Origin of the sequence: Saccharothrix algeriensis, assembly GCF_016907655.1 — a bacterium.
In the GTDB taxonomy this organism is placed as follows: Bacteria; Actinomycetota; Actinomycetes; order Mycobacteriales; family Pseudonocardiaceae; genus Actinosynnema; species Actinosynnema algeriense.
Window position 1 is genome coordinate 2,390,001 of the sequence record NZ_JAFBCL010000001.1, and the last position, 57,671, is coordinate 2,447,671.

47 protein-coding genes and 1 other RNA gene (1 of these 48 only partly in view) are annotated in these 57,671 nt (G+C 75.0%); 19 read left to right on the top strand and 29 right to left on the bottom strand.

Annotation, left to right across the window (positions count from 1 at the left end; genetic code table 11):
* Window positions 1–68: 68 nt before the first annotated feature.
* On the bottom strand, window positions 69–3,734 hold the full coding sequence (locus JOE68_RS32210; protein ID WP_204842176.1) for an FkbM family methyltransferase: 3,666 nt from the start codon (window positions 3,732–3,734) through the stop codon (window positions 69–71).
* Window positions 3,735–3,793: 59 nt separating this feature from the next.
* Window positions 3,794–5,137, bottom strand: a complete 1,344-nt coding sequence (locus JOE68_RS10685) for a glutamine synthetase family protein (protein WP_204842178.1) — start codon at window positions 5,135–5,137, stop codon at window positions 3,794–3,796.
* 197 nt (window positions 5,138–5,334) lie between these two features.
* Between JOE68_RS10685 and JOE68_RS10690 the strand changes: the two genes are divergently transcribed.
* The 3 genes from JOE68_RS10690 to JOE68_RS10700 are packed head-to-tail and all read left to right on the top strand — an operon-like array spanning window position 5,335 to window position 8,129.
* Window positions 5,335–5,976, top strand: coding sequence for an LppX_LprAFG lipoprotein (locus JOE68_RS10690; RefSeq protein WP_204842180.1), 642 nt, complete (start codon window positions 5,335–5,337; stop codon window positions 5,974–5,976).
* Window positions 5,973–7,472, top strand: coding sequence for an MFS transporter (locus tag JOE68_RS10695; protein ID WP_307819623.1), 1,500 nt, complete (start codon window positions 5,973–5,975; stop codon window positions 7,470–7,472). The genes JOE68_RS10690 and JOE68_RS10695 overlap by 4 nt, the downstream gene beginning before the upstream one ends.
* A 51-nt stretch (window positions 7,473–7,523) precedes the next feature.
* Window positions 7,524–8,129: an HdeD family acid-resistance protein gene (locus JOE68_RS10700; protein WP_204842182.1), complete on the top strand. Its 606-nt coding sequence runs from the start codon at window positions 7,524–7,526 to the stop codon at window positions 8,127–8,129.
* 43 nt (window positions 8,130–8,172) lie between these two features.
* Here the strand turns inward: JOE68_RS10700 and JOE68_RS10705 are convergent, their stop codons facing one another.
* A complete protein-coding gene (locus JOE68_RS10705) occupies window positions 8,173–9,888 on the bottom strand; it encodes an NAD+ synthase (RefSeq protein WP_204842184.1) in 1,716 nt (571 codons plus the stop codon).
* 72 nt (window positions 9,889–9,960) lie between these two features.
* Here JOE68_RS10705 and JOE68_RS10710 point away from each other — a divergent pair, with 72 nt between their 5' ends.
* The 3 genes from JOE68_RS10710 (at window position 9,961) to panB (ending at window position 12,707) form a co-directional block, all read left to right on the top strand.
* Entirely contained in the window at window positions 9,961–11,523 is a 1,563-nt protein-coding gene (locus JOE68_RS10710) for an alpha/beta hydrolase (protein ID WP_204842186.1), read from the top strand.
* Window positions 11,451–11,735, top strand: coding sequence for a DUF397 domain-containing protein (locus JOE68_RS31780; protein WP_307819624.1), 285 nt, complete (start codon window positions 11,451–11,453; stop codon window positions 11,733–11,735). The genes JOE68_RS10710 and JOE68_RS31780 overlap by 73 nt, the downstream gene beginning before the upstream one ends.
* A gap of 114 nt (window positions 11,736–11,849) precedes the next feature.
* On the top strand, window positions 11,850–12,707 hold the full coding sequence (gene panB, locus JOE68_RS10720) for a 3-methyl-2-oxobutanoate hydroxymethyltransferase (RefSeq protein ID WP_204842189.1): 858 nt from the start codon (window positions 11,850–11,852) through the stop codon (window positions 12,705–12,707).
* Between the two features lie 60 nt (window positions 12,708–12,767).
* Here the strand turns inward: panB and JOE68_RS10725 are convergent, their stop codons facing one another.
* From JOE68_RS10725 to JOE68_RS10770, 10 genes are all read right to left on the bottom strand, one after another.
* Window positions 12,768–13,520 carry a helical backbone metal receptor gene (locus JOE68_RS10725; RefSeq protein WP_204842191.1) on the bottom strand — a complete coding sequence of 251 codons (753 nt, stop codon included), beginning with the start codon at window positions 13,518–13,520 and terminating at the stop codon, window positions 12,768–12,770.
* Complete coding sequence (locus JOE68_RS10730; protein WP_204846038.1) at window positions 13,520–14,929, bottom strand: RNB domain-containing ribonuclease; 1,410 nt, start codon at window positions 14,927–14,929, stop codon at window positions 13,520–13,522. Before JOE68_RS10730 ends, JOE68_RS10725 begins: the two co-directional genes overlap by 1 nt.
* A gap of 44 nt (window positions 14,930–14,973) precedes the next feature.
* Window positions 14,974–15,162, bottom strand: a complete 189-nt coding sequence (locus JOE68_RS10735) for a hypothetical protein (RefSeq protein WP_204842192.1) — start codon at window positions 15,160–15,162, stop codon at window positions 14,974–14,976.
* Between the two features lie 125 nt (window positions 15,163–15,287).
* Window positions 15,288–15,863 (bottom strand): hypothetical protein, encoded by a 576-nt coding sequence (locus tag JOE68_RS10740; protein ID WP_204842194.1) that lies wholly within the window; start codon window positions 15,861–15,863, stop codon window positions 15,288–15,290.
* Between the two features lie 22 nt (window positions 15,864–15,885).
* Window positions 15,886–16,887: a C40 family peptidase gene (locus tag JOE68_RS10745; RefSeq protein ID WP_204842196.1), complete on the bottom strand. Its 1,002-nt coding sequence runs from the start codon at window positions 16,885–16,887 to the stop codon at window positions 15,886–15,888.
* Window position 16,888: 1 nt separating this feature from the next.
* On the bottom strand, window positions 16,889–17,491 hold the full coding sequence (locus JOE68_RS10750; RefSeq protein WP_204842198.1) for a hypothetical protein: 603 nt from the start codon (window positions 17,489–17,491) through the stop codon (window positions 16,889–16,891).
* On the bottom strand, window positions 17,491–19,422 hold the full coding sequence (locus JOE68_RS10755; RefSeq protein WP_204842199.1) for a hypothetical protein: 1,932 nt from the start codon (window positions 19,420–19,422) through the stop codon (window positions 17,491–17,493). Before JOE68_RS10755 ends, JOE68_RS10750 begins: the two co-directional genes overlap by 1 nt.
* The gene (locus JOE68_RS10760; protein WP_307820028.1) at window positions 19,419–22,232 is read right to left on the bottom strand and encodes an ATP-binding protein; all 2,814 of its coding nucleotides are present in this window, start codon (window positions 22,230–22,232) and stop codon (window positions 19,419–19,421) included. Before JOE68_RS10760 ends, JOE68_RS10755 begins: the two co-directional genes overlap by 4 nt.
* A gap of 28 nt (window positions 22,233–22,260) precedes the next feature.
* Complete coding sequence (locus JOE68_RS10765) at window positions 22,261–22,740, bottom strand: hypothetical protein (protein ID WP_204842201.1); 480 nt, start codon at window positions 22,738–22,740, stop codon at window positions 22,261–22,263.
* A gap of 3 nt (window positions 22,741–22,743) precedes the next feature.
* Window positions 22,744–23,022, bottom strand: coding sequence for a hypothetical protein (locus JOE68_RS10770; RefSeq protein WP_204842202.1), 279 nt, complete (start codon window positions 23,020–23,022; stop codon window positions 22,744–22,746).
* A 502-nt stretch (window positions 23,023–23,524) separates the two neighbouring features.
* Here JOE68_RS10770 and JOE68_RS32215 point away from each other — a divergent pair.
* The gene (locus tag JOE68_RS32215) at window positions 23,525–23,746 is read left to right on the top strand and encodes a ParB family protein (RefSeq protein ID WP_307819625.1); all 222 of its coding nucleotides are present in this window, start codon (window positions 23,525–23,527) and stop codon (window positions 23,744–23,746) included.
* 113 nt (window positions 23,747–23,859) lie between these two features.
* Here JOE68_RS32215 and JOE68_RS10780 read toward each other — a convergent pair whose 3' ends face one another.
* Window positions 23,860–25,467, bottom strand: a complete 1,608-nt coding sequence (locus JOE68_RS10780; protein WP_204842204.1) for a DUF6345 domain-containing protein — start codon at window positions 25,465–25,467, stop codon at window positions 23,860–23,862.
* Between the two features lie 240 nt (window positions 25,468–25,707).
* Window positions 25,708–26,103: RNase P RNA component class A (gene rnpB / locus JOE68_RS10785), an RNA gene on the bottom strand.
* Window positions 26,104–26,322: 219 nt separating this feature from the next.
* Between rnpB and ssuE the strand changes: the two genes are divergently transcribed.
* On the top strand, window positions 26,323–26,877 hold the full coding sequence (gene ssuE, locus JOE68_RS10790; protein ID WP_204842205.1) for an NADPH-dependent FMN reductase: 555 nt from the start codon (window positions 26,323–26,325) through the stop codon (window positions 26,875–26,877).
* 9 nt (window positions 26,878–26,886) lie between these two features.
* Here ssuE and JOE68_RS10795 read toward each other — a convergent pair whose 3' ends face one another.
* The 6 genes from JOE68_RS10795 to JOE68_RS10820 form a co-directional block, all read right to left on the bottom strand.
* Window positions 26,887–28,098: a bifunctional RNase H/acid phosphatase gene (locus JOE68_RS10795; protein ID WP_204842207.1), complete on the bottom strand. Its 1,212-nt coding sequence runs from the start codon at window positions 28,096–28,098 to the stop codon at window positions 26,887–26,889.
* 2 nt (window positions 28,099–28,100) lie between these two features.
* A complete protein-coding gene (locus JOE68_RS10800; RefSeq protein WP_204842208.1) occupies window positions 28,101–28,838 on the bottom strand; it encodes a zinc ribbon domain-containing protein in 738 nt (245 codons plus the stop codon).
* A gap of 1 nt (window position 28,839) precedes the next feature.
* A complete protein-coding gene (locus tag JOE68_RS10805; RefSeq protein ID WP_204842210.1) occupies window positions 28,840–29,982 on the bottom strand; it encodes a Nif3-like dinuclear metal center hexameric protein in 1,143 nt (380 codons plus the stop codon).
* On the bottom strand, window positions 29,979–31,019 hold the full coding sequence (cobC, locus tag JOE68_RS10810; RefSeq protein ID WP_204842211.1) for an Rv2231c family histidinol phosphate aminotransferase CobC: 1,041 nt from the start codon (window positions 31,017–31,019) through the stop codon (window positions 29,979–29,981). The genes JOE68_RS10805 and cobC overlap by 4 nt, the downstream gene beginning before the upstream one ends.
* Before the next feature lie 809 nt (window positions 31,020–31,828).
* Complete coding sequence (locus JOE68_RS10815) at window positions 31,829–32,812, bottom strand: polyprenyl synthetase family protein (protein ID WP_204842213.1); 984 nt, start codon at window positions 32,810–32,812, stop codon at window positions 31,829–31,831.
* A gap of 289 nt (window positions 32,813–33,101) precedes the next feature.
* Complete coding sequence (locus tag JOE68_RS10820) at window positions 33,102–33,584, bottom strand: hypothetical protein (RefSeq protein WP_204842215.1); 483 nt, start codon at window positions 33,582–33,584, stop codon at window positions 33,102–33,104.
* Between the two features lie 95 nt (window positions 33,585–33,679).
* Between JOE68_RS10820 and JOE68_RS31105 the strand changes: the two genes are divergently transcribed.
* From JOE68_RS31105 to JOE68_RS10835, 4 genes are read left to right on the top strand one after another with little or no spacing between them, the layout of a single operon-like run.
* Window positions 33,680–34,153, top strand: coding sequence for a low molecular weight protein-tyrosine-phosphatase (locus tag JOE68_RS31105; RefSeq protein WP_307819626.1), 474 nt, complete (start codon window positions 33,680–33,682; stop codon window positions 34,151–34,153).
* Entirely contained in the window at window positions 34,150–34,980 is an 831-nt protein-coding gene (locus tag JOE68_RS31110) for a fructosamine kinase family protein (RefSeq protein WP_307819627.1), read from the top strand. The genes JOE68_RS31105 and JOE68_RS31110 overlap by 4 nt, the downstream gene beginning before the upstream one ends.
* A 7-nt stretch (window positions 34,981–34,987) precedes the next feature.
* The gene (locus tag JOE68_RS10830) at window positions 34,988–35,551 is read left to right on the top strand and encodes a DUF1349 domain-containing protein (RefSeq protein ID WP_204842219.1); all 564 of its coding nucleotides are present in this window, start codon (window positions 34,988–34,990) and stop codon (window positions 35,549–35,551) included.
* A 16-nt stretch (window positions 35,552–35,567) separates the two neighbouring features.
* A complete protein-coding gene (locus tag JOE68_RS10835) occupies window positions 35,568–36,386 on the top strand; it encodes an SURF1 family cytochrome oxidase biogenesis protein (RefSeq protein ID WP_204842221.1) in 819 nt (272 codons plus the stop codon).
* Here the strand turns inward: JOE68_RS10835 and JOE68_RS10840 are convergent.
* Window positions 36,313–37,287: a cobalamin biosynthesis protein gene (locus JOE68_RS10840; protein ID WP_204842223.1), complete on the bottom strand. Its 975-nt coding sequence runs from the start codon at window positions 37,285–37,287 to the stop codon at window positions 36,313–36,315. The genes JOE68_RS10835 and JOE68_RS10840 overlap by 74 nt on opposite strands.
* Before the next feature lie 51 nt (window positions 37,288–37,338).
* On the opposite strand from JOE68_RS10840, the gene JOE68_RS10845 reads away from it, so the two are divergent.
* From JOE68_RS10845 to JOE68_RS10855, 3 genes are read left to right on the top strand one after another with little or no spacing between them, the layout of a single operon-like run.
* Window positions 37,339–38,817 (top strand): DUF2397 domain-containing protein, encoded by a 1,479-nt coding sequence (locus JOE68_RS10845; RefSeq protein WP_204842225.1) that lies wholly within the window; start codon window positions 37,339–37,341, stop codon window positions 38,815–38,817.
* Window positions 38,817–40,004 (top strand): TIGR02678 family protein, encoded by a 1,188-nt coding sequence (locus JOE68_RS10850; RefSeq protein WP_204842227.1) that lies wholly within the window; start codon window positions 38,817–38,819, stop codon window positions 40,002–40,004. Before JOE68_RS10845 ends, JOE68_RS10850 begins: the two co-directional genes overlap by 1 nt.
* A complete protein-coding gene (locus tag JOE68_RS10855) occupies window positions 40,001–44,014 on the top strand; it encodes a TIGR02680 family protein (protein ID WP_204842229.1) in 4,014 nt (1,337 codons plus the stop codon). Before JOE68_RS10850 ends, JOE68_RS10855 begins: the two co-directional genes overlap by 4 nt.
* Window positions 44,015–44,332: 318 nt before the next feature.
* Here the strand turns inward: JOE68_RS10855 and nudC are convergent, their stop codons facing one another.
* From nudC to JOE68_RS10875, 4 genes are all read right to left on the bottom strand, one after another.
* Window positions 44,333–45,295 (bottom strand): NAD(+) diphosphatase, encoded by a 963-nt coding sequence (gene nudC, locus JOE68_RS10860; protein ID WP_204842231.1) that lies wholly within the window; start codon window positions 45,293–45,295, stop codon window positions 44,333–44,335.
* Window positions 45,292–46,680: a M16 family metallopeptidase gene (locus JOE68_RS10865; protein WP_204842233.1), complete on the bottom strand. Its 1,389-nt coding sequence runs from the start codon at window positions 46,678–46,680 to the stop codon at window positions 45,292–45,294. The genes nudC and JOE68_RS10865 overlap by 4 nt, the downstream gene beginning before the upstream one ends.
* Window positions 46,677–48,119: a M16 family metallopeptidase gene (locus JOE68_RS10870; protein WP_239562206.1), complete on the bottom strand. Its 1,443-nt coding sequence runs from the start codon at window positions 48,117–48,119 to the stop codon at window positions 46,677–46,679. The genes JOE68_RS10865 and JOE68_RS10870 overlap by 4 nt, the downstream gene beginning before the upstream one ends.
* Before the next feature lie 196 nt (window positions 48,120–48,315).
* Window positions 48,316–49,956, bottom strand: coding sequence for a DUF2207 family protein (locus JOE68_RS10875; protein WP_307819628.1), 1,641 nt, complete (start codon window positions 49,954–49,956; stop codon window positions 48,316–48,318).
* Between the two features lie 261 nt (window positions 49,957–50,217).
* Between JOE68_RS10875 and JOE68_RS10880 the strand changes: the two genes are divergently transcribed.
* Window positions 50,218–51,261 (top strand): neutral zinc metallopeptidase, encoded by a 1,044-nt coding sequence (locus JOE68_RS10880; RefSeq protein ID WP_204842237.1) that lies wholly within the window; start codon window positions 50,218–50,220, stop codon window positions 51,259–51,261.
* 15 nt (window positions 51,262–51,276) lie between these two features.
* Window positions 51,277–52,173, top strand: coding sequence for a neutral zinc metallopeptidase (locus JOE68_RS10885; protein WP_204842240.1), 897 nt, complete (start codon window positions 51,277–51,279; stop codon window positions 52,171–52,173).
* Here the strand turns inward: JOE68_RS10885 and JOE68_RS10890 are convergent.
* The gene (locus tag JOE68_RS10890; protein ID WP_204842242.1) at window positions 52,143–52,583 is read right to left on the bottom strand and encodes a hypothetical protein; all 441 of its coding nucleotides are present in this window, start codon (window positions 52,581–52,583) and stop codon (window positions 52,143–52,145) included. The genes JOE68_RS10885 and JOE68_RS10890 overlap by 31 nt on opposite strands.
* Window positions 52,584–53,004: 421 nt before the next feature.
* On the opposite strand from JOE68_RS10890, the gene JOE68_RS10895 reads away from it, so the two are divergent.
* The gene (locus JOE68_RS10895; protein WP_204842244.1) at window positions 53,005–53,682 is read left to right on the top strand and encodes a response regulator transcription factor; all 678 of its coding nucleotides are present in this window, start codon (window positions 53,005–53,007) and stop codon (window positions 53,680–53,682) included.
* The gene (locus JOE68_RS10900; RefSeq protein ID WP_204842246.1) at window positions 53,679–54,965 is read left to right on the top strand and encodes a sensor histidine kinase; all 1,287 of its coding nucleotides are present in this window, start codon (window positions 53,679–53,681) and stop codon (window positions 54,963–54,965) included. Before JOE68_RS10895 ends, JOE68_RS10900 begins: the two co-directional genes overlap by 4 nt.
* Before the next feature lie 370 nt (window positions 54,966–55,335).
* On the opposite strand, the gene JOE68_RS10905 is transcribed toward JOE68_RS10900, so the two are convergent.
* A complete protein-coding gene (locus tag JOE68_RS10905; RefSeq protein WP_204842248.1) occupies window positions 55,336–56,403 on the bottom strand; it encodes a potassium channel family protein in 1,068 nt (355 codons plus the stop codon).
* Window positions 56,400–57,671 carry the 3' portion of a M20/M25/M40 family metallo-hydrolase gene (locus JOE68_RS10910; RefSeq protein WP_204842249.1) on the bottom strand. Its footprint extends 141 nt past the window's final position, so the window shows 1,272 of its 1,413 coding nt (coding positions 142–1,413); its start codon lies beyond the right edge, outside the window; the stop codon is at window positions 56,400–56,402. Before JOE68_RS10910 ends, JOE68_RS10905 begins: the two co-directional genes overlap by 4 nt.

A 57,671-nucleotide genomic window follows, 5' to 3' on the forward strand; every position in this document is an offset into this window, starting at 1 on the left:
GGTGTCAACCGCTCGTTCCGGGGTCTTGCTGGCGACTCGGCAAAAGTTACTCATGAGCCGCCGACAAGTCAAATCGCCTGGTCAGCGGGCTGCCGGAGGGGCACGGCCACCTGCGGGCCGGGCGCCGGGGCCTGGACCGGGCGCGGTCGCAGCCACAGCGAGATCGACCGCATCCCCTCCATCGCGGTCACGATCTGCTCCGGCGACGCCGGCTCGCGGGTCGGCACCGGCACCAGGTCGTAGCCCCAGATCCGGAACTCCTTGAGGACCGTGACCGGATCGTCGCCGAATCCCGCCGTGGCCGACGCCGAGAACTCCAGGAACACGTGCGGGCGGTCCCGGCGCAGCAGGCGCACCAGCCCGGCCAGCGCGCGGTGGCCCCGGCCCGGCGCGTCCACCCGGACGACCGACAACCGCTTGCCCTGCAGCGCGGGCACCGCCTCCAGCTCCTTGTCCAACCGCGCCGCGCGCACCGAGGTGACGCCCTCACCGGCGTCCGCGGGCAGCGGCGCGACCGACACGCCGCCGGTCAGCGCGGGCTGCGCCGCCAGCTCGCCGATGCTCTCCCACGCGGCGGCGTCGACCAGCACCAGCCGCTCGGCGACCCGTTCCGGCAGGTTGACCTCGACGTTGTGGCGCAGCAGCTCGCGCGCCGACGGGCACGGCTCCACCGCGACCACCGCGCCGCCCGTGCCGAACCGGCTCAGCACCCGCACCGCCTGGTAGCCCACGTACGCGCCGACGTCGAGGAAGATCCCGTCCGGCTCGACCACGGAGTCGATCAGCTCGGACAGCTCCGGCTCCCACACCCCGTTGCTGGACAGGATGGGCAGCATCAGCGGGTCGTCCGAGGGCAGCCGCAGCAGGCCGACGTCGGTCAGCACGAGCGAGCTGCGCACGCCCGGGACGGCGCCGTTGCGCCGCTCGTGCTCGCGCACCACGACCCGGCGCAGCGCGTCGGCGGTCTGCTGCGCCTGGTTGGCCGCGCGCGTCCCGGCGTCGAGCCTGGTGTCGCGCTCCCGCAGCACCTCCACGACCTTGGACTCCAGCGTGTCGATCCGGTCGAGCGTGCGCTCCAGCGCGACGGCGAGCTTGTCGATCCGCTGCGCGAGCGCGTCGCGCTGCTTGGACCGCTTGGCGGCCTCGGCGACGACGGCGTCCTCGATCTCGCGCAGCCGCCTGCCCTGGCCCGCCATGTCGGCGCGGACCCGGACCACGCCGTCGTCCAGGCCCAGGACCTGGTCGGCGAGCTGGTCCTGGCGCTCGAGGTGGTGCTCGACCGCCGAGCGCAGCACCTCCAGCTCGCCGAGGCCGATGCCGGTGGTCAGCTCGTCCTGCCGGCGCACCAGGTCGGACACCGTGCGCTCGACCCCGTCCACGAGGGAGCCGAGGACGTCGCGCATGTGGTTGTCGTAGTGGTCGAGCACGCGCAGGACCACCTTGCGCAGCTGCGGCGCCATCGGCGTGCGGCTGGCGGTGCCCACGTCGGGTTGCCTCAGCAGCGCGTGCTTGGCCGAGTGCAGCGCCTTGAGCGGGTCGACGGCGGGGCTCGGGTTCGCCGCCGCGCGACGCGCGCGCCACGCGCGGTAGGCGTGCTCGACGCGCTCCCGCATCAGGTCGCCGATCGCGGCGGCGCCGCGGGTGGCGAGCCGTTCGCGGCCCTTCGCGCCGATGGCGCGCGCCGCGGGCAGGTCGTCGGCCAGCGCGCGCAGCAGCTTCACGGCCGCCTGCACGTCCGGTTCGACGCCGGTGCGGCACGGCACGAAGATCACCGACTGCTTGTCGAACAGCTCGGCGACCGGGCCCTGGTCGGAGGTGAGCACGGGCACGCCGCGGGCCGCGTGCTCGGCCAGGGCGGCGGCGACCCGGTCGCCCCGGCCGCGGTGCAGGGAGATCAGGCAGTCCACCGGCCCGAGGTCGGCGACCAGCTCGACGCGCGGGTCGGCGGCGGTGGCCAGGCGGAGCCGCTCGGCGGCCTCGGGGTGGTCGGCCGCGCCGGTCACGGCGATCCGCAGCGCCACGTCCGCGCGCTCGGTGAACGCGCCGAGGAACGCCGACACCGCTCCCAGGACGTTGCCGTCGCGGTCGATGGCGTGGTCGGCGAGCGCCCCGAAGATCACCCCTTCGTGGTCGTCGGGTTCGTGCGCGTCCCGCTCCGGGACCGGCAGCGGCAGGACGCGGACCGCGGGGCCGCCGGGACGCTCGACGGCGGCCCGGGTCGCCTCGGAGGGCACCCACAGCTCGTCGGCGTCCGGTGCGGCGCCCTCGTCGAGCCGGTAGTCGACGACGAACCGGCCACCCGGCACCGGGGTGTCGGAGTCGACGCGCACGACGACCGGGTAGCCGGCGGTCGTGGCCGTGGGCAGGCCGGACGCGCGGGCGGCGGCCTGCAGGAGCGCGGCGGCCGGGCCGTCGCCGACGACGGAGACGCCGAGCTGGTCGTGCAGCACCGGGGCGTCGGCGTGCGGGTAGGGCACGGCCGGGACCGGCAGGCGGCCGGTGGCGACGCCCGAGCCCGCGCACCAGTCGCGGAACGCCGTGCCGTCCGCGCCGAACGGGTCGGGGAACTGCGCGCGCAGGGCCGGGTCGCCGCGCCACAGGGCGGCGGCCCAGCGGGTGCTGCCGGGCAGGCCGGGCACGGGTTCGCAGGCCCACTCGACGAAGCCCGCGCCACCGTCCGGCCCGAACGCGGGCGGCGGGGTGGAGCCGCCGGCGGGCGTGCCGTTGACCTGGCCCTCCGCGCCGGCTCGCCGGCCGGCCGGGTCGAACACCGAGCCCGGGTGGGCGCGGGCGGCCTCGCGGTAGTCGGCGCGCAGCTCGTCGGGGATGGGCGTGCCGTCGGCGAGCTGCCCGTAGCCGTAGCGGACGGGCACGGGCGTGTGGCCGCGCCGGACCAGCTCGGCGCGGTAGGCCGTGCACAGCTCGGCCAGGTGCGGGTGCTCGGACAGCAGCACGCGCGGCCGGTCGGCGAACGCCGCCGACAGCAGCCACGGCCGGCCGGGGTCGAAGCCCTCGAAGTGCACCGAGCGCAGCGGTTCGCCCAGGACGGTCAGCGTGCCGTCGTCCAGCCGGTGCAGGTCGCGCTGGCCCGCGTTCCAGACCGACAGGTTGATCGTCGCGTCCCGCAGCACGTCCAGGCTGACCAGCGCGGGAGCGGTGTCCAGCACGGCCTTCGCCGCGTCCGGCGTGCGGCGCAGCTGCTCCTCCAGCGACCGCAGGAACGGCTCCGCGCCGGGTGCGACGGCCAGGAAGCCCGGGTCGAAGACGCCGGTCTGCAGCAGTTCCGCCGGTGACGGGCGCAGGCCGTCGTCCGGCAGCGGTCGCAGCGCCCTGGGCAGCAGCACCAGCGGGCCGCGGTCCACGGCGTCGAGCACCCGGTCCGACAGCGGGGCGAGCACCTGCACCCACGGGTCCAGGTACAGCACCGGGATGCGCTGGCCGAGCAGCTGCTCCAGCAGCCGGGGCCGCAGCAGGCCGCACAGCTGGCGGGCCGTGCAGCCGGTGGCGAGGCGGGCCAGCTCCTCCGGGCCGATGCCCAGGTCGGCGGGTGTCACCAGGCCCGGCCCGGAGTTCTCCGGCGGGGCGTCGACCACCAGGGCGGCGAACCGCGCCTCGGGGTGGTTGGCCAGGAACGAGTTCGACAGCACCTTCACCGCGGGCAGTTCGGCGGCGGTGGCCACCGTGCACGCGATCAGGGTGGGACGGGCTTCGGAACCCGCGGGCACCTCGGTCACGGTCTGCAAACCTAGCTTCTCCGAGTGCCCGGTGTGGATCACCCGCACGGTTCGTCCCTTCACAGGACCGGCAGCAGGGTCCGGAGCTCGTACGGCGTGACGCTGCGCCGGTACGCGTCCCACTCCGTGCGCTTGTTGCGCAGGAAGAAGTCGTACACGTGTTCGCCCAGCGCTTCGGGCAGCAGCTCCGAGTTCTCCATCTCGACCAGCGCCTCGCCGAGGTTCTGCGGCAGGTTGTCGTAGCCGGCGGCCCGGCGCTCGCGGTCGGTCAGCGACCACACGTCGTCCTCGGCGGGCGGTGGCAGCTCGTAGCCCTTCTCCACGCCCCTGAGGCCGGCGGCGATGATCACCGCGTACGCCAGGTACGGGTTGCACGCCGAGTCCAGGCTCCGGATCTCGACCCGGCGCGACGAGGACTTGCCCGGCGAGTACATCGGCACGCGCACGAGCGCGGAGCGGTTGGCGTGGCCCCAGCACACGGCCGTGGGCGCCTCGCCGCCGACGATGAGCCGCTTGTAGGAGTTGACCCACTGGTTGGTGACCCCGGAGATCTCGCGCGCGTGCCGGAGCAGGCCCGCGACGAACGCCTTGCCGGTGTCGGAGAGCTGGTAGGGGTCCTCGGCGTCGTAGAACGCGTTGCGGTCGCCCTCGAACAGGCTGACGTGGGTGTGCATCCCCGAGCCGGGCTGGTCGGTGAACGGCTTGGGCATGAAGCTCGCGCGCACCCCCTGGGTGATCGCGACCTCCTTCACCACGTAGCGGAAGGTCATCACGTTGTCCGCCATGGTCAGGGCGTCGGCGTAGCGCAGGTCGATCTCCTGCTGGCCGGGCGCGCCCTCGTGGTGGCTGAACTCCACGGAGATGCCCATGGCCTCCAGCGCCTCGATGGCGTGGCGGCGGAAGTGGGTCGCGGTCTCGTGGCTGGTCTGGTCGAAGAAGCCGCCGTTGTCCGCCGGCGCGGGTTCGCTGCCGTCGTCGGGGAGGTTCTTGAGCAGGAAGAACTCCATCTCCGGGTGCACGTAGCAGGTGAACCCGGCCTCACTGGCCTTGGCGAGCACGCGGCGCAGGACGTGGCGCGGGTCGGCCCACGACGGCGAGCCGTCGGGCATCGCGATGTCGCAGAACATGCGGGCCGAGTAGTTGCTCTTGTCCGGTGTCTGCCAGGGCAGGACCTGGAAGGTGGACGGGTCGGGCTTGGCCACCATGTCCGATTCGTAGACGCGCGCGAAACCCTCGATCGCCGAGCCGTCGAAGCCGATGCCCTCGCTGAAGGCGCCCTCCAGCTCGGCGGGCGCCACCGCGACGGACTTCAGGAAGCCCAGCACGTCGGTGAACCAGAGCCGGACGAACCGGATGTCCCGTTCCTCAAGGGTGCGGAGCACGAACTCCTGCTGGCGGTTCATGGGACGCAGCCTAGGTAAAGCCGGTCCGCCGCGCGCCGCCGACTCGCGCGAAGCCCGCGCCCCGCGCCGGCCGGCCGGTCGACCCGCAGGTCAGCCGGCCGGCGCCCCGGATCGGCGGCCCGCCGGCCGCGGGTCGCGCCCGGCGGCGGGGTGGGATCCGGCCGTGCTCCCGGCCGGGTGGATCTACGATCCCCGGTATGTCCCGTCGCCGCGCCCTGGTAGGCGCGCTCGCTCTCCTGCTGGCCGGCTGCACCTCCTCCTCAGGCGACCTGCCCGCGGGTCCGGAGCTGGTCGACCGGTCGGCCGCCGCCATGCGCTCGGTGAACAGCACCCACTTCACCATCAAGGTCGACGGCGAGCTGCCGAACGTCCCGGTGAAGGACGCCGAGGGCGACCTCAACTCCGCCGGCGAGTCCCGGGGCCGCGCCCGGGTCGAGCAGTTCGGCCAGCTGGTCGAGGTGGAGTACGTCCTGGTCGGCAAGGACCTCTACGTCAAGGGCCCGACCGGCGGGTTCACCGAGGTGCCCGCCGCGCTGGCCGGTCAGCTCTACGACCCGACGGCGATCCTGGACCCGGACCGGGGCGTCGCCAGGGTCCTGGGCGACGCGCGGGACGCCCGGACCGTCAGCTCCGGCGGCGGCGTGGACGTGGTGGAGGCGACCGTCCCGCGGGACGTCGTGGCGGGGCTCGTGCCGGGGATCGACTCCGACGTCAAGGGCCGGTTCTCGCTGACCGGCGACAAGCTGACCGAGGCGGCCTTCGAGCTGCCCGCCGGCGCGAAGGTCCTGATCTCGCTGTCCGACTTCGGCAAGTCGTTCACCGTCGCGCCGCCGACGTGAGGTCCCGTCGGCTGGCGATGGGCGCGGGGGCGCTGGCCGTCCTGCTCGGCGCGCTCGACGCGTACGTGGTGGTCGGCGTCCTGGTGGACATGGTGCGCGACCTGGGCATCCCGGTGAACCACCTGGAGCGCGCGACGCCCGTGGTGACCGGGTACCTGCTCGGGTACGTGGCCGGGATGCCGCTGCTCGGGCAGCTGTCGGACCGGTTCGGGCGGCGGCCGGTGCTCCAGCTGTGCCTGGTCGGGTTCGCGGTCGGGTCGGTCGTCACGGCGCTGGCGGGCGAGCTGCCGCTGCTGGTGGCCGGGCGGGTGGTGCAGGGGCTCGCCGGCGGCGCGCTGCTGCCGGTGACGATGGCCCTGGTGGGCGACCTGTGGGACGCGCGGCGGCGGGCCGGCGCGCTGGGCGTGGTCGGCGCGGCGCAGGAGCTGGGCAGCGTGCTGGGCACCCTCTACGGCGTCGGGGTGGCCTCGCTGTTCAACGCGTGGTCGGTGTTCGAGTCGCTGGAGCCGCAGAGCTGGCGGTGGGTGTTCTGGGTGAACCTGCCGCTGGCGCTGGTCGCGATGGCGGTCGTGCAGCGGACCGTGCCGGGCGGGGCGGGTCGGCCGGTGCGCGTCGACGTGGTGGGCGGCGCGCTGCTGGCGCTGTCGCTGTCGCTGCTGGTGGTCGGGCTCTACAACCCCGACCCGGAGCACGCCGTGCTGCCGCCGTGGGGCCTGCCGGCGCTGGGCGGCGCGCTGGTGGCGCTGGTGGCGTTCGCGTGGTGGGAGAAGCGGTCGGCGGTGCGGTTGCTGGACCCGACCGGCGTGGCGGTGCGGCCGTTCCTGGCGGCGCTGGCCGTGTCGCTGGCAGCCGGCGCGGCGCTGATGGTGACCCTGGTGGACGTCGAGCTGTTCGCGCAGACGGTGCTGCGGCTGGACTCGGCGCAGGCGGTGGCGCTGCTGGCCCGGTTCCTGGTCGCGCTGCCGGTCGGCGCGCTGGTCGGCGGGTGGCTGGCGGGGCGCGCGGGCGACCGGTGGGTGTCGGTGGCCGGGATGGCCGTGGCGGCGGTGGCGTACGCGCTGATCGCCCGGTGGCCGGCGGACGTGTCGCCCGCGGTGCTGGACCGCGACCTGGTGGTGGCCGGGTTCGGGCTCGGGCTGGTGATCGCCCCGGTGTCGGCGGCGGCGCTGCGGGTGGTGCCGGACGCCCAGCACGGGGTGGCGTCGGCGGCGGTGGTCGTGGCGCGGATGACCGGGATGCTGGTGGGGGTGGCGGCGCTGTCGGCGTGGGGCCTGCACCGGTTCCGGGAGCTGACCGCCGACCTGGACACCCCGCTGCCGTTCGGCGTGCCGCCCGAGGAGTTCCGCCGGCGGGCCGAGGTCTACCAGCGGGCGCTGTCCGACGCGCTGCTGACCGAGTACCACGAGATCTTCCTGATCACCGCCGTGATCTGCGGGGTCGGCGCGGTGGCGGCGCTGTTCCTGCCGACCGCGGCGCGCGTCCACCGGAACGGGTGATACACCGGCTCGGCCCTGCGGTGGCCGGCGCGGGGGCGCACCCTGGTCGCCATGGCGCACCACGAGGCTGACGCGAATGGTCCGGCCGGCCCGACGCGGCTGCTCGGCCGGTCCAAGGCGCTGCGGATCACGTTCGGCGTCGTCACGGTCGCGATCGGGCTGCTGGTGCTGGTCTGGCCGGGCATCACGATCCTCACCGCGGCGGTGCTGTTCGGGGTCCAGCTGCTGATCACCGGCGTGTTCTGGCTGGTCAGCTCGTTCACCCAGGGCGGCTCCTCCGGCGGGTACCGGGTGCTGCTCGCGGTCGCCGGGCTGCTGGCGCTGGTGGCGGGCATCCTCAGCCTGCGCTCCCCGTTCCAGACCGTCGCGGTGCTGGCGCTGCTGCTCGGCGCCACCTGGGTGGTGGGCGGGGTCGCGGAGGTCTTCCACGGGTTCGGCACCAGCGGGTGGGCGGTGCTCTCCGGGGTCGTGACGCTGGTCGCCGGGGTCGTCGTGCTGGTGATGCCGCTGTCCGGCCTGGTCGCGCTGGCGTGGCTGCTGGGCATCGCGCTGCTGGTGCTGGGCGTGCTCAGCGTCGTGGCGGCGGTGACCGAGGGCCGCGCGCCGGCCGCGGCGTCCTCCGGCACGGGCGCGGCCGGGCGCGCCGCCACCGCCTGAGCGCGCGGGCGCTCACCGGCGGCGGGCGCCCGGGACCGACCCGCTACCCCTCGCGCCAGCCGCTGGTGACGGGCAGGCGGCGGTCGCGGCCGAACGCCTTGAACGTGATCTTCGTGCCCGGCGGGTACTGGCGGCGCTTGTACTCGGCCCGGTCGACCATGCGCAGGACCCGGTCCACCAGCTCGGGCGCGAAGCCCGCCGCGATCAGGTCGCGGTAGCCCTTGTCGCCCTCGACGTAGTCGTCCAGCACCGCGTCGAGCAGCTCGTAGTCCGGCAGCGAGTCGGTGTCCACCTGGCCCGGCCGCAGCTCGGCCGACGGCGGCTTGGCGATCGAGTTCTCCGGGATCGGCGGCAGCTCGCCCAGCTTCTCGGCCTGCGCGTTGCGCCACCTGGCCAGGTCCCACACCAGGGTCTTGAGCACGTCCTTGATCGGCGCGAACCCGCCGACCGCGTCGCCGTAGATGGTCGAGTAGCCGACCGCCAGCTCGGACTTGTTGCCGGGGGCCAGGACCAGGTGGCCGTGCTGGTTGGACAGGCCCATCAGGGTCACGCCGCGGCAGCGGGCCTGCACGTTCTCCTCGGCCAGCCCGGTCAGGCCGAGCTGGTCGACGAACACGCGGACCATGTCGGCGATGGGCTGCACCTCGTAGTGCGCGCCGGTGCGCCGCGCCAGCTCCCGGGCGTCGGACTTCGAGTGCTCCGACGAGTAGACCGACGGCATCGAGACGCAGTGCACGGCGTCCCCGCCGAGGGCGTCCACCGCCAGCGCGGCGACCACCGCCGAGTCGATGCCGCCGGACAGGCCCAGCACGACCGAGCGGAAGCCGTTCTTGCGCACGTAGTCGCGCAGGCCGGTGACCAGCGCGTGCCACACCTCCGCCTCGTCGGACAGCGGCTCGGCCGGCGCGGGCGCGGGCAGCGGCGGGTAGGCGGGCAGCGGGTCGTCCGACAGCGTCCTGCGGCGCACGGTGAAGCCGTCGACCGGGCCCTCGGTGCGCGCCGCGCCGCCGGGCAGGTCCAGGTCGAGCACGACCAGGTGCTCCACGAACTGCGGGGCGCGGGTCAGCAGGTCACCCGTCCCGGTGACGACCATCGAATCGCCGTCGAACACCAGCTCGTCCTGGCCGCCGACGAGGTTGACGTAGGCCAGCGGCGCCTTCGCCTCGGCCGCGCGGCGCGCCACCAGCGGCAGGCGGGCGTCGTCCTTCTTCCGCTCGTACGGCGAGGCGTTCGGCGAGACCACCAGGTCCACGCCGGCCGCGCCGAGGGCGGCGATCGGGCCGCCGTCCTGCCACAGGTCCTCGCAGACGACCATGCCGATCTCGACGCCGTGCAGCCGCACGACGTCCAGCTCGTCACCGGGCGTGAAGTAGCGGCGCTCGTCGAACACGCCGTAGTTGGGCAGGTGGTGCTTGTACTGCCGCGCCACGACCTCGCCGCCGTGCAGCACGGCCGCCGCGTTGCGCATCCCGCGCTCGTCGCGGTCCAGGTAGCCGACGAACACCGGCAGCCCGCCGCAGCCCGCCTCCGCGAGCCGCCGGGCGAGGTCGGTCAGCGCCCGCTTGGACGCCTCGGCGAACGACACGCGCAGCGCCAGGTCCTCCACCGGGTAGCCGGTGAGCACCATCTCGGGGAAGACCGCCAGGTGCGCGCCCGCCTCCACGGCCTTGCGCGTCCACTCCAGGACGAGTTCGGTGTTGCCGGCCAGGTCGCCGACACACGCGTTGACCTGGGCGAGGGCGAGTCGGAGCTGTGGCATGGGGGCATTCTCGCTCACCGGCGGGGGCCTCGGCGCGCGTTGTGGCCGACGAGTCACACCTACGATCGGGGTGTGCGCCGTTGTCTCCTGCTGCTCCTCGTCCTGCCCGTGCTGGCGTCGTGCACGTCCGTCGTCGCCGGCTCGCCGACCCCCGGGACGGTGCTCGAACAGCGCGGGCCCGCCGGGGCCGTGCCCGCCGGGCTGGAGCGGTTCTACGGGCAGCAGCTGGGCTGGGAGGACTGCGCCGAGTACGCCACCACCGGCACCACCCGCGCCCAGTTCCGGAACAGGAAGTCGATCGAGTGCGCCCGGCTGGAGGTGCCGCTGGACTACGCCGAGCCCGGCGGCCGGACGGTCCGGCTCGGCCTGCTGCGGCAGAAGGCGACCGGTGAGCGGATCGGGTCGCTGCTGCTCAACCCCGGCGGGCCGGGCGGTTCGGGCATGTCGGCGGCGGCGAGCCTGGGCGCGCAGGTGGGCAGGACCGAGCTGGGCAGGCGGTTCGACCTGGTGGGCTTCGACCCGCGCGGCGTCGGGGCCAGCCAGCCGCAGGTGCGGTGCCTGAGCGACCAGGAGCGCGACGCGGACCGCCTCGACGTGGACGTCGACACCTCGCCCGCCGGGGTGGCGCAGACCGAGGCGGAGAACAAGGCGTTCGCCGAGAAGTGCGCCGCGGCCAGCGGGGTGGAGTTCCTGGCGCACGTGGGCACGCGGGACGTCGTGCGCGACCTCGACGTCATGCGGTCGGCGCTGGGCGACGAGAAGCTGACCTACCTGGGGTACTCGTACGGGACGCACATCGGCGCCGGGTACGCGGCGGCGTTCCCCGGCAACGTGCGGGCGCTGGTGCTCGACGGCGCGGTCGACCCGACGCAGGGCCAGACCGAGTCGCTGGTCGCACAGGCCGCCGGGTTCCAGAAGGCGTTCGACGCGTTCGCCGCGTGGTGCGCCCGGCGCCAGGACTGCGCGCTGGGCGCCGACCCGGCGGGGGCGAACAAGGCGTTCCGGGACCTGACGCTGCCGCTGGTGCAGCGGCCGGTGGACGTGGGCTCGCGCAAGCTGTCCTACAACGACGCGATCACCGGGGCCATCCAGGCGATGTACACCGAGGAGCTGTGGGCGCCGCTGAACGCGGGGCTGGCGGAGCTGAAGAACGACCGGGGCGAGGTCCTGCTGACGCTGGCCGACAGCTACTTCGACCGCGACCAGGACGGGAAGTACTCCACCATCACCGACGCCTTCACGGCCGTGAAGTGCGTCGACGAGCCCCGCGTGACCGACCGCGCGGTGCTGGACGACCTGGCCCGGCGGTACAAGGCGGCGGCCCCGTTCCTGGACGACGGCAACCCGGCGGTGGGCGCGCTGGACTCGTGCGCGTTCTGGCCCGTGCCGCCGACGGCGCAGGAGGCGAAGGCCGTCGCGGGCCTGCCCCCGGTGCTGGTCATCTCCACCACCGGCGACCCGGCCACGCCGTACCAGGCGGGGGTGAACCTGGCGAAGTCGCTGGGCGGCGGGCTGCTGACCTACGAGGGCAACCAGCACACCGTGTACCTGCAGGGCAACGAGTGCGTCGACCCGGCCACCGACGAGTACCTGATCGACCTGGAGCTGCCGCCCGCGGGGAAGGTCTGCTCCTAGCGCCCCGGGTCCACGCCGGCGACCGGGCAGCGGCGACGGCGTGCCGGTGGGGCGGCAACAGCGGCGGGGAGTGCGTCGAGCTTCGGGCCGGGTTGGGGGCGGTGCGGGACTCGAAGAGACCGGGTGTGGTGCTGGAATTCCCGCCGGTTCGGGTGGCTGCGTTCCTGCGTGCGGTGCGGCGGGGTGAGGCGGGGTCCGCGGCGGCCGTGTGAGGCTACTCGCACACCGCGCACAACCGGCTCCTCCGGTGTCACGCTGGGCGGGTAACCGTGCAACGACGCCCGGAGACCCGCGACGAGGCGGGCTTCGAGGGAGGACGGTCCGCGATGACTTCTGCACCCGAGGTGGCCGCGCCCTACGGCAGCGGCGCCGGCGCCCCCGCACCGGCCAGGAAAGTCCGCATCCACCACCTGCGCGAGCTGAAGGAACGCGGCGAGCCGTGGCCCATGCTCACCGCGTACGACATGTACACCGCCGAGCTGTTCGACGAGGCCGGCATCCCGGTCCTGCTGGTCGGCGACTCGGCGTCGAACAACGTCTACGGCTACGACACGTCCCTGCCGGTGACCGTGGACGAGCTGCTCCCGCTGGTGCGCAGCGTGACGCGGTCGGCGAAGCGGGCCCTGGTCGTGGCCGACCTGCCGTTCGGCTCCTACCAGGTGTCGGTCGAGCAGGCCGTCGCGACGGCCGTGCGGTTCATGAAGGAGGGCCGCGCGCACGCCGTGAAGCTGGAGGGCGGCCGGCACTTCGCGCCGCACGTCGCGGCGATCGTGAACGCGGGCATCCCGGTCATGGGCCACGTCGGCTTCACCCCGCAGAGCGAGCACCAGCTCGGCGGCTACCGCGTGCAGGGCCGCGACGACGCCTCCGACGCCGTGGTGGCCGACGCGCACGCCGTGCAGGAGGCGGGCGCGTTCGCCGTGGTGCTGGAGATGGTGACCGGCGAGGTCGCCAAGCGGATCACCCACGACCTGCGCATCCCGACCGTCGGCATCGGCGCGGGCCCGGACACCGACGCGCAGGTGCTGGTGTGGCAGGACATGCTGGGCCTGCGGCGCGGCAAGGGCCCGCGGTTCGTCAAGCGGTACGCGGACCTGGCCGGCGTCGTGCTGGGCGCGGCGCGGGAGTTCGCGGACGACGTCCGCGGGCGCGGGTTCCCCGGCCCGGAGCACACGTTCCACTGATCGGGCGCGGTGGCGCCGGGGCCGTCGGACCCGTCCGGCGGCCCCGTCGGGGCGACGGGGTCAGGACTGGTCGCGGAAGGCGCGCTCCAGCGCGGCCCTGGCCTCCACCAGCGACGGGCCGTACCAGGTGAGGTGCCTGCCGGAGACGAACACCGGGCGCAGGCCCGGGAAGAACTGCGGGCCGTCGTCCGGGGTGAACAGGTAGGGCTCGTCGGACAGCACCACGAGGTCGGCCGCCCGCTCCCGCAGCTCCGCCAGGGGCGGGCGCGGGTAGCGGTCGGGGTGGTCCGCGTAGGCGTTGACCACGCCCAGCCGGCGCAGGACGTCCCCGGCGAAGGTGTCGCGGCCCACCACGACCCAGGGCTTGCGCCACACCGGGACCAGCGCCGTCGCCCGCGGGGGCAGGACCTCCCGCCACAGCCGCTCGGCCTCGACCAGCCAGGCCGGCTCCGCGTCCCACGCCGTGGCCAGCAGCCGGCGCAGGGAACCCAGCGCCGCGGGCACCGTCGCGGGCGCGGCCGTCACCCACACCGGGACGCCGTCGGCGCGCAGGCGCTCCACGTCCTGCGGGCGGTTCTCCTCGCTGTTGGCCAGGACCAGGTCCGGGCGCAGCGCGAGCACCCGGTCCACCGCGGGGTACTTCGAGCCGCCCACCCGCTCCACGGCCAGGTCCGGCGGGTGGGTGCAGTAGTCCGTCGCGCCGACGAGCACCGCCGGGTCCACCGCCTCGGTCAGCGACGGCACCAGGCTCACCACCCGGCGGGGCGGCGCCGGCAGCGGCACCGGCTCGCCGAGGTCGTCGACCGGCAGCATCAGGACCCGACCTCCGTGAACGCGACCTTGCGGCGCCGCGGGTCGGCCTCGGTGAGCCGCACCCGGACGCGTTCGCCCTCCGGCAGGTCCGTCCCCGTGCAGCGGCCCATGACCGGCGGCTGCGCGACGAACACGTCCGCCCCGCCGCCCTCGGCGCGCAGCACCACGGCGTCGAACTCCTGGCCCACCCGGTCGGCCAGCACCCAAGCCTCCACCTGGTCCAGGCAGGCGCGGTCGACCTTGGCGGCCAGCGCGTCCGAGCCGCCCATCAGGCCCGGCAGCCGCGGCAGCGCCCGGCGCAGCCAGTCCGGGACCTCGCGGCCGGCGGTGACCGCCAGGCACACCTCGGTGGCGAACCGGTCCACCAGGCGCCGCAGCGGCGCGGTGACGTGCGCGTACGGGGCGGCGACGCCGGCGTGCGTGACCACCGCCGGGATCGTGCCGTCGAACGCCGTGTAGCCCGCGCCGCGCAGCAGGCGGGTGGCGTCCACGAACAGCGCCAGCGACTCCGGCCGGGCCGGGTCGAGGCCGGCCAGGAAGCGCGCGGGGGTCGCCCCGGCCGGCCAGGGCACGCCCAGCGCGTGCGCGGACCGCCGCAGGGCGTCGACCGCGCCGTCGTCGGCGTCGGGCAGGGTGCGCAGGACGCCCACCCCGGCGTCCAGCATGACCCGCGCCGCCGCCATGCCGGTGAGCAGCGAGACCTCCGCGTTCCACGCCTCGACGTCCGCGCGGGGGCGGACCGCGAGCTTCCAGTCGCCGTCGCCGTTGGGGACGATCTCCTGCTCCGGCAGGCGCAGCTCCACCGCGCCGCGCTCGGCGGCCCGCTCGCGGCGCAGCCGGCCGAACCCGGGCAGGGCCGCGACCGACGGGTGCGGCGTGCCCGCGTCGATGGACGCCTGCACGGTCTCGTAGTCGAACCGGGCCGTCGAGCGGACCACCGCGCGCCGCACGCGCACGTCGGTCGGCTCGCCGTCCGCGTCGCACTCCAGGGTCCACAGCACGGCCGGCCGGGTCTGCTCCGGCAGCAGGCTGGCCGCGCCCTCGGACAGCACCGCCGGGTGCAGCGGCACGTTGCCGTCGGGCAGGTACAGCGTCTGGCCGCGCCCGCGCACCTCCGCGTCCAGCGCGCCGTCGGGCACGACGAACGCGCCGAGGTCGGCGATCGCGTACTGCACGCGGAAACCGCGCCCGACCCGCTGCACGCACAGCGCCTGGTCGAGGTCCTGCGCGCCCGGCGGGTCGATCGTCACCAGCGGCAGGGCGGTGGCGTCCTCCCGGTCACCGGCGGCGCCGCGGTCCACCGCCTGCCGCGCCTCCGCCAGCGCGGCGGCCGGGAAGTCGGCGGGCAGCCCGAACTCCGTCCGGATCCCGCTGAAGTCCAGGTCCGCGCGCCCGGTACGGATCACCATCGAGGCCACGACTGCACCTTAGCCCGACGCGCGGCCCGAACGGGTCAACCGCGCTCCTCCCACTCCCGGTCGGCCTCGTTCTCGGCCTCGGTGCGCTGCCGGGCCAGCTCCAGCGCCCGCCGGGCCGTCGCCTCGTCCGGGTAGGGGCCCATCCGGTCGCCGCCGCGGCAGCCGACGCCCTTCTCGGCCTTCTGGTGGGCCAGGCAGTAGTACCAGGCATTCGGATCACCCATGCGTCAAGGCTGGCACGCGCGGGCCCGCGTGTCATGTCCGGCCGCGGGCCGGGCCCGGGGCGCGCTCGGCCCGGCGGGCGCGCGCGGCGCGCCGACCGGGCCGACCACCGCCACCCGTGATCGGGTCACCGCTGGTGCGGGGCCTGCACGGGCAGCGGTCCGGACTGCGGGTAGGGCTGCACGGGCAGCGGGCCCGACTGCGGGTGGGACTGCTGCGGCAGCGGGCCCGAGGGCGGGAAGGGCTGCTGCGGCACCGGGAAGCCCCGCGCCGGGGTGCTCTGGTTGGCGTTGGCGTAGTCGCCCGGGATCGGGTCCAGGACCGACACCAGCACCACCCGCTGCTCCGGGTCCTCGATGCGGGTGCCCGAGCGGTCCCGGTAGACCAGCTCGCCGTCCGCGTCGATCTCCACGATCGCGCCCACCTCGGCGAGCTGGTCCTCGTCGAGGTCCACCAGCCGCTCCCGCCGCGACGGCACGACCCGGTAGACCGGCCAGCCCAGGTGCGCGAACGAGCGGTGGAACTCGGCGAGCAGGTGGGTCATCTGCTGCTGCCACGGCAGCGGCATCGCCTCCACCAGCGACCGGGGCAGCACGGCGTAGGAGCCGTCCACGCCGGGCGGCTGCGAGGTCAGGTAGTCCCGCAGCGGTGTGCTGGACGCCGGCGGCCCTGCGTGGCGCTGGATGGGGTCGGGGGTGAACATCGGACGTGCCTCCCTCGCACGATCACACGCCCGGCCGGACGGCCAGTGGCATCAACTCGTGGTAGTCCCAGTTGAGCTTGCTGATCTTCACCACGTCCCCGGTCTGCGGGGCGTGGATGTACTCGTCGTCGCCCAGGTACATGGCGACGTGGTGCACGGTGACCGGGTCGGCCGGGTTGGTGGCCCAGAAGATCAGGTCGCCCGGTTGCGCCTCGCGCACCGGCAGGTGCGCGCCGCCCGCCACGTACTGGTCGTTGGCCACGCGCGGGATCTTCACGCCCGCCGCCGCGAACGCCTTGACCAGGATGCCGGAGCAGTCCCACTGGTCGGGGCCGTTGCCGCCCCACAGGTAGGGCTCGCCCAGCTGCTGCTTGGTGAACTCGATGGCCGTGCCCGCCACCGAGGAGGCCAGCAGCAGGTCGCCCGCGCCCGCGCCGCAGCCGGCCGGGTCGGGCACGCTGCCCAGCTCGCCGATCAGGAACGCCGCCATGGCCTCCCAGTTGTGGTACCGGTCCGGGAACGCCGAGCGCTCCACCGCCTGCGCCGAGTCGCCGGGGCGGCGGTCCTCCCAGTTCGGCACGTTGACCAGCACGTCGTAGAACTTGTTGATCGCGTACACCGGGTCGATCACCTGGGCCTCGGTGCCCCAGCCCATCGACGGGCGCATCTGGAAGATGCCCAGCGAGTCCCGGTCGCCGTAGTCCAGCGGGCGCAGGCCGGACTCGGTCATGCCCGCCTGGATGGCGATCTGCCACGCCAGCGGCGGCAGCTGCCGCTCCTGGCCGATGGAGATGATCTTGGCGACGGTGCCGCGCTGCTCGTCGTTGAGGCGGCTCGCGTCGTTGCGGCCCTTCTCCTCGCCGCCACCCTCCCACGGTCCGATCGAGGCGTTGCAGCCGACGTTGCGGATGCCGGCGACGCCCTCTTCCGACGTGGCGTTGTTGACCACGGTCGAGACACCGTTGGTCACCGTGACGGTGACCACCGCGACCACCGCCACGACCGCCAGCACGATCTTCAGCATCTCAGCCCACCCTGCTGTACTTGTGCACGCGCCAGCCCTCGGGCAGCTTCGCCACGGTCAGCACGAGCTTGCCGGTTTCCAGGTCGGCTTCGAAATCGACCGAATCGGTGGTGGACCGACTCGCCGTCACCCTGCCCTTGATCTCCTTCGGCACGTTCGCCGGGTCGACCGACCGCAGCGTCGGCAGCAGCTCGTCCGACGTCCACGGTTCGAGCCCCTCCAGCCACTTGGCGTTGGTGACGCCCGCCGGGTGGTCGAGCCACGCCTCGATCCAGCTCTCCGCGACCAGTTGCGCGTCCGGCGTGACCGGGGCCGACGAGGGCGCGGCCGTGGGGCTGGGCGCCTTCGTCGGCAGCGGCGAGGTCGTGCCCGCCGAGGGCAGCACGCCGACCTGGTTGCCGCCGGGCGCGACGGGCGCGGTCGTCGTGGTGGGCCCCGCGGCGGTGGAGCGCGCGCCCACCACCCGGTCCGCCACGACGCCGATCGTCGTGATCGCGGCGACCAGCAGGACGATCGTCATCACGAGGTGCCGCGGCGAGCGCAGCGGCCACCCCCACAGCCGGCGGTACACCGCCGTGCGGCCCCGGTTCGTCCTGATCGGCATCAGCTGTCCCTGACCTCGAGCCCACGCGAGGGCCGGTAGATCACGTGGACCTGCCGCCCCGCCACCACCTCGGTCTCGGCCCGCCGCGGCCCCGGCACGACGGGGCCGTCGGAGACCCGCGCGAACCCGTTGCCCGCCCGCGACGGCACCAGCACCGCGTCGTCCACCCGGTCCCAGTTCCGGTCGGCCACCGGGGGCGCGTCCACCAGGCGCGAGCGCCCGACCGGCAGCGCCGCCTGCCCGCCGCCGGCGCCCGCGGGCAGGGCCGCGACACCACCGCCGCCACCGCCGCCACCGCCGGCCGCGGCGGCGACCGCGCGCACCGGGTCGACCCCGGCGTCGGAGCGGTCGAGCCGGTGCGCCGTGGCCACCACCGGGTTCGCGGCCTCGGGCCGCACCCGGCCCCGGCCGCGCTGCGGCGCCTCGGGGCCGTCCGGGTCCGCGTCGCGCACGGTGTCCCAGAACTCCTCCTGCGGCGACGGCCCGGTGTCCTTCTTGCGGCGCAGCATGGACAGCAGGCCACCGCGCATGGGCAGCGCCCCGCTCGCCGAGCCGACCGACATCTCGACCATCTGCCACATCCGGCGCATCGGCTTGCCGATCATGAAGCACACCAGGGTGAGCATCAGCCCCAGCAGCGTCCGGGTCAGCAGCGACAGGCCGGTGGCGTTGAAGATCGCCTGGAGCAGCAGCGCGTGCGTGCCCGCCAGCACCGCCAGCACCAGCACGTTGAACACCGTCACCGCGACCGCGCGGCCGACCTTGCGCAGCAGGTCGTGGTGCAGCAGCGCGGCCAGGCCGATCAGCGGCCCGGCCAGCGTCAGCACCCGCAGCAGCAGCTGCGCCAGCAGCACGGCGGCCTTGGCGAACAGCTGGAACAGCGAGAACGCGATCGCCTGGAGCAGCGAGAGGAACCCGGCGCCGGTGCGCCCGCCCGCCGCGCCGCTGAAGTAGCCCTGGGCGGGGCCGAGCTGCTTGTAGAGGGCCGCGAACTCGTTGCGCTTGGCGTCGAGCGCGGTCTGGTCGCCGTCCTTGTGCTCGCCGATCTCCTGCACCGTCCAAGCCTGCAGGCCCAGCAGCCGCGGCCCGAACTCGGTGGACTGCGGCGCCTCCGGCGAGCCGAACTCGCCGCGCAGCCAGCTCTGGTAGACCACCGAGTCGTGCAGCCGCGACGGCAGCACGTCCAGGTTGTCCTTGCCCTCCTCCACGTCCACGAAACCCGCCTGGATCTCGGAGGTCTTGGTGACCAGGGTGCTGTCCAGCAGGTCGTAGAACTGCGGCAGCGCCAGGGTCGAGGTCGCCAGCCACATCGCGGCCAGCGCCCACATCCCGCGCTTGCTGATGGTGGCCAGGTCGCCGTTCCAGATCTGGCGGAACATCAGCACCGCCAGGATCAGCGCGACCAGCCCGAACCAGCGCAGGTAGACGTTGTCGTAGACCTTCTGCACGCCCTCCTTGACCGCGTCGTCCAGCGGCTGGAGCAGGCCCTGGCCGACGACGGTGTAGTGCAGGGCGTTGGTCGCGCCGACGATGTTCTTGGCGACGTTGAACAGCTGGTTGCCCATCCAGGTGTCCAGCACCGGGGACGCGTCGGGCAGCCCGCACTTCTCCTGGTAGGTGTGCCAGACCATGCCCGCGTACCCGTAGGTCAGGTAGGGCGAGTCCTTCACGCCGTTGCCGATGGGCGGGTCGATCGCGCCGACCATGCCCGAACCCGGCCGCTCGGGGGCCGGCGCCTCACCGCAGGGCGCCGCGTGCGCGGGCGCCGCGCCGATCACGGCCTGGAGGCCGACGAAGGCGACCACGACCGCCACCGCCCGCCACCGCGAACCGCCGCGCGGGGCCGCGCCGAGCACCCGCGCGGCACGTCTGAACCGCCGCCGCGCGTACAGCGCGACGGCGATCGCCACCACCAGCAGGAGGGTGCTCATGCCGCACCTTCCCGACCGGAGCGGCGGTTTCCTCCCTCACCGTGGCCCGACTCGACCAGCTCGTCCGCGAGGCCGACCTCCAGGTCGGCGGCCAGCTCGTCGTCGTAGTCGTCGTGGTCCTCCGCGTAGGCGAACGGGTCCTGCGGCTCGGAGGCGAGTTCCACCTCGGCCGGCTCCGGGCCGTCGCGCATCGCGTCGGGCGTGGTGTCCAGCGCGTTGCGCAGGTGCTCCAGGTGCGGCCCGGAGAAGTCGATGCGGATGCGCTCCACGCCGCCCGCGCCGTCGCCGAAGATGAACTGCCGGGGCGCGCGGTCGCGCTCGGTGCTGTTGCGGACCCCGCCGGGGCGGCGGCCCAGCGACGCCACCACCTGCTCGTAGCCCGCGCCGACCGGGACCTTCAGCAGCCGCAGGGCGTCGGCCTGCGCCTGGTCGTCGTCCAGGCGGCCCACGAAGACCGAGTCGAGCAGCGCCACGAAGCCCTGGATCTTCAGGAAGTCCGCCGGGATCTGCGACGACAGCAGGACGCGGACGTTCCACTTGCGCGAGTCGCGCGCGAAGCGGTTCATCAGCACCCGGCCGGTGGGCACCTCGGACAGGAAGAACGCCTCGTCGATCCACACGCCCTTGCGGAGGTCCTTGGGCCGCTCGTAGATCGAGCGCTGGGTCAGCCAGGCCGCCAGGTTGAGCATCTCGACGCCCAGGGCCTCGGCGTCGGTCCAGTGCTCGCGCCCGACGCCGTCCTTGGGCAGGTTCAGCCCCGCCATGGTCAGCACGGTCAGGCGGTCGTCGCGCGCCTCGTTGTACGGGTCGGCGTCCTTCTCCGGGATGAGCAGCGACATGCGCTCGCGCATCTCGTCGAGGAAGTCGGCCACCACGACGGCGTGCTCGTGGTGCTCGGAGGCGTCGCGGCGCAGCGCCTCGAAGACCTGCCCGGGGTGGGCGTCGGGCCGGCCGCCGACCGTGCGGACCGCGCGCAGCAGCACGATCCGGGTCTGCGGCAGCCGCGCGACCTCGAACGGCAGCAGGCCGGTCAGCACGTCCAGCACGAGGCGGCGGCGGGTGGCCGCGGCCAGCGCGCGCTCGCGCCGCCACGCCCGCTCCGCGTCCTCCTCGTCCAGGAAGTGGTCCAGCAGCGGCTCGGCCACCACCCGGTACGGGTTGAGGATGCCGGGCTGGGCGTTGAGCAGGTTGATCGGCCGCGCGTAGGGCCGCAGCTCGGGCAGCTCGCACAGCGCCGTCAGCGGCCCGGACGGGTCCAGCAGCGTCCAGTGCGCGCCGGACCGCAGCGTCTTGTAGACGATGCCGCCGCCGAGGAAGGACTTGCCCGCGCCCAGGCCGGCGACCAGCGCCGTCAGGCCGGACGAGTCGCGCAGCTCCTGCGCCATCCACGGGTCCCACGCCACCGGGCGGCGGGTGGCCGTCACAGTCTCGCCGAGCAGGATGCCGCGCCGGTCGCCGACCTCGGCGGTCGCGGTGGGCACGGCCGAGGCCGCCCACAGCACCGAGCCGCGCCGCAGGTAGGCCGAGGACGACAGGGACTCGCCGGGGATGAACTCGCGGGCGATCGCGTACTGCGCCTCGGGGTGCTCGATGGCGACCTTGGGCTTGTAGAGGTCCAGCAGCGACTGGGCCAGCCGCAGCGCCTCGCGCTCGGTCGGGCCGGACACCGCGAGCCGCCACCACGAGCGCACCCGGGTGCCCAGCGCGGTGAAGCCCGACGTCATCTCGTCGTCGATCTCCAGCACCCGCGAAGCCTGCCGGGCCAGCGACTGCGGCGGCTCCAGCTCGTGCTCGTCGGTGTAGTGGCGCACCTGCGAGCGGACCTTGTTCATCTGCCGCTGCAGCTCGCCCGCGACCTCCTCGGGCCGCCGCACGTAGATCCGGGCCGACCACTCGACGGAGGCGGGCAGCCGGTCCGAGCGCTGCACCCACGGGTCGTCGATCTCGGGGATCTGCAGGCCGTGCATGAGGCCGACGGTGAGGACGGCGACGTGCCGCTTGATGCCCGCGTTCGACCCGGTGCGGCCCCGCACCGTCACGGTCGGCGCGTAGGGCTCCTGGTGGAAGTCCGCCGCGTCGGTGAACGACGCCAGGTCCTCCGGCTCCCACGGCGCGCCGGGCACGGCCGGCAGGTTGCGCGGCGCGGGCAGGCCCAGCGAGCACGACCGGTGCATCAGCCAGGACATCTCCTCGGCCGTGACCGGGCGGCCCTCCAGGCCGGCGGAGCCGATCACCTGGTCCAGGTGGTCGACCTCGGACTCGATCGCGACCAGCTCGGCGTCCACTGCGTCCGGGAACACCTTGCGCAGCACGGGGGCGGCCCGCTCGACGGCGCGGTCCATCATGTTGCGGGTCTGCACCTGGACGCCGAGGTAGACCTCCTTCTCCGCCATCGAGCGGCCCATCAGCTGCTGCTGCTCGCCGACCATGTAGTCGTCGAAGCTCAGCGTCCCGGGCGTGTCCGGCAGCCGGCGCACCGCGTTGTGCACGTGCGCCTCGGCCCACATGCGGATCGGGTACGGGCGCGTGGTCACGCGCAGGTGCATCCAGCGGCCCTGCAGCTCGGCGTACTGGCCCGCGATGGCCGCGATCAGGTCCTGGCGCTGCGAGTCCGAGCGGAACGACCAGCGCTGCGGCGCGAGCTTGTACCAGGCGTAGACCTCCTGGCCGGTGCGCAGCAGGTGGCCGTCGATGCTGCGGGCGGAGATCGACGGTGTGTAGCTGGGCACGGCCTGCTCGCCCGGCAGGCGGCGACCGCGCTTGCTGTAGACCTTCCGGTCGTCCCGCGCGGCAGCCGCGTGCTGGGCCACGTGCTGCGCTGCGGAGCGCCGGTTCCGGTCACGCCGGCGTCCGAACACCGCGATCCTCCTTCTTACGGCGGTCTGCCTGCCTGCGGTGCTGGGATCGGGCCGCGCGGTCCCGGCGTTCCGCCGCCCGGTCGCGGCGGGTGCGCCGGCGCGGTCGCTGCCGGTTGACCCGGATGCGGGCCGCGCTGGCCGCGCCGCCGCGCCCCGAGGTCTTCTCGCGCGGGGAGTTCAGCTCGCGCACCCACATCGCCACCACGGCCGACAGCGGGCGCTCGTGGCTGATGCGCGTGCAGATGAACCGGGTCAGCGCGATCGTGATCACGAAGCCCCAGCCGGTGTTGATGAAGTCGAACCCGAAGCCGACCTGCCGCTGCACGGCGGTGACCACCAGGAACACCACGATGCCGACGCCCCAGGCCACGTAGCGCGCCCGCCACGGGAAGGTCGCCTTCGGCGGGCCGAGCCAGACGGCGTCGACCCGGTAGACCTCGTCGTCAGTGCGCACCCGCAAGGGTCACCCGCCGGTGAAGAGGCCGGCGATCCACTGGCCGATGTTCGCACCGGCGTTCGTGGTCACGGCGAGGCCGATGATCGCCAACGCGATGATCACGCCGCCCAGCCTGCGCATGACGCCGGCGTTGTCGCCCTTGCCGCCACCCAGCCAGAGCAGGAGGACGGCGACGGTCAGCAGGAGCAGCGGGACCAGGTTGTCGAGGATCCACTGGCGCACGCCGCCTGTGCCCAGGGCGGGCGGTGTCTGCTGCGCGAGTGTTACCAGGGTCATGGCGGTCATCTCGTACTCCTGAGTACGCAGGACTTCGCCGGGCGGGCCGAGGGGTGCCCGTCCGGTTCGTGCGCTATCGAGTAGAACACGTCTTCGTCACGAGGTGTGTCGGTCGACTGGCGGTGGGTAGATCACGAGCCGTTCCCCTGGAGGTCGATTACGTCTAATCTGGCCACAGACATCATGGTTCCGGGGGAGCCGGCGGAGAACCGGTGACACCGGATTCTCCCGATTGCTGAGACAGTTCACCCGGCTGCGGACTCCCTGGTCACGCACTGTGTGCACGACCTTGATCCCCCCGTCCACCCCGCCGCGCCGGTGACCCGTTCGGCCTCCGGGATTGGCCCGAACGGACTCCATCCCGGAGTGACGACGTCGAGGAGGCTCGCAGATGGTCCAGCCGCCCGTAGCCGAGCCCGAACCAGCCGACGGAGTGAACGAAATCACCGTCTCCGTGACCGTCTCGGGCGAAGATCAGGCTACCGGCTCGGACGGGCGCCCGGGGCGGCGGGTGCAGCGGACGGTCAACTTCGACCGGGAGGTGCTGGAGCGGGCCCGCGCGGCGGCCACCTACCTGGCGGCCTACGTGCCGGCGGCGACCGTGCGCAGCCTCGCCGACATCGTCAACCCGGCGGTGGAAGCCTACGTGGCGGAGCTGGAGCGCCGGTACAACGGCGGCGAGGCGTTCCGCCCGGTGCACCGGATGCCGCCGGGCCGCCCGGCCCGCCGCTGATCCCATCCGCACATGAGGAGGACTCGCACGGCGGGCGCCGTGCGAGTCCCGGGTCGGGCGCGGCCGGCGCCCTTCCGCCCCCAGTGCGACGGAAGGGCGCCGGCGTCACGCGATCAGCTGGTGCCGGACAGCCGCCAGTAGCCGCCGGTCGGCAGGATGTCCGGGCCCACCGGGCCCTTGCCCCAGAAGTAGTCGTTGTAGGTGGCCGTCCACGACGGGCCGATCGGGCCCATGGTCGCCCAGCGCACCCACGAGGGCTGGGTGTCGATCGACGCCTGCGCCCACGCGTCGCGGACCTTCATCGGCTTGTTCCACCACAGGAAGGGCTTGCGCAGCAGGTAGTTGCCGAACCGGCTGCCGTGCGCCTTGCTGTGCACGGACGCGGTGTCGAAGCTGTTGATCTGGTGCAGCCCGCGGAACGCCCGGCCCCAGCGCTGCGCCCAGCTCTGGCCACCGGCGCTGCCCTGGAGGATCGAGCTGGTGAACAGGCTCATCCACTCGACGTCCCGGTTGCCCCAGCGGGCCTCGGTGTTGGCCAGGAACGTGTCGGTGTTGTTGCTGCACCCGGCGAAGGAGAACCCGGTCGGCGCGCCGCGGCCCTGCCAGTAGGTCATGTCCACGTCGTCGGCGTACACCTGGTCGTTGCCGCCGGCGTACGCCGGGTCCTTGAAGTCCCGCTCCCAGGCGTTGGCGTTGAGCCAGCTGAACTGCACCGGGATGCCCCGGCTGGTGAACTGGCCGTTGAACCCGTTGACGTTGGTCGCCGTCCAGGGCAGGCCGGCGCACGGGCCGGTGCCCTCGCTGCCGACGTCGACCCGGTTGGTCCACTGTGGAGCGAGGCCGCCCGCCTCGGCGCGCGGCGGCTGGTCGGGACCGGGCTCGGGCAGGGCGGCGTCCACCGCGGCGGGCACGGTGACCGGCTGCGCGGCGGCGCCGTCCGGGCCGACGCCCGAGCACCGGATGCCGGGCTCCAGCCTGGCCACCTTCTCCGCCAGCGCCGGGGCCTCGTAGACGTAGGAGACGTCGGTCAGCCGGACGTCGCCGGTCAGCACCTTGGCGCAGCGCCCGCGGGCCTCGGTCAGGTCCAGCACCGGCACGGTGCCCGCCTCGGCCACCTCGCGCGTGCTGTGGGTCAGGCCCGTGACCGCGCCGCGGCCGTCGTACGCGACGCGGATCTTGGCGCCCGCGCCCTCCAGCGGCACGCCGCCGAGGGTGAAGGCGAACGACACCGCGGTGTCCAGCGGGGCGGACGCGACCACCCTGCTGTTGGCGTCCACGACCTCGAACGTCGTGTGCGCGGCGTGCGCGGTCGCGTTGCCCGGCAGCAGGCCGATGCCGCGCAGCGCCTCCTGGGCGCGCTTGGCGGCGGAGTCGGTCGGGATGGCCCGCACCTGCTTGAGGGCTTCGAGGTCGAGCTGGGACCGGGTGGTCGGCAACCCGTCCTCGTCGACCTCGCCGGTGCCGTGGTCCAGGCCCGGCACCCTCAGGTAGGTGGCCTCGTCGGCGAAGGAGACCGAGCCGTCCTCGGCCCTCTCGACGCCGCGGAGCCCGAAAGCCTTCTGCAGGGCCGCCGCCTGCTCCGGGCTGAGCCCGGCGCTCTTGACCTCGTAGACCGGCAGTTCGGTGGTCGCCGCCCCGGCGGTGACCGGGCTGCCGACGGCTGCCGCGCCGACCAGCCCGGTCAGGGCGAGCCAGGTGGCCGCCCTCTTGGTGGTGGACATGGGAACCCTCCTCGTGACGACCGCGGGGCAGGGCCCGCGGTTCGGCAGGAGGACACCCCGGCGGGCGGCCTGATACGAAGGATCACTCGAACGGCCCCACGGGGGGTGGCGCCTTCCCCCGCGCCGCGGACGCACCGGCGCGTGCCCGCGGGAGGGCGAGCCGGTTGCCGGGCACGGGTGGGGGTCCCGGACGGGCGCGGCGCCCCGGTCGGGTGACCGGGGCGCCGCGCGGGCCCGAAGGGGACGAGCCGGCCGTAAGCCGGATTCTGTTCGCGGGCGCCTCGCGGCGACACCGCTCGGCGGCCATCCATCTCGGCCTGCCGTCACCGGCAGGCTCTTGCGGCCTACCCGCAGGCATCGGGCGGGCAGCCCTCGATCGCCTGCGCAGGCGCCGAAGCGCCCTCTTGGCCTTGCTCCGGGTGGGGTTTACCTAGCCGCCCCCGTCACCGGGGGCGCTGGTGGTCTCTTACACCACCGTTTCACCCTTACCCCGGCTCGCGCCGGGGCGGTCTGTTCTCTGTGGCACTGTCCCGAGGGTCGCCCCTGGTTGCCGTTGACAACCACCCTGCCCTGCGGAGTCCGGACTTTCCTCGGCGGCAGACGTTGATCTGCCGACGCGGCCGCCCTGCCGACTCGTCCGGGGACAGGGTAACCGGTCATGTCCCAGGCTGTGGAACCAGACCCCCGGAAAGCTTGTCGCGATGTGGAACTTGCGCTCTACTCGGCACATGGCAGAAATCGCGGTGCTCACCCGTCGTCGGCACGTGGACTTCGGCCGGACCGCCGCCGCGATCTGTTGGCGCTGACACATTTACCTCGTAGTCCGAGCCTTTTCGGAAAGGTGTTCAGCGAGCCATGTCCTCCATTCTGGTGATTTCCGGCAGTCCCTCCCCCGCGTCCCGCACCGGCATCGTGGTGGCGCACGCCGAAGACCTGCTGCGCGAGGCCGGGTACGGGGTGCGCACCCTGCACGTGCGGCAGTTGCCGACGTTGTCCCTGCTCACCGAGGACCTGCACGACCCCGAGGTCGCCGAGGCGGTCGGCGCCGTGCTGCGCGCGGACGGCATCGTGGTCGCGAGCCCGGTCTACCGGGCGGCCTACAGCGGCCTGGTGAAAGCGCTGCTCGACCTGCTGCCGAAACGGGGGCTGCGGGGCCGGGTGATCCTGCCGCTGGCCACCGGCGGCAGCCAGGGTTTTCTCGTCGCGATGGACTACGCGCTGAATCCGCTGCTCACCGGCAAGGGCGCGGACAACGTGCTGCGCGGCGAATTCGTGCTCGACCCCGACATCGTCGGCGACACCATCGCGCCCGCCGCGGCGGCGGCGATCCGCGCCGCCGTCGACCGCTTCGCGCTGGCCGTCGAGGACGTCCGGTTCCGCCGCCGCCCGCAGTTGCGGCCGGCGGTGTGACCGCCCGGCTCAGCCCAGGTGGGAGGTGTCGTTGACCAGGCGGACGGACGCGAGCCCGTCGGGGTAGAACTCGACCACCGACAGCGACGCCAGGTCCAGGTGCAGCCGGAACAGCAGCGAGGGCCCGACGTCCAGGCCCAGCCGCAGCAGCGACTTGATCGGCGTGACGTGGCTGACCACCACCACGTTCCCGCCGCCGTGCCGGGCGACCAGCTCGTCCCGCGCCGCGCGCACCCGCCGGTGCACCAGGTCGAAGCTCTCCCCGCCGGGCGGCGGCACCGAGGGGTCGCCCAGCCACCGCCGGTGCACCTCCGGGTCGCGCTCGGCGGCCTCGGTGAAGGTCAGCCCCTCCCACGCGCCGAAGTCCGCCTCGACCAGCCCGTCGAGCGCGGTCGCGCCGACGCCGACCGCGCGCGCGACGGCCTCCGCCGTCTGCCGGGCCCGGTCCAGCGGCGAGGACACCACGGCCGAGATCCCGCCGACCTCGGCCAGTCGCGCCGCCGCCGCCTCGGCCTGCCGCCGCCCCGCCCCGGTCAGCGGCGGGTTGCCCCGACCCGAGTAGCGGCGCGCGACCGACAGCTCGGTCTGCCCGTGCCGCAGCAGGTACAGCCGCGTCGGCTCGCCCACCGCGCCCGTCCAGGAGGCCGGTGCGGCGCGGTGCCCGCCCGCCTCGGGCTGCTCGGGGTGCGCGGGCGGCCCGTCCGCCTCGGGCGGCCCGGGGCGGTCCGGGCGCGCGGACGGGCTCGTTCGCGCGGGCCGTTCCGGGCTGCTGGGCGGGTCGGGGGGCTCGGGCTGCCCGGTCCGGCGCGGCCGCGCGCCGGCCTGCTCGTCCATCGCCTCGTTGGCCAGCCGGTCCGCGTCCTTGTTGCGCTCGCGCGGGATCCACTCGTAGGTCACCCGGGCGAAGGCGCTCGCCGCCTCGCGCGCCTCCCGGGCCAGCGGCTGCATCGCCGGGTGCTTGACCTGCCAGCGCCCGGACATCTGCTCGACGACCAGCTTCGAGTCCATCCGCACGGCCACCGCCGAGGCGCCCGCCCCGGCCGCCGCCCGCAGGCCCGCGATCAGCCCCCGGTACTCGGCGACGTTGTTGGTGGCGACGCCGATGCCGGCCGAGCACTCGGCCAGCACCCGCCCGGTCGCCGCCTCCCGCACCACCGCGCCGTAGCCGGCCGGACCGGGGTTGCCCCGCGAACCGCCGTCCGCCTCGACGACGACCTCCACCGCTACAGCCCGGACTCGCCGGTGCGCACCATGATCGCGCCGCACTCCTCGCACTGCACGACCTCGTCCGCGGCGGCCTCCTTGACCTTGGACAGCGCGCTGCGGTCCAGCTCGATCCGGCAGGCCCCGCAGCGCCGCGACCGGAGCAGCGCGGCGCCGATGCCCTTGTGCGCCCGCACCCGGTCGTAGAGCGCCAGCAGCGGCTCGGGGAACTGCGTGGCGGCGAGTCCGCGCTCCGCGGTGCGCTTGGCCTCGGTGGACTCCAGGTCGGCCAGCGCGGCGTCCCGGCGGCGGGCGGCGTCGGCCAGCGACTCCTGCGCCTTGTCCAGCTCGACGCGGGCGTGCTGCACGTCGGCCTCGACCGCCTCGCGGCGCTCCATCAGCTCCAGCAGGTCATCCTCCAGCGCGGCCTGCCGGCGCCGCAGGGTGGCCAGCTCGTGCTCCAGGTCGGTCAGCTGCTTGGCGCCCACCGAACCGGACTGCATCAGCGAGCGGTCCCGCTCCTGGCGGGCGCGCACCTGGTCGATCTCGGTCTCCTGGCGCTTGAGGTCCCGCGTCAGGTCGCCGAGGGTGGTCTCGACGGTGGTCAGGGCGTCCTGCTTGGCCCGCGCCGACTTCTCCGCCTCCGCGATCTCGGCGATCTCCGGCAGCGTGCGGCGGCGGTGGGTGACGCGCGCCAGCTCCGCGTCCACCTGTGCCAGGTCGAGCAGCCTGCGCTGCACGGCAGGATCGGCTTTCACTTCAGCGGCCTCCATCTTCAGTCGTCACGCCGACGGTCCACGGGTCGGTCCGGCGGGTCGAGACGAGGACGTCGACGGTACCCCCGAGCGCGTCCCGCACGATGCCCGCCGCCTGACCGCACCAGGGCCACTCACCGGCCCAGTGCGCCACGTCCACCAGCGCGGGCCCGCCCCGCGCCAGGTGCTCGCCCGCCGGGTGGTGCCGGAGGTCGGAGGTGACGTAGGCGTCGACCCCCGCCTGCACGGCCGCGGACAGGTAGCCGTCACCGGCGCCGCCGCACACCGCCACCCGGCGGACCGGCCGCTCCGGGTCACCGGCCGCGCGCACACCCCACGCCGTCGCGGGCAGCGCGTCGGCCACCCGCTGGGCGAACACCCGCAGCGGCTCGGCCTCGGCCAGTTCGCCGACGCGGCCGATGCCGGTCCGGGACGGCACGTCGGCGATCTCGTTGAGGTTGAACGCGACCTCCTCGTACGGGTGCGCGGCGCGCAGCGCGGCCACCACGTCGGCGCGGCGGCGGCGGTCGAGCACCACCTCCAGCCGCGTCTCCGGCAACCGCTCCAGCGACCCGACCTCCCCGACGGCCGGGTTCGCGCCCCCGACCGGCCGGAACTGCCCGACGCCGTCCACCAGCCACGCGGCGTCGCGGTAGTCGCCGATCGCCCCGGCGCCGGCCGCGTGCAGGGCGGCCAGCACCCGCTGGGCCCGCTCGACCGGCACGTAGGTCGCGAGCACGTCCAGCTCCCGCGCGGGAGCGGGGCTCAGCGGCCCGGTCACCACCAGCCCGAGGGCCGCGGCCAGCGCGTCGGACACGCCCGGGTCGGCCGCGTCGGCGTTCGTGTGCGCGGTGAACAGCGCGACACCGCCGCGGATGAGCCGGTGCACCAGCGCGCCCTTGGGGTGGTCGGCCGGGACCCCGGTCACCCCGCGCAGCAGCAGCGGGTGGTGCGCCACCAGCAGCTGGGCGCCGACCTCGAGCGCTTCGTCCACAGTGGACTCGTCGGGGTCGACGCAGAACAGCACCCGGCTCACCGCCTCCCGGCGGTCGCCGCACACCAGTCCCACCGCGTCCCAGGACTCGGCGGTGGCGGGCGGGTAGGCGGCCTCCAGGACGGCCAGCACATCACCAACCGAAACGGTCACCGCTCCTCCAGCACTACCCGCAGCGCGTCGACCAGCAAGCCGAACTCCCCCGGCGCGCGCACCGCCACCCGCAGGTGGTCGGCGGTCAACCCGGGGAAGGTGTCCCCGCGCCGCACCGCGATCCCCTTGTCCCGCAACGCCGCGCGCACCCGCTCGCCGTCCGGGACGCGCAGCAGCGCGAAGGGCGCTGCCGGCGGCGTGACCACCAGGTCGCCCAACTCGCGCACCGCGTGCGCGGTGTGCTCCCGGGACAGCCGGGCCCACTCCGCCGCCTCGGCCACCGCCGCCGGCTCGCAGCAGGCCGTCACGGCCTCCAGCACGAAACTGCTGACCGGCCACTGCGGGCGGTGGCGCGCGAGCCGGGCGAGCAGGTCGGGGGCGCCCAGCGCGTACCCGGCGCGCAGCCCGGCCAGGCCCCACGTCTTGGTCAGGCTCCGCAGCACCAGCAGGCCGGGGGCGTCGCGCCCGGCCAGCGACTGCGGCTCACCGGGGATCGTGTCGGCGAACGCCTCGTCGACGACCAGCACCCGCCCCGGCCGGCCCAGCGCGGCGACCGCCTCGGCCGGGTGCAGCACGGAGGTGGGGTTGGTCGGGTTGCCCAGCACCACGAGGTCGGCCTCCTCCGGCACCGCGCCCGGCCGCAGCCGGTAGCCGTCCTCGGCGGACAGCAGGACCCGGTGGACCGGGACGCCGGCGTCGCGCAGGGCGACCTCGGGCTCGGTGAACGACGGGTGCACCACCGCCGCCAGCGCCGGGCGCAGCGAGGGCAGCAGCGCGAACCCCTCGGCGGCCCCGGCGAGCACCAGCACCTCGTCCGCCCGCCGCCCGTGGCGCGCCGCGGCGGCCTCCCGCGCGCGCAGGTCGGCGGCGGCCGACGGGTAGCCGCCCAGCCCGTCCAGCACCCCGGCCAGCCGGGCCCGCAGCCACGCCGGCGGGGCGGGCAGCCGCACGTTCACGGCGAAGTCGACGAGGCCGGGAGCGGCATCGACGTCCCCGTGGTGACGCAACAACGCCCGGCCGGAATCCTGGCTGGTCATCGCGGGGAGTCTAGGCGATCGCCCGACCACCCCGAACCACCCGCGCCACCGGCAGCCCCGCCGCTCTCCGCCCGCCGACCCCTCCCCCCGACCCCTTCCTGCGTTTCTCCCGGCCCGCGCCTCCCCTGCCCCGTGCTTCCTGCCCCCTGCCCCCTCACCCCTGCTTCCCCCTGCCCCTCGCCCCTACCCCCTCACCCCTGCTTCACCCGACCTGCCCTCCTGGCCCCTCCTCCCGCAGCCTGCCCAACTTCTTCCCCGGCAGGGCCGCCCGGCTCCCCCTCCGCCCGACCCACTCGCCAACCCCGGCCGAACGCTCCCCCTGCGAGCCTGCGCACCCGGACTCACCCGCCCGCCCCATCCCGCCCCTCCGGTCCACCTCGGCACCACCTCCGACCGCCCCCGGAACCGTTCCCGACCGTCTCGCGAACCGCTCCCGACCAGAGCCGGAACCCCTCCCGACGGAACCGGCGCCGTTCCCAACCGGAGCCGGTGCCATCCCCGACCGGAACCGGTGCCACTACCAGCCGGAGCCGGCACCAGAACCAGTGCCGGAACCAGTGCCGGAACCAGTGCCGGAACCAGTGCCGGAGCCGGCACCGGAACCAGCGCCGGTGCCGGTGCCGGTGCCGGAACCAATGCCGGTGTCGAAACCAGCGCCGATGCCGAAACCGGTACCGGAACCGGAGCCACTGCCGGTACCGGAACCGGAGCCACTGCCGGTGCCGGAACCGGGACTCACAGCGCCCCGCACCGACCTCGACCTCGGCACCGCCCTCGGCACCGCCCTCGTCACCGCCCTCGGCACCGGCTCACCCGATCTGCGAGCGCGCCCACTCCAGGTACGCCCCCGGCAGCTCCCGCAGCACGCCCAGCGCGTCGGACTCGGGCATCTCCGGCAGCGCCTGCACCGTCTGCGCCGCCAACCCGCCGCAGTAGGCCAGCGTGTCCTCCACCAGACCGCCGGCCCGCACCTCCGCCAGCAGCCCGGCCAGCTCCGCCTCCCCCAGCTCCCGCCCCCGCGCCGCCAGCAGCTCGCGCTGCCGCTCGGTGAGCACCCGCAGCAGCGGGAACGTGTAGACGCCCTGCCTCAGGTCGTTGCCCGCCGGCTTGCCCAACCGCTCGGCGGTCGACGCCAGGTCCAGCAGGTCGTCCAGGACCTGGAACAGCAGCCCGAAGTGCGCCCCGTACTCCGACAGCCGGACGGTCGCCTCCTCGGAAGCCCCGGCGCAGTGCGCGGCCAGCACGCACCCCACCCGGAACAGCGCGCCGGTCTTCAGCGCGACCGACCGCAGGGCGCCCTCCGGCGAGCGGTGCGCGTCGAACAGGTCGAGCACCTCCAGCACCTGGCCCTCGACCAGGTCGGCCACCGCGGCGGCCAGCTTGCTCGCGGCGAACGGCGAGACCGAGTCCAGCGCGGCCTGGCTGGCACGGGCCAGCATGAAGTCGCCGACCAGCACCGCGGGCCCGGCGCCCCACTCGGCGTTGACGGTGCGCACGCCGCGCCGCTCCACCGCGCCGTCCATCAGGTCGTCGTGCACCAGCGACCCGGCGTGCAGCAGCTCCACGCACGCCGCCGAGGTGACCGCCTTCCCGGTGATCCGGCCGGACAGCGCCAGCGAACCCGCCAGCAGCACCACCGACCGCAGGCGCTTGCCGCCCGCGGCGGTGATCCGCCCGGAGAACCGGTTGACGGCGGGCAGGGTCGAGGACGTGGCCAGCGCCCGGATCTCGGCTTCGACCCGGGTCAGCGCGTCGGCCAGGGCTGGGATGGTGGGCACTGTGGTGGTCGGCACGGGACGATCGTCGCGCGGCGCGGCTGAGAGGCCGCTGAGACGCTGAGAGGGCGCTGAGAGCGCGGCACGGGCAGCACCGGGCGCGCCCCGCCGGTCCTTCAGAGGAACGACAGGGCGACCGCGAGCAGCACCAGCGCGCCGCACGCCATCCAATGCCACCGCACCGGTGGGCGCGCGTCACCGGCGGCGAAGTCCCGGAATAGGGGGTCGCTCATGTCCGTCTCCCCTTGATTTCCCTGCGCCAATACCGTCGCGCGGAAAGCCGGAAACGTTACTAAACGCCGGCACCTTACTCGTGGTCGTGTTTGCGGAGGTTCTCGTCCACTTCGGACAGCAACCGCGCCCGATCACGTCTGGCCTGGTCACGGCGCTCCCGGTCGCGCACCGCGGCCAGCACGTCGGACTCCTGCAGACCCGCCGATTCGCGGTAGAAACCCTCCTCGAACCACCACCACGACCGCAGCCCCACCCGCGCGACGCGCACCGGCCGTCCCCGCCTGCGCACGTCGAGTGACGGGAAGTCCGCGATGCGCACCGGCGGGCAGCCGGTGGCGACGAAGAAATGGCGCCGGCGGAACAGGAACCCGCGGTCGACGAAGAACCCGGCGTTCGGGTCGGGCCGCAGCCCGCCGCTGGGCACCGACGGCCGGGGCCGGGCGAACGCGGGCGTCTCCGGCCACGCCCGCCGCCACCGCGCGAGCCCCGCCACTGCCACCACCGCGGCCACCCCCGCCGCGACGAGCAGCACCGGCACGCCGACCACGCCTGACATGGACTCCCCCACCCGGGCCGGCCGATCGGGTGGTCGAGCGCCCGCGGCTCCCGGCGCCCCCGCCCGGACCGCGCGGCCTGGCAGACTCACCTGCCGTGACGCTCCACGTGACCTTCATCTGCACCGGCAACATCTGCCGTTCCCCCGTGGCGGCGATCATATTCCGCGAGCACCTGTCCCGCGCGGGCCTGGGCGACCTGGTCCGGGTGAGCAGCGCCGGCACCGGCGGGTGGCACGTGGGCGAGCCGGCCGACCACCGGGCGGCCGAGTCGCTGGCGGACCGCGGCTACCCCTGCGACCACGTGGCCGCGCAGCTGTCGGCCGAGCACCTGGACGCGGACCTGCTGGTCGCCCTGGACTCCGGGCACGCGCGGGAGCTGCGCCGGGTCGCCGACCCGGACCGGGTCCGCCTGCTGCGCTCGTTCGACCCGGAGGCCGGCACGGGCGGCACGGGCGGCACGGACGTCCCCGACCCCTACTACGGCGACCGGGAGGGCTTCGACCTGGTGATCTCCCAGGTGGAGGCCGCCGTACCGGGCCTGCTGGCCTGGGTTCGGGAGCGGCTGTGACGCCGGAGGAGGCCGCCGCGGAGCTGACCGGCGCGGCGGTGCTCGGCGCCCGACCGCTCAGCGGCGGCGCCCACGCGGTCGACCTCGGCGCCGGCGGGCGGGTCGTGGCCAAGGAGCACCCGCGCCCGGAGGCCGCGCTCGCCGAAGCGGCGTCGCTGGAGTGGCTGGCCGTGCCCGGAGGGCCGCCCGTGCCCCGCGTGCGCGGGGTGCGCGACCGCTGGCTGGTGGTGGACCTGGTCGAGGCGGGCGAGCCGGGCCCGCGCGCCGCCGAGGAGCTGGGCCGGCGGTTGGCGGCCCTCCACGCGACCGGCGCGCCGGCCTTCGGCGCGCCACCGCCGGGCGGGCCGGAGCGCGCGGCGATCGGCACCGCCCCGATGGCCAACACCCCGCACCCCACCTGGGCGGACTGGTTCGCCGAGCACCGGATCGCCCGCTACGCCAGGCTGGCCGTGGACGCCGGGACCCTGACCGCCGCCGAGGCCCGCGCCGTCGAGGGCGTCCGGGTGGCAGCGCCGGAGGAGCCGCCCGCCCGCCTGCACGGCGACCTGTGGAGCGGCAACGTGGTGTGGGCGGCCGACGGCCGCGCGTGGCTGATCGACCCGGCGGCGCACGGCGGCCACCGCGAGTCCGACCTCGCCATGCTCGCCCTGTTCGGCTGCCCGCACCTGGACCGCGTCCTGGCCGCCTACGACGAGGCCGCGCCGCTGGCGGACGGCTGGCGCGCCAGGGCACCGCTGCACCAGCTGTTCCCCCTGCTGGTGCACACCGTGCTGTTCGGCCGGTCCTACGCGGAACGCGCCCTGGCCGCCGCGCGGGCGCTGCCATGATGGCCCGATGGGGATCACGGCGTTCGACCGCGACGACTGGCAGTGGCTCAACGAACCGGCCTCCTGGTCGGCCGAGGGCGGACTGAGCCTCACCGCCGACCCGGGCACCGACTTCTGGCGCACCACGCACTACGGCTTCGACCGCGACACCGGCCACGTGCTGGGCGTGCCGCTGGCCGGCGACTTCACCCTGGTCGCCTCCTTCACCGCCGACTACGCCGCCCAGTACGACCAGGCGGGCGTGGCGCTGCGCGTGGACGACCGGAACTGGGTCAAGGCCGGGGTGGAGCTGGTGGACGACGAGTTCCAGGTCGGCGCCGTGATCACCCGCGACTTCTCGGACTGGTCGGTGGTGCCGGTCGGCCGGGTCTCCCGCGTCACCGTCTCGGCGGCCCGCGAGGGCGACACCGTGACCGTGCGGTACGGCCTGGCCGACGACGAGCCGACGACCATGCTGCGGCTGGGCTACTTCCCGCCGGGCGCCACGGCGCTCGCGGGGGTCATGGCGGCGGCGCCGACCGGCCCCGGGTTCGCGGCGAGGTTCGACCGGGTGCGGGTCACGACGGCCTAGGGCTTACCGTGGACACGTGCGGTTGAGGTTTCTCTTGCGGCCCGGCTGGCTGGCGCTGACGCTGGCCGTCTGGGTGTTCGCGGGCGCGTGCTTCACCCTCCTCGCCCCCTGGCAGTTCAGCCGCGACGACGAGCGCCGGGCGCAGAACGACGCCGTCACCTCGTCCGCGCGGACCGACCCGGTCGCGGTCGCGACCGTCCTGGACCGGCCCAACTCCGACAACGAGTGGCGCCTCGTCACGATGACCGGCCGCTACCTGCCCGAGGGGCAGGCGATCGCCCGCCTGCGCACCGTCCAGGGCGAGGCCGCCTCCGAGGTGCTGACGCCGTTCGCGCTGGTGGACGGTCCGACGGTGCTGGTCGACCGCGGTTACGTCCGCCCGGTCGACGGCCTGCGGGTGCCCGACCTCAAGCCCCTGCCCGAAGGCGTGGTCACCATCACCGCGCGGGTTCGGTCGGGCGAGTCCGACAACCGCGACGCCATCGAGCGCGACGGCCACCGCGAGGTCTACGCGATCAACCCGGCCGTGGTCGGCCGGGCCGCGGGCCTGGACCTGCGCCCCGGCTACTTCCAGCTCACCGAGGGCCAGCCGGGCGTCGAGGAGGCCCTGCCGCTGCCGAAGCTGGACGCCGGCCCGTTCTTCTCCTACGCGCTGCAGTGGATCGCGTTCGGCGTGATGGCGCTGGGCGGCTGGCTGTACTTCACCGTCCGCGAGGTCCGCCCCGGCGGCGCGCTGAGCGAGTCGGGGGGCGAGCCGAAGGTCAGGCGGAAGTCCGTCGCCGAGCTGCTCGCCGAGGACGAAGCAGAGGGCGAAGCAGCGCCAGCACCGCGGTGACGGCGGCGGCCGACCCGCCGACCACCCGCGACAGCTCCACGGCCCTGGTCACGTGGCCGGCGTCCGGGTTGCGCCCGTGGCCGAGCACCGGGCGGTCCTCCGCGCCGTGCGCGTACACCGTCCGCCCGCCGAGCCGGATCTCCAGCGCCCCCGCGAACGCGGCCTCCACCTGCCCCGCGTTCGGGCTCGGGTGGGCCGCGGCGTCGCGCCGCCAGGTCCGCCACGCCTCGCCCGAGGACCCGCCGACGACCGGCGCGCCCACCGCCGTCAGCAGCGCCGCCAGCCGGGAGGGCACCAGGTTCGCCACGTCGTCCAGCCGGGCCGAGGCCCAGCCGAACCGGCGGTAGCGGTCGTTGCGGTGCCCGACCATGGCGTCCAGGGTGTTCACCGCGCGGTAGCCCAGCAGCCCCGGCACGCCCGCGACGGCGCCCCAGAACAGCGGCGCGACCACCGCGTCGGACGTGTTCTCCGCCACGGACTCCACGGTCGCCTTGGCCAGCCCCATGGTGTCCAGGCGGGCGGGCTCGCGACCGCACAGGTTGGGCAGCCGCCGGCGCGCGGCGGCCAGGTCGCCCCCGTTGAGCTCGTGGCCCATCGCGGTGCCCTCGCCGGCCAGCGACGACCCGCCGAGCACGGCCCACGTCGCGGCGGCCGTCGTCAGGGCCTGGAGCACCCGGCTGCGCCCCGCCAGCCGCTCGGCGGCCACCCCGGCCAGCACCGCGCCGCCGACCAGCACCGCGGTGTGCGCCGCGCCCGCCGCCCGGTGGTCGCGGTAGACCCCGCGCTCCACCGCGGCGGCCACCCGCCCGAAACCCGCCACCGGGTGATACCTCCGCGGGTCGCCGAGCACCGCGTCCGCGGCCACCCCCAGCACCAACCCGACCGCGCGTCCCACGCTCACACCGGCACGGTATCCCGGGCCTGTCGGTGGCCCGCACTAGGGTGGCCTCCCGTGGAACCGGCCCGCTTGAAGCTCTACGCGTACCTGGACGCGCGCGACCACCAGCGCACGTACCTGGCGATCATGCGGCTGTTCACGGCCACGCTGCTGGCCGACCTGTCGGCGGGCGAGGTGGCGGGCGCGCTGGCCGGCGCGGAGCGGGAGGGCCGGGTCGAGCCGGGCGAGTCGCGCATCGAGAACGTGCTCAGCCGGCTGCGGCAGCTGGTCGAGTGGGGCAACCTGGTGCAGGGCAGGCGCGAGGTGGTGGCCTCCAGCATCGCCGAGTTCCAGCACGGCAGCGTGCGCTACCAGGTGTCGAAGCTCGCCGTGCGCGTCCAGCGCGACGTGGACGAGCTGCTGCGCGTGCCGGAGGGCGCCCGCGAGGTGTCGCGGGAGCTGCTGCCCGCCGTGGAGCGCGGCCTGGGGCAGCTCGGGCGGTCGCTGGCCGAGGCGCTGGCCGGCGGGGCGCGCCGGCCGCGCGAGGCGCTGGCCGAGCAGGTCACCACGCTGTTCCTGCAGCACGCCGAGCTGGCCGCGACGGTCCGCGACTTCTACGCCTACCTGGGCCAGGTCGTGACCAGGCACCACCTGGCGCCCGAGGAGATCTCCGGGTTCCGCAACCTGCTGGTCGAGTACATCCAGATGGTCGTGGAGGACGTCCTGCGGCACACGCCGGCGATCGCCGCGGCCCTGGCCCGGCTGACCGCGGCCCGGGGCGAGCTGCTGCGCCTGCTGGGCCGCGCCGACCTCGGCGAGCGGGTGGAGCGGGCGCGCGGGCGCTCGGCGGAGGACTGGCAGGAGCTGACCGACTGGTTCGTGGACCGGCCCGGCCGCCCCAGCCAGGTGACGGCGCTGCGGGACGCGACGGCGCGGGCCATCGGCTCGCTGCTGGCCAGCGTGAAGCGCGCCACCTCCGGCGGCGGCCTGCTGCCCGGCCGGCGCGCCGAGCTGCTCAAGCTCGCGGCGTGGTTCGACGCCGGCGACCGGGCCGAGGGCCACCGGCTGTACGCGGCGGCGTTCGGCCTGTACTCGGCGCGGCACCTCTCGCCCGCCCCGGAGCACGACGGCGACGACGAGCGCACCCCGTGGCGGGACGGCCCGGTGCACGAGGTGGCGGTCAGCGTGCGCGGCCGGGCCGACCGGGGCGCGCGCGGCCGGGCGTCGCGGATCCTGGACGACCCGCTGACCGAGCAGTCCCTGCTCGCCGAGGCCCGGGAGGCCGACGAGCGCCGGGCCGCCTCGGTCGCCGAGCTGGCCGCCGCCGCGCCGGACCTGGCGACGACCACGCTGTCCGGCGAGGCCCTGGGCGTGCTGTGCGAGCTGCTGACGCTGGCGATGGCGCAGCGGGACTCGGCGACCGACCCGGGCTCGGCGACCGACCCGGTGCGCGGCCTGCGGGTGACCGTGGCGCACGCCGCCGGCCGGGCCACGCGCATCCGCTCGCGCGCGGGCACGCTGACCCTGCACGACTCGGCGCTGGTGCTCGACTGATGCTCGACGGGCTCTCCGAGATCGACGCGGCCGACGTGGTGCGCTGCGCGCGCACCCTGCTGCGGCGCCCGCTGCTGCGCGCCGACGGGCCGGACGGCGAGCTGCTGACCCTGGTGTACCGGCACCGGTTCGCGCTGCAGGACCTGTTCGCGCGCCTGCTGGGCTACCGGCTGGTGGTCGAGCGGCGGTTCGCGCGCCTGTACAAGGCCGGTCCGGGGGCGGACGACACGCGCGGCGTGCCGGGCATGTCGCCGCGCGGCTACGCGTACCTGGCGCTGACCATGGCGGTGCTGACCGGCATCGGCCGCCAGGCCCTGCTGTCCCGCCTGGTCTCCGACATCCGCGCGGCGGCCGTGGAGGCGGGGATCGGGGTCGTGGACGACGTGGCCGACCGGCGGGCGCTGACGGCCGCGCTGCGGCACCTGGTGTCGCTGGGCGTGCTGCACGAGACCGAGGGCACGGTCGACGTGCAGGCCGAGGCGCTGATCACCGTCGACACGGACCTGCTCGGCCGGCTGCTGACCGGGCCGGTGGCGGAGGCCGACACGCCGCAGCGGCTGGTGGAGCTGGCCGCCCGGCCGGGACCGCGCGGCGTGGAGCACGCCGTGCGGCGCAGGCTGGTGGAGGACCCGGTGGTGCTGCACGCGGACCTGCCCGCCGAGCAGTCGGAGTGGCTGCGGCGCCACCAGCGCAGGGAGTCCGCGCTGCTGGAGACCTCGTTCGGGCTGCGCACCGAGTGCCGCGCGGAGGGCGTGCTGGCGGCCGACCCGGAGGACTACCTGACCGACCTGCACTTCCCCGGCGCCTCCACGGTGGCGCGGATCGCGCTGCTGGCGCTGCCGGAGCTGCTCGCGGGCGAGCCGGTCGCGGGCGGGCGCCCGGTCGACCGCGCGGAGCTGGTCGCGGTGTGCGCGCGGCTGGTGCGCGACCACCCGTCGGCGTGGTCCAAGCAGTTCACCGACGACCTGGAGCGCCTGGCCGACGAGGTGCTGGAGCTGCTGCGGCGCGCCGGCGCGGCGACGCCGACCGACCGGGGCTGGCAGCTGACGGCGGTGGCGCACCGCTGGCGCCCCCGACCCGACGGCGACCCGGAGCACGCGGTCGAGCCGCCGCCCCCGCCCCCGGCGGAGCCCGGCTGGTCGCTGTTCGACGCACCGGACGTCCCGCGTGATGAGGAGAAGGCGTGAACAGGTGGCGGCTGCACCGCGGCGGCATCGTCAACATCTGGCAGTACACCGAGCAGACGTTCGACTTCTCCGGCGGGCGGGCGATCTTCCAGGGCACCAACGGGTCCGGCAAGTCGCGCACGCTGGAACTGCTGCTGCCGCTGTGCCTGGACGGCGACCTGCGCCAGGTGGGCTCCAAGGGCTTCGACACGGTCAGCCTGCGCCGGCTGATGCTGGACGACTACGAGGGCGGGCCCAACCGCATCGGGTACGCGTGGGTCGAGCTGGTCCGCGGCGAGGAGCACCTGACCTGCGGGCTGGGCGTGAAGGCGTCCAGGACCTCCCAGGCGATCACCGACTCGTGGCGGTTCGTCACCCCGCGGCGGGTGGGCCACGACCTGTCCCTGGTCGGCGCCGAGCGCACCCCCCTGGGCCCGGCGCAGCTGCGCGAGCTGGTCGGCGCGGACTGCGTGCTGGAGGAGGCCGCGTTCCGGGCGAGGATCGCCGAGGTGGTGTACGGCGTGCCGGCCGCGCGCTACGGCGACCTGCTGCACCTCCAGCGCACCCTGCGCAACCCGGACGTCGGGCTGAAGGTGCTGGAGGGGCAGCTGGAGCAGATCCTGTCCGACGCGCTGCCGCCGCTGGACCAGGCGATGGTGGAGCAGCTCGCGACGTCGTTCGACGACCTGGAGTCGATCCGGGAGAACATCGCCCGGCTGTCGTCGGCGGACGCGGCGCTGGGCACGTTCCTCAAGACCTACGCGGACTACGCGCTGGGCGGGCTGCGGGCGTCGGCGGACCGGCTGGGCGCGGCCGAGGACGCGGTGCGCAAGCTGGAGCGCTCGTCGGCGAAGCTGTCGGCGGCGCTGGCGGAGGCGGTGGCGCAGCGGGCCTCGGCGGAGCACTCGCTGGAGTCGCTGGAGGCGGGTGAGCAGCGGGCCGAGGAGACCATCGGGGCGTTGCGGCAGCTGCCGGCGTTCCGCGACCTCCAGGACCTGCGGAACCGCGAGAAGCTGGTCGAGGAGAAGCGCTCGTCGGCGGTCGCGGCGCTGGACGTGGCGGGCAAGCAGCGGGCGCAGGAGGACGGCGCGGTCGACGGGGTGCTGCGGCTGCTGCGCCGCCTGGCCGACGACCTGGGCGCCGCCGAGGAGCTGGTCGAGCCGCTGCGCGGGCAGCTGCGGGCGGCCGGGCTGGACGCGTCGCCGGTGCCGGAGGTGCCGCGGGTGGCCGCGGTGGACGCGCAGGTGCGCACGGAGACCGCCCGCGCCAAGCCCGACCCCGAGGCCGACCCCCTGCCCGTCGAGCGCCGCGTGCCGCCCGCGCCGGCGGACCTGGACCTGGAGCCGGCGGCGGCCGGCGCGGCGGAGGTCGCGGCGCTGGCCCGGCGGCGCGGCGCGCTGGCGCTCGCGCTGCACCAGCGGGCGAGCGAGCTGGAGGCGGCGCAGCGCGAGGTGGACGCCCTCCGGCAGACCGCGCAGGACGCCCGGCAGGCGGCGACCGAGTCGGCCGCGCTGCGCGACCGGGAGGCGCGGGAGCTGGCCGAGGTCGCGCAGCGGTGGCTGGACGATGTGCGGGCGTGGCGGGGCGCGGGCCCCGGCCGGCCGGCGGCGGACCTCGCGCTGCCCGCGTCGGTCGACCCGGCGGTGGCCCGCGAACTGGCGTCGACCGCCCGCGAGTGGGTCGGGCCGCTGGTGGCGTCGGCCCGGGAGGCCGCGCACGCCGCCGCCGCCCGGCGGGGCGACCTGCGCGCGGCGATCGGCGCGCTGGACGCGGAGCTGGCGGCGCTGCGCTCGGGCACCGCCCGCGCGCCCGAGCGGGCCCGCCACGCGGTGGCCGAGCGGGACCCGGCCGCGGGGTCGCCGTTCTACCGGCTGGTGGACTTCCGGGCGGAGGTGGACCAGGCGCGGCGCGCGGGTCTGGAAGCGGCCCTGGAGGCGTCCGGGCTGCTCGACGCCTGGGTGACGGCGTCGGGGCGGGTCGAGGGCGGGCGGCAGGACGTGCTGGCGGCCCCGGGCGAGCCGGCGGCCGAGCCGACCCTGGCCTCGCTGCTGGTCCCGGCCGTGGAGCCGACCTCGCCGGTGCCGGCCGAGGTCGTGGCGGCCCTGCTGGCGTCGGTCTCGGCGGCCGACGGCCCGTTCGCGGTCGCCCCGGACGGACGCTGGCGGGCGGGCGTCCTGACCGGCGCGTGGCACAAGGGCGCCGCCGAGTTCATCGGCGCGGGCGCCCGCGAGGCCGCCCGCCACCGCCGCATCGCCGAACTGGCGGACGAACTGGCCGCCCTGCGCGCCGACCTGGGCACGGCCGAAGCCGACCTCGCCACCGCCCACGACCTGGTCGAGCGGTGGGAGTCCCACCTGGCCGGCTTCCCGGCCGACCGCGAGCTGGTCGCCAGGCACGGCCGCCTCCAGGCCGCGCAGGAGTCCGCCGACCGCGCGGCCCGCCGCGCCGAGGAGCTGGGCGCCGAGCTGGAGCGGGCCCGGTCCCGCGGCGAGGCGGCGCGGGCCGAGGTCGTGCGCCAGGCGGGCGACGCGGGCCTGCCCGCCACCGCCGAGGGCCTGCGCCAGGCCCAGGGCGCCGCCGCCGAGGCGCAGCGCACGGCCGACCGCCTCGGCGACGTGCTGCGCCGCCAGTGCCGGTCGACGGTCGCCGACCTGGCCGACGCCGCCCACCGCTACCGCTCGGCGGTGGCCGACCGGGTGGCCGCCGAGTCCGACGCCGAGGCGCGGTGCCAGGACTACGCGGCGCAGGCGGGCGCGCTGGCCGAGCTGGCCGACGCCATCGGCGGCGAGGCGCGGGAGGTCGCGGACCGGTTGTCCGCCGCCGAGCGCGAGCGGCTGGAGCTGCGGGGTGAGCTGAAGGGCGTCCGCGAGCGCGTCGCCACGGCCCGCGAGCAGGCCGCGAAGCTGTCGGCGCAGCTGGACACCGCCGCCGAGCAGCTGGGCGCGGCGCAGGGCGCGCGGGCGGCGGCGGCCGAGCGGTTCCGGGCCACCGTCCAGGCGCCCGGCGTGCTGGTCGCGGCGCTGCCGGAGGTGCCGGAGGACGTCGAGTCGGTGCGCGCGGCCCTCGCGGCGACCGACCGGCGCGGCGCGGGCGAGACGACGGTGATCACGAAGCTCCAGGCGCTCCAGACGTCGCTGGCCGGCAGCCACGACATCGCCGCCGAGCAGCACGAGGGTCTGCTGACGGTGACGGTGACCGGGGAGGAGGGCGCGCGCCCGGTCGCGGTCGCGGCGCGGCGGGTCGGCGAGCGGCTGGCCGAGCAGCGCGGGTTCCTGGACGAGCGGTACCAGGCCATCTTCGCCGACTACCTGATCCGGGACCTGGCGGAGTGGCTGCGCGGGCAGGTGGCCGTGGCCGAGGACCTGTGCAAGCGCATGAACGAGGTGCTGGGCCGGGCGCGGTCCAGCCAGGGCGTGCACGTGAAGCTGGCGTGGAAGCCCTCGGCGGCGCTGGAGGAGGAGACGCGCGACGCGCTCGCCCTGGTCCGCCTGCCCTACGCCGACCGCGACCCCGAGCAGGACGCGGTGCTGCGCCGGGTCTTCACCGAGCGCATCGAGGCCGAGCGCGACGCGCACACCGGCAGCTACGCGGAGATCCTGTCGAGGGCCCTGGACTACCGGACGTGGCACCAGTTCACGGTGACGGTCGCCGACACGGGCCCGGACGGCAACCCGCGCGAGCGGCGGCTGCGGCAGCTGTCGTCGGGCGAGACGCGGCTGATCTCGTACGTGACGCTGTTCGCGGCGGCGGCGTCGTTCTACGACGCGGTGAGCGGCGAGTTCTCGCCGCTGCGGCTGGTGCTGCTGGACGAGGCGTTCGAGCGGCTGGACGACCCGACGATCGCGCGGATGCTGGGGCTGCTGGTGGACCTGGACATGGACTGGGTCATCACGTGGCCGAGCGGCTGGGGCGTGTCCGACAGGATCCCGAGGATGCACATCTACGACGTCCTGCGCCCCAAGAACGGCCGGGGCGTGGCCTGCACCCGGACGACGTGGGACGGCGCGGCCCTGGACCGGGTCGACCCCTGACCGCCGCTCGCCCGACCGGGCCCGGCTGATCCGCTCCAGCCGGGCCCGTCACGCGGCCCGCGCCCGGACCGGATCACGAACCGGACCACGAGCCGCCCGGACCCACCGCCGGGACCGAACCCCGAGCCGCCCGGACCTACCGACAGGGCCGGGCCACGCCGGCCGGATCCGCCGACGGGGCCGGACCACGAGCCGTCCGGACCTACCGACAGGGCCGGGCCACGCCAGTTGGACCCGGCGACGGGACCGGACCACGCCAGTCGGACCCGGCGACGGGGCCGGACCACGCCGGCCGGACCCGCCGCCGCGGGGGCCGGATCACGAACCGGCGGGATCCGTCGTCGCCCAGGAGTGGATCATCCGGTACGCGATCGACGCGCCCGGTGCGAGCAGCAGGTCCGGCACGCTGCCCGGCTCCGCCAACGCCCGCCGCACGTCCGCCCGGCCGACCCACTTGGCCTGCGCGATCTCGCCGTCGGCCAGGCGCAGCGGCTCGGCCGGGTCGGCCACGGCCCGGAACCCGATCATCAGCGACCGGGGGAACGGCCACGGCTGGCTGCCGAGGTAGCGGATGTCGCCGACCCGGACGCCGACCTCCTCCTCGATCTCCCGCGCGACGCACGCCTCCAGCGACTCGCCCGCCTCGACGAACCCGGCCAGCACCGAGTACCGCCCCTCGGGCCAGCCCTCGCCCCGCGCGAGCAGCACCCGGTCGGCGCCGTCGTGCACCAGGCAGATCACCGCCGCGTCGGTGCGCGGGTACTCCTCGCGCCCGCACCGCGTGCACACCCGCACCCAGCCGGACTTGGCCGACCGGGTCTCGCCGCCGCACGCGGTGCAGAACTTCGCCGACCGGTGCCAGTGGAACAGCGCCACCGCGGAGGTGAGCAGCCCGGCGCCGGTGTCGTCGAGCAACGCGCCGCTCGCCCGCAGGTCGAGCCACTGCGGCTGGTCGGTCAGCTCCGGCTGCGGCCACACCCGGCCCGACGGCGCGACGACCTCGCTCTCGTCGCCGACCGCCGGGACGGCCCAGTAGGCGACGCCGTGCTGCTCGCCGAGCAGCACGGCTTCCTCCGGCGGCTCGTCGCCGAACTCCGTCGCGGGCCGGTCGACCAGCCGCGACCCCCGGTCGGCCACCAGCGCCCGCCCGCGCCCGTCGACGAGGACGACCCGCGCCTTCGGCCACAGCTGGGCGAGCCGCTCCGCGTCACCGCGCAGCGGCTCCCGCCGGTCGACCGTGAACCGGGAGAGCGCCGGCAGCCCCACCAGTTCGAAGCTCACGGCAGCGCGACCCCGCCCAACGCCCGCAGCTGCGGGGCGAGCAGCTCCGCGTCGCCGACCAGGACCCCGGTGAAGGCGCTGGGCGCGAAGAACTCCAGCGCCGCCTCGGCGACCTGCTCCACGGTGACCGCCGCCAGCCGCTCCGGGTGCCCGGTGAACCACTCCAGCCCCAGCCCGAGCCCGGCGAGGCCCACCAGGAACGACGCCAGCCCGCCCTGCGACGACGTCGCGGTCAGCAGCGACCCGACGGCGTAGCGGCGCGCGGTGCCCACCTCGTCCTCCGTCGGCGGGACCAGCGCGAGCCGCCCCAGCTCGTACCGGGTCTCCAGCAGCGCGGCGGCCGTGACCTCGCTCGCCGTGTCGGCGTCCACCAGCAGCGACGCGCCGCCCGGCGTGAACTCCGGGTGCGACCGCGCGCTGTAGGTGTAGCCCTTGTCCTCGCGGATGTTCTCCACCAGCCGGGAGGAGAAGAACCCGCCGAACACCAGGTTGGCGATCTGCAGCGCCGGGTAGCGCGGGTCGGTGCGCACCACGCCGCGCCCGGCCAGCCGGATCTGCGACTGCACCGCGCCCGGCCGGTGCACCAGCAGCACGTCCCCGCCCCGCACCACCGGCAGCGGCGACAGGGACACCGCGCTGCCCTCACCGGTCCACCCGCCGAGCGCGCCCTCCACGGCCCGCACGGCGGCGTCCGGTTCCAGGTCGCCGACGACCACCAGCACCGAACCGCGCGGCAGCACGGCCGCGGCGTGCAGCGCGAGCACCTCGTCCCGCGTGACGGCCGCGACCTCCTCGGCCTCGGGCATCTCCTTGGCGAACGGGTGGTCGCCGTACAGGTGCCGCTGCAGCGCCTCCCGGGCGATCACGCTCGGCTGCGACCGCGCCAGCCGGATCCGCTCCACCAGCCGCGCCCGCTCCCGCTCGACCTCCTCGGCCGGGTAGGTCGCGCCGGTCAGCACGTCCCGCAGCACGTCCAGCACCGTGTCCAACCCGGTCACCAGCGCGTTGCCGGAGAGCGCCAGCCGCTCCGGGTCGACCACCGCGTCCAGCTCGCCGCCGACCAGCGCCAGCTCGGTGTCCACGTCCACCCGGCTGCGCGTGGCGGTGCCGGTGAGGACCGTGCTGGCCAGCACCTCGGCCCGCGCCGCGTGCGCCGACCCCGCGCTGGAGGCCGCCGGGTCCGCGAAGGGGACCCGCAGCCGCACCTCCACCAGCGGCACCGACGACCGGCGCACCGCGATCACCCGCAGGCCGTTGGCCAGCACCGTGTCCACCGAGGACAGGTCCGCGGTGGCCCGCTGCTCGCCCAGCTCCGGGAGCGGGCGCGGCCCCGGCCCCGTGCGGCCGATCTCCTCGGCGCTGCGGTGCGTCGTCGGGGCGCTCACTCGGTACCTCCGTTGTCAGAAGCGGCGCCGGCCGCGGTGTCGGGAGTGGTCTGGTCGGCAGCGCCGGTCGCGGCGTCGGCGCCGGCCGCAGGGGCGGTGCCGGCCGCGGTGGTCGCGTCGGCCGCCGGGTCAGCCGCGGCGCCGGTCTCCGCGTCGGCCGCCGGCGCGCCGGCGGGGTTGAGCAGCAGGACGGCCCGGGAGTCCGGTCGCAGCGCCTTGGCGGCCGCGGCGACCACGTCGGTGGTGATCCCGGCCAGCTTGTCCGGCAGCTCGTACAGCAGCTCGGCACGCCCGAACAGCAGCTCCGCCGAACCCAGCCCGAGCGTCCGGCTGGTGAGCCGGTCGTGCTCCCGGTGCATGGTCGACACCCAGCGAGCGGTGACCTTCGCCAGCTCCTGCTCCGTCGGGCCCTCCTCGGCCAGCCGCAGCAGCTCCTCGTCCACCGCCGCGATCACCCGGTCGGCCGCGATGTCCGGCGGGTGGATCGCGGTGATGCTGAACGTGTCCGGGTCGCGCGCCTCCAGCGGGCCGAACAGCCCGCACCCGGCGCCCACGTCGACCACGAGCGCGTCCCGGTGCACCAGCCGCTGCTGGAGCCGCGAGCCGTCGCCGTCGGTCAGCACGCCCGCGAGCACCAGGTAGGACAGGTACCCCTCCACCTCGCTCACCGGGTCCGGGATGCGGTAACCCAGCGCGACGGCGGGCATCGGGGCGTGCTTGTCCGTGTGCTCGGCGCGCACCTCACCCTTCGGCGGCGCCTCGGCGAACGACGGCCGCACGGGCACGGGCCGTGCGGGCACGTCGCCGAAGTGCTTCTCCACCAGCGCCTTGGCGGTCTCGGGCGCGAAGTCGCCCGCGACGGTCAGCACCGCGTTCCCCGGCGCGTAGTACGTGTCGAAGAACGCCGCGCAGTCGTCGACCGTCGCGTTCTCCAGGTCGGTGAAGTCGCCGTAGCCGTTGTGGGCGTTCGGGAAGGTCTGGAACAGGACCGGCGGCAGCAGGATCCAGGGGAACCCGCCGTACGGCCGGTTGAGCACGTTGAGTCGGATCTCCTCCTTCACCACGTCGATCTGGTTGCGCAGGTTCTCTTCGGTGATCTTCGGCGCCCGCATGCGGTCCGCCTCCAGGAACAGCGCCCGCTCCAGCGCAGCGGACGGCAGCACCTGGTAGTAGTCGGTGTAATCGGGGTGGGTCGACCCGTTGAACGTGCCGCCCGAGGACTGCACGTGCCGGAAGTGCGCGAGCTTCTCCAAGCTCTCGCTGCCCTGGAACATCAGGTGCTCGAACAGGTGCGCGAACCCTGTCCGACCCTCCGGCTCCGAACGGAAACCCACGTCGTAGTGCACGCTCACCCCGACGACCGGGGCGCTCGGGTCTGGGGCGAGCACCACCCGCAGGCCGTTGGGAAGCGTGAACCTGTGCAGCTCGGGTAGCGCCATGGAAAGCAGCCTACGGGTTTCCCGCTCCGAGAGGACCGCAGGTCGGCGCGCCCGGACCGACGCCCCCGCCCGCTCGGACCGGACCGGACCGGCGCCGCGTCCGCCCACCCGCCCCGCTGCCCTGCGGGGCGGTGATCGGACGGGTCAATTGTCGAACAGGGGTTCGAGCTGGGGCAAGGTCACGATCGGGTGGTCGTCACGGGCGCAGCGACCTCAGGTGCCCCGCCTGGGCCAGCACGCCGTCCACCGCGCCCAGGAACGCCGGGAACCGCTGGGCGAATCGCCGCAGGTCACCGGCCTGCTCGGACTCCCCGAACCAGTACAGCCCGGACCGGCCGGCGGCGAACGCGCCCAACCACCGCTCCGCCTCCCCCAGCACCACCGCGTAGGGCAGTGACCGGGAGAACACCATCTCCCGGTCGGCTTCCGGGATGTCACCGGGCGTCGCCGAGACCAGGTACCCGCGCAGCCCGCGCACGTGCTCCAGCAGGGCGCTGCCCCGCTTGGTGCGGGCCGGCATCGACCGCGACCCCCACGCCAGCGCGGCGCCGGCGACCACGACCACCAGGCCGAACAGCGCCGGCCCGGTCACCAGGGCGAGGACGGCGGTCAGCGCGGCGCCCGCCAGGGCCAGCCCGATCCCGGCCCACCACCACAGGTCGCGCTCGGCGTCCGGCCGCCGCGCGAACCAGTTCCTCGCCACCACGTCGGCGTACAGCTCGTCGCGGACCCGGCCCAGGTCGATCCGCCGGCCGCGCAGCTCCGACAGCAGGACCGAGTCCACCCCGTCGGGCAGCAGCGCCGAGCACACCGCGCGCTCGTAGCCGGACAGCGCGGTGTCCACCGGGTTGCGCCGGACGAACCGCCAGTCCAGCCCGCCGACCTCCTCGATCCACAGGTAGTTGCGCACCGCGAGGTCCACGATCGTGGCGGTCACGTCCACGACGTCGACGTGCTCGTCCACCACGGTGCCCACCTGGCCCGGCAGCACCCCGTCGGGCGAAGCGAACGCCACTCGTCCGTGGCCGTCGGTCACCAGCACGTCCACCGGCCCGACGTCGCCGGCCAGCGCCCGCTGGTCCCGGCCCCGCAGGTACCACAGCAGCAGCACGCCACCCAGCAGCAGCAGGGCCAGCCCGCCCAGCGCCACCCCGGTCACGGGCGTCAGCGCGAACGCCGCCGCCAGCCCCGAGGTCTCCTCGACGCGGGCGTTCGCGGGCGCCGCGCCGTCCTGCAGCCCGACCGCCACGTCGATACGCTCACCTGCGGGAAGGCCGATCTCGGACGCCCGCACACCGCGCCCGTCGCCCAGTTCGGCGGTCGTGCACGGCTTGGCGGTGCCCGGCGGGCCGGCCAGGCAGTTGACCGACTTGGGGGCGTCCGGCGTGATCACCGAGACCCGCACCGAGTCGAGCGCGGTGTCCCAGCCGCTCGCCGGCTGCCAGCGCAGCTCCAGCGCGTCACCGATCTTGGCGACCGCGCCGACCACCGAGTACGTGACGGTCGAGGTGCCCGGCTCCAGCGCGATGACCAGCTCGTCGGCGGACGCCGTGGCGGTCCCCCCGCCGGCGACGGACGCGTCGTCGACCTCGAACACCCGGTCCCGGGTGTCGCTGACCGCGATCCGCAGCGGGATCACCCGCTTGACGGACCTGCCGTCGGGGACGCTGACGACTTCCGTCACGCTCAGCCTGCCGTCGCGCTCCAGCTTGAGGCGCACGTCGGCGGCGACCGTGCCGGGCAGCCCGGCCGGGCTGCTCGGCTGCGCCGACGCCGCGCCCGCGACCGAGCACAGCGCGACGGCGCAGGTGACCGCGGCTCCCCAGTTTTTCAACACGGCCGCGGAGAATAGCGGAGTCCGCCTATGCTTCAGTGCTGATTCGGGCATCCGCGATATGGGGGATCACCAGCGATGACGCAACCACCGCCGCCGGGTGGGTGGCCGCCGCCACGACCGGTCGGGCCGCCGCCCGTGCCCGCCCCGCTGAGCCCCCGGCAGGCCGGTCCGCTGCCCCCGCGGCAGCCCCACGGGAACGTCCCCCCGATGCCGCCCGCGCAGCCCTGGCCGCAGCAGGCGCCGCCACCCGGGATGCCGCCGATGGCGCCTCCCCAGCCGCCGCCCGCGCACTGGGGGCCGCAGCCCGGCTGGCCCCAGCCGTACCCCCCGATGCCCCGCAAGAAGAGCAACGGTCCGCTCATCGCGGGCGTCATCATCGGCGTCGTCGTCCTCGGTATCGCGACCATCGGGATCGTCGCGGCGACCAGCACGCGCAAAAGCGTCAACGACTCGGCCTATTCGGGCTATTCGAGCTACACGTACTCGTACGAGCCGACGACCACCACGACCGAACCGACCACGAGGACCACCACAGCTTCCAGCAGTCCCAGGTCGACGGCGGCCAGCACGTCCAAGGCCGGCCCCAAGGCCGTCATCACCTTGGGTGACAACCCGATCCACGGCGCCGGCCTCGGGGCGTTCAACATCGACGGCTGCCCGCTGCCGGGCATGGACTACTCGCCCGGCGGCCAGGACCAGTACCTGCGCGCGGCGCTGCCGTGCATCGAGGCGATGTGGAAGCCGTCGTTCCAGAAGGCGAACCTGCCCTACCAACCGGTGGAGCTGGTCATGGTGACGTCGCAGATCACCAACACGTGCGGCTCCATGGGCCCCGACCGCACCGCCATGTACTGCGAAGGGACGATCTACTGGACGCCGAACCACTACGCGAACGAGCAGGGCTCGGCCAACCCCAACCACCCCGGCAAGTACCTGGGGCAGCTCGCGCACGAGTACGGCCACCACATCCAGTGGCTGTCCGGCATCCTGCGCGCCTCCAGCCAGGCCCAGTACGAGAAGGGCGGCTGGGACACCGAGGCGGGCCTCGACCTCAACCGGCGCAAGGAGCTCCAGGCCACCTGCTTCGGCGGGATGACGCTGGCGCCCCTGTCGCACGGCGCGGTGCCCGAGGACGTCATCTCGGTGGCGCTGACCGACGCCGGCAACCGCGGTGACTACCCGATCTACCCCAACCGGGACCACGGCGCGCCGGAACGTAACGCGGCGTGGGTGAACCACGGCTTCAAGAGCAATGAGACGAGCGCGTGCAACACTTGGGTAGCGAGCGCGGCGGACGTCAGCTGACCCGACTGGAGGACCGTGCACACGCCCGAAGAGCCCAAGAACAACCCGATCGTGCTCATCGGCGTGTTCTCGTTGATCGTCCTGTGCGTGCTGGGCCTCGGGCTGGCCACCCAGTTGGACCTCAGCCGGCGGATCGACGGTCGTCCCGTGGCCGCGGCGCAGGGGCCCGTGGCCTCCACGCCCGCTCAAGCGCCCCGACCGCGCGCCGTGCACCGGCTGGCCGACCACCCGCTGCTCACCTCCCCCGTCCGGTTGACCGGCGCCACGTGCGCGCTGCCGGCGTTCGGGGTGTCCGACACCGAGCTGGCCGCGTACTACAAGGCCGGCGTGGCGTGCCTCGACCGGGCGTGGCGGCCCGCGCTGGAGCAGGCGAACCTGCCGTTCGAGGAGCCGGCGCTGAACACGTCACCCGACCTCGAAGACGGCCCGTGCGGTGCCGCGCCCTCCGAGGAGGAGGCGGTCGCGTACTACTGCGGGCGCAACCAGACCATCTACATGCCCACCTCCCGGATGCGCGACAACGGCGGCGGTGACCGCGCCGGCACGCACCTGGCGACGTTGGCGCACGAGTACGGGCACCACGTGCAGGCGCTGACCGGTCTGCTGCGCGCGGCGGACAGCAAGATCGTCGACGCGGGCGAGGACACCCCGGCGGGCTTGGAGATGTCGCGCCGGATCGAGTTGCAGGCGAACTGCTTCGCCGGGATGTTCCTCACGGCCACGTCCGACTCCATCGGCGCGGAACTGGCGCAGGAGGCGTCGGAGGACTTCCAGTACGCCGTGGAGGAGCCCGCCGACAAGAACGCCCACGGCAGCCCGGACAACCAGGCCGAGTGGGCGTCTTACGGGTTCACGTCGGGCGTGACCACGTCGTGCAACACCTACGCGGCTTCGGCGGAGGCCGTCGGCTGAGCCCGCCTGGCCAGCAGGTGGGCGTAGAGCCCGCCCGCCAGGCCGCTCAGGCACGTCAGCATGGCGGCCAGGCGGGTGCGCAACGGCGTGCTCACCGGGGCGCTGTCCGCGACCTGCACCACCAGGTCGCCGTTGGTGTCGGCGGGGACGACGACCTCGACGACCTCGTTCTCGCGGTGGCCGCAGCCGTCGAGCTTGGCGGTCCTGGTCTGGCCGCCGATGGTGAGCTCGACGCGGTCGTGGGCGTCGGGGCCGCCGCAGGACGCCGGGGTGACCACGGTCGCCTCGACCCTCCTGACCTCGGCGGAGCGGCTCCCCGGCAGCCAGAGCGCGACCGCCACCGCGATCCCGGCCAGTCCGACGACCAGCAGGACCAGGGCCCACCGGACTGGGCTCAGCCGAACCGCCACGGGGTGGATGGTCGCAGACCGGGCGTGGCGCTGTCGCAGGGGTGGGCGCCGGGTTGGACGCCGGGTTGGACGCCGGGTTGGACGCGGCGGAGGCGCTCTGTCCACATCACCCGATCGTGATCTTGACCCCTGTCGAACGCCAGTTCGAGGATGTACCCATGACGAGAACCGCCCACAGTCCACTCCGGACGCGCCGCTTCGCCGCCGCCCGCCCCCCGTCCGCCCTCGGACCTGCTCTTCCGCCCGCCCACGGCCCCTGACCGCCCCGCCGCCGGCCGACCGGGCCGCCCACCCGGTCGGGCGCCGCGCCGTCGGTGAGCCCGGCGCGCTCACCCCACCGCTCCACCGCCGCCCGGCGGCTCGCCTGAGCGCGAGCTGAAGGCGCGGGCGGGGGTCCGCCCCCACCGCCCAGAATGAGGAGGTGTCCACTGCGGCCAGAGTGCTGGTGATCGAAGACGCGGAAGCCATCGGCGCCGCGGTGAGTTCGGCCCTGCGGGATGCGGGCTACCAGGTCCAGGTCCGTCCGGACGGCCGGGACCTCGAGGTCGAACTCGCGCGGTTCCGCCCCGACCTGGTGGTGCTGGACGTGATGCTGCCGGGCCGGGACGGGTTCCTGCTGCTGGAGGTCGTCCGGCGGACCAGCGGGGCGGGCGTGGTCATGCTGACGGCCCGTGACGGTGTGCCGGACCGGCTGCGCGGTCTCGACGCGGGCGCGGACGACTACGTGGTGAAGCCGTTCGTGCTGGCCGAGCTGGTGGCGCGGGTCAGCGCGGTGCTCCGCAGGCTGGGGCGGACGCCGTCGACCGTGCAGATCGGTGACCTGGTCGTGGACGCCGACTCGGCGGTGGTGCTGCGCGGGGGCGCGCCCGTGGAGCTGACCGCGACCGAGCTGCGGCTGCTGCGCTACCTGGCCGCCCAGCGCGGGCGGGTGGTCGGCAAGACGCAGATCCTCACGGCGGTGTGGGGTTACGAGGACTACGACCCGAACCTGGTCGAGGTGCACGTCAGCGCGCTGCGCCGGAAGCTGGAGGAGCACGGCCCCCGGTTGCTGCACACGGTCCGGGGCCTGGGGTACGTGCTGCGGGCGGAGGACTCGTGAGCCTGCGGACCGTGTCCCTGCGGCGCCGGGTCACCGTCTCGGCGATCGCGGTGCTGGGCGTCGTGCTGGTCGGCCTGGTGCTGGTGGTGGACGCGATGTTCGCGGCGCAGTCCGAGCGGGACGTCGACACGGCGTTGCTGGAGAAGTCCCGCAACGCCCACGCGCTGGTCAAGCAGCGGGTGCGCGGGGCGGAGCTGGTGGACCGGTTGGAGAACCGGGGGGTGCAGGCGCAGCTGGTGATGCCGGACGGCGCGGTGTTCGGTCACGTCCCGGACGAGGAGGTGACCAACAAGGTCACGCGCGACCTCCCGGACGGGTCGACGATCACGCTCTACGCCGAGTCGTCGGTGATGACCGTCGCGCAGACGCGACTGCGCCGGTTGCTGCTGCTGGTCGGCTTCGGCTCGCTGGCCGTGACCGCGGTGGCGTTGGTGTTGGTGGTGCGCCGGGCGTTGGCGCCCCTCGACACGATGACCACGCTGGCCCGGTCCATCGCACGGGGCGACCGGGGCCACCGGCTGAGCCCGACCCGGACGGACAACGAACTCGGCCGGACGGCCGCCGCGTTCGACGACATGCTGGACTCACTGGAAGGAGAAGAGGAGCGGACCAAGAGATTCGTCGCGGACGCGGCGCATGAGCTGAGGACGCCGATCGCGGGCGTGCAGGCGGTGGCCGAGGCGCTGATGCAGACCGGCAGCGCGGAGGAGCGGGAGCGCCTGAACCTGCTGCTGGTGCGGGAGTCCCGGCGGGCCGGGCGGCTGGTGGACGACCTGCTGGCGTTGGCCAGGATCGACGCGGGCCTGGAGCTGCACCGGGAGCGGGTGGACCTCCTGGCGTTGGCGGAGGCGGAGGTGAGCCGCACCCGGCTGCTCGCACCCGGCTTCGACATCGCCGCCGAGGGCACGTCGGCCCGCGTGTCGGGTGATCCGCAGCGCCTGGCCCAGGTGCTGGTGAACCTGGCCGACAACGCCCGGCACGCCACCGGTCCGGCCGGCCGGGTGCGGTTGCGGGTGTCCAGCGTCGGCGGCGACGCGCGGATCGTGGTCTCCGACAACGGTCCGGGGGTCCCGCCCGACGACCGGGACCGCATCTTCGACCGCCTGGTCCGGCTGGACGAGGCCCGCGACCGCCGTTCCGGTGGCTCGGGGCTCGGCCTGTCCATCGCTCGCGGCGTGGTCCAGGCCCACGGCGGCGAACTGTCCTACGTGGAGCCCGACGGTCCGGGCGCGGCCTTCGAGGTCCGGATCCCGCTGGCGGACGACGACGTGCCGGTCGCCTGACCACGTGGCGGTCGCCTGACCACGTGGCGCGAGTCGGACGACCGGCCGCCCGGACCGGCTCGGTGGCCGAGTGCGCGACTCGGTCCGGTTGCTCGGCACGCGGCGCACGCCAGGAGCCGCACGCCAGGCAGCTCAGATCAGGCGGTCCTGGTCCACCCCGGACCGGGGCACACCGCGGACCTGGACCGGGGTGGACCAGGCCCGGGGTGCGCCCGGACCTGGACTCGGAGGGACCGGGACGGGAGTGGTCCAGGGCTGGCGGCGGGCTGGGCCGGGATCGGGCTGGGCCGGGATCGGGCTGGGCCGGGGTCCAGGCTGAGGCGGGCCGGGTGGGCGGTTCGGGGTTGGTTCGGGTGGGTTTGGTGTGGCGTCAGGATTCCTTGGCGGGGGTCACCTTCTTGACGTAGAGGAGGCGGTCGCCGGCTTCCACCGCGTCGGCTTCCGGGGCGTCCACCCGGTACAGGGTTCCGGCTCGGACCACGCCCAGCACGATGTCGGGGAGGTGCCGCGGGGAGCCGCCGATCTCGGACGGTTCGACGTCGCGTTCCGCGATGGACAGGCCGGCGTCCGGGGTGAGCAGGTCTTCGACCATGTCCACCACCGACGGGGTGGCGGTGGCCATGCCCAGGAGCCTGCCCGCCGTCTCGCTCGACACCACGACCGAGTCGGCGCCGGACTGGCGGAGGAGGTGCTCGTTCTCGCGTTCGCGCACGGACGCCACGACCTGCGCCTTGGGCGCCAGTTCGCGGGCGGTCAGGGTGACCAGGACGGCCGTGTCGTCGCGGTTCGCGGCGACGACGATGGCCCTCGCCCGGGGCGCGCCGGCCACGCGCAGCACGTCGTTGCTGGTGCCCGAGCCGTGCACGGTGACCAGGCCGATCGCGGAGGCCGCGTCCAGGGCCTCCTGGGCGGTGTCGACCACGACGATCGAGCCCGGCACCATCCCGTCACCGAGCAGGGCGCTGACCGCGGACCGGCCCTTCGTCCCGTACCCGACGACGACCACGTGGTCGCGCACTTTGGTCCTCCACTTCTGGATCCGCAGCGCCTGCCGCGAGCGTTCGGTGAGCACTTCGAGGGTGGTGCCGACCAGGACGATCAGGAACAGCACCCGGAGGGGGGTGATCACCAGGACGTTGACCAGCCTGGCCGACGAGCTGACGGGCGTGATGTCGCCGTAGCCGGTGGTGGACAGCGACACCGTCGCGTAGTACACCGCGTCGAGGAACGACAGGCCGTCCTCGTTGACGTCGCGGTAGCCGTCCCGGTCGAAGTACACGATGAACACGGCCGCCAGCAGCGCGGTCAGCGCGCCGACGACCCGCTTCAGGATCGCGCCGACCGGGCTCTGGACGCTGTCCGGCATCCTGACGACGCCGACGAGCGAGTGACCGGGCCGCTCGCTGAGCGGTTCGCCCTGGTGGAACCGGCGGATCATGACAACCTCTCCGGGAGGGTCCGCCACAGGTGGGCGGCGGCTTCGGCGCCGCGGAGCAGCAGCGGCACGACGACGCGCTCGTCGGGCGCGTGGATGCGATCATCCGGCAACGTCGCGCCGAGGTACACGACCGGCACGCCGAGCGCGCCGTGCAGCAGGGCCGCCGGGCCGCTGCCGCCGGTGCGGCTGAACCGGACCGGCCGGTCGAACGCGGTCTCCACCGCGTCCCGCACCGCGCCCACGGCCGGGTGCGCCACGTCCACCGCGTAGGGCGGCGCGCCGTCGCCGCACGGGATCACCTCGGCGCGCAGGCCGGGCGGCGTGTGGTCGGCGACGAACTCGCGCAGCGCCTCGGCGACGCGTTCCGGGCGCTGGTCGGGCACCAGGCGGAACGACAGCTTCACCGACGCCGAGGCGGGCACGATCGTCTTCAGGCCGGGGCCGGTGTAGCCGCCGTGGATGCCGTTCACCTCTGCGGTGGGCCGTACCCAGACCCGCTCCAGGGTGGACCAGCCCTCCTCGCCGGCCGTCGCCCGCGCGCCGCCGGAGTCGGCCAGCCAGCCGCCCTCGTCGAACGGGAGGGCGGCGTAGTCGGCGCGCTCGGCCTCGGTGGGCTCCACGACGTCGGTGTAGAAGTCGCGCAGCCGCACGCGGCCCCGGTCGTCGTGCAGCGCGGCGACGAGGCGGGCGATCGCCGTGGCCGGGTTCGGCACGCCGCCGCCCGCGCGGCCCGAGTGCACGTCGGAGGCGCCGCCGGTGAACACGACCTCCGCGCCGTAGACGCCGCGCTGCCCCGTGCAGACCGTCGGGGCGTCGCGCGCGTAGAGCGGGGTGTCGGTGAACACGACCAGGTCGGCCGCGAGGTCGTCGCGGTGCTCGTCCAGCAGGCGGGTGAGGTGGGGCGAGCCGGATTCCTCCTCGCCCTCCACGAACAGCTTGACCGTCACGGCCGGGTGGGTGGCGCCCGTGGCCGCGAGGTGGGCCTTGACCCCGAGCAGGTGCATCGCGACCTGGCCCTTGTCGTCGCTCGCGCCGCGCCCGAACAGCTCCTCGCCCACGAGCGTCGGCTCGAACGGCGGGTGGGCCCACGCCTCCACCGGGTCGACCGGCTGCACGTCGTGGTGCCCGTAGACGAGCACCACGGGCGCGTCGGGATCGGCGGCGGGCCGGCACGCGTACACGGCGGGCAGCGCCGGGCCGGTGTCCCACACCCGGACGTCGGACCAGCCGTCGCGGCGCAGCGCGTCCGCCAGCCACCGCGCCGACCG

Bases quoted from the DNA above. Each gene is read 5' to 3' on its own strand.
- JOE68_RS10750 (WP_204842198.1), bottom strand. From the start codon at position 17,491: ATGCCGATCAGGACGAACCGGGGCCGCACGGCGGTGTACCGCCGGCTG.
- JOE68_RS10725 (WP_204842191.1), bottom strand. From the start codon at position 13,520: ATGCTGCCGGTCGACGACCTCGGCGAGCCGGTGCCGCTGCCGGCGCCG.
- JOE68_RS10870 (WP_239562206.1), bottom strand. From the start codon at position 48,119: ATGGCGCTACCCGAGCTGCACAGGTTCACGCTTCCCAACGGCCTGCGG.
- JOE68_RS10905 (WP_204842248.1), bottom strand. From the start codon at position 56,403: ATGATCCGCCGGTTCCACCAGGGCGAACCGCTCAGCGAGCGGCCCGGT.
- JOE68_RS10735 (WP_204842192.1), bottom strand. From the start codon at position 15,162: ATGGGTGATCCGAATGCCTGGTACTACTGCCTGGCCCACCAGAAGGCC.
- JOE68_RS10880 (WP_204842237.1), top strand. From the start codon at position 50,218: ATGGCGCCTCCCCAGCCGCCGCCCGCGCACTGGGGGCCGCAGCCCGGC.
- JOE68_RS10770 (WP_204842202.1), bottom strand. From the start codon at position 23,022: ATGACCGCCATGACCCTGGTAACACTCGCGCAGCAGACACCGCCCGCC.
- JOE68_RS10740 (WP_204842194.1), bottom strand. From the start codon at position 15,863: ATGTTCACCCCCGACCCCATCCAGCGCCACGCAGGGCCGCCGGCGTCC.
- JOE68_RS10745 (WP_204842196.1), bottom strand. From the start codon at position 16,887: ATGCTGAAGATCGTGCTGGCGGTCGTGGCGGTGGTCGCGGTGGTCACC.
- JOE68_RS10780 (WP_204842204.1), bottom strand. From the start codon at position 25,467: ATGTCCACCACCAAGAGGGCGGCCACCTGGCTCGCCCTGACCGGGCTG.
- JOE68_RS10685 (WP_204842178.1), bottom strand. From the start codon at position 5,137: ATGAACCGCCAGCAGGAGTTCGTGCTCCGCACCCTTGAGGAACGGGAC.
- JOE68_RS10755 (WP_204842199.1), bottom strand. From the start codon at position 19,422: ATGAGCACCCTCCTGCTGGTGGTGGCGATCGCCGTCGCGCTGTACGCG.
- JOE68_RS10730 (WP_204846038.1), bottom strand. From the start codon at position 14,929: ATGGTGATCCGTACCGGGCGCGCGGACCTGGACTTCAGCGGGATCCGG.
- JOE68_RS10700 (WP_204842182.1), top strand. From the start codon at position 7,524: ATGGCGCACCACGAGGCTGACGCGAATGGTCCGGCCGGCCCGACGCGG.
- ssuE (WP_204842205.1), top strand. From the start codon at position 26,323: ATGTCCTCCATTCTGGTGATTTCCGGCAGTCCCTCCCCCGCGTCCCGC.
- JOE68_RS10820 (WP_204842215.1), bottom strand. From the start codon at position 33,584: ATGTCAGGCGTGGTCGGCGTGCCGGTGCTGCTCGTCGCGGCGGGGGTG.
- panB (WP_204842189.1), top strand. From the start codon at position 11,850: ATGACTTCTGCACCCGAGGTGGCCGCGCCCTACGGCAGCGGCGCCGGC.
- JOE68_RS10690 (WP_204842180.1), top strand. From the start codon at position 5,335: ATGTCCCGTCGCCGCGCCCTGGTAGGCGCGCTCGCTCTCCTGCTGGCC.
- JOE68_RS10850 (WP_204842227.1), top strand. From the start codon at position 38,817: ATGCTCGACGGGCTCTCCGAGATCGACGCGGCCGACGTGGTGCGCTGC.
- JOE68_RS10830 (WP_204842219.1), top strand. From the start codon at position 34,988: ATGGGGATCACGGCGTTCGACCGCGACGACTGGCAGTGGCTCAACGAA.
- JOE68_RS10705 (WP_204842184.1), bottom strand. From the start codon at position 9,888: ATGCCACAGCTCCGACTCGCCCTCGCCCAGGTCAACGCGTGTGTCGGC.
- cobC (WP_204842211.1), bottom strand. From the start codon at position 31,019: ATGACCAGCCAGGATTCCGGCCGGGCGTTGTTGCGTCACCACGGGGAC.